Here is a 55960-nt window from a genome sequence, read left to right as displayed (position 1 = left end):
GGCGTGTCGCGCATCGCGCGCGGCATCTTCGATCCGCCCATCGAGTTCTACCGCCCGCTGCCGCCGCTGGCCTACCTGCCGCTGATCGTGATCTGGTTCGGCATCGACGAGACCTCGAAGGTGCTGCTGATCTTCCTGGCGTGCTTTGCACCGCTGGCGATGTCGGCGCAGGCGGGCGTGCGCTCGGTCACGATCGAGCAGATCAACGCGGCCTATTCGATGGGCGCCACGCCGTGGCAGGTGGTGCGGCACGTGGTGCTGCCCGCCGCGCTGCCCGACATCCTGACTGGCATGCGCATCGCCATCGGCTTTGGCTGGACCACGCTGGTCGCCGCGGAGATGGTGGCCGCGACCGCCGGGCTGGGGCAGATGGTGCTGAACGCTTCCAACTTCCTGCGTACCGACGTGGTGATCATGGGGATCGTGCTGATCGGGTTGATCGCGTATGTGTTTGATCTGCTGATGCGCAAGATGGCGAAGTGGCTGGTGCCCTGGAAGGGGAGGATGTAAGGTGTTTTCCCCCCGCTCTCCCGCAAGCGGGAGAGGGGAGAGAGCCTTTCACTGGCACTCCAGAATCACGTCGATCAAGCGCTTGCCAAAATGCAGCGCGCCCTGTTCCGCCGCGGCGCGCGTGAAATAGTCCTGCTCGTCGACGTCGAGGCCGTACTGCATGTCGGTCGTCGGCGTCTTCGAGCGCCCGACACCGAGCAGGTAGCCCCACTTCGGTCCGGGTGTGTCCCGGACGGTCGCAATATCCGCCACCTCGAAGGCCATCACGTGGGCATACATGCCGCGATAGCTTTCGGTGATCCATCTCAAGGGTTCTGCCATGGTCTCCTCGCCTGTCGCAGGTACTCCCTGGTAAGCCCCTAATGCTACGCAACGCAGACCGGTCCCGTCACTTGTACGAAATTCCCGCCTTTTCAAACCAGCGAGGCGGTTCGGCACTATCATCGGCACATTACCAACCGCCAGTTGCCAGTCATGGACAAGGCCCGCGTGCTGACCCTCTTCATCGGCGTGGTGCGCGCCGGCAGTTTCCAACGCGCCGCGGTGGAAGCCGGCGTGACCCCGCAAGCCGTCAGCAAGGCGGTGCGCACGCTGGAAGACGACCTCGGCGTACGCCTGCTGCACCGGACCACGCGCAAGCTCAGCCTCACCACCGAAGGCGCGCGCCTGTTTGAACTGGCCGCACCGGGCATGCGCCAGCTGGATGAGGCGCTGGACCAGGTGCGCAGCAGCAAGAGCGATGACGACGGCCTGATCCGCCTGACCGCGCCGCCGTCGATCGGCAGCCGTGTGCTGGTGCCCTTGGTGCGCGCCTTCCGCGAACTGCATCCGGGCATCACCTTCGATGTGGTGCTGAGCGACCTTTTCACCGACCTGGTCGAGTCCCGGATCGATATCGGCTTCCGCGCCGGCACCAGCCCAGGCCAGAACCTGGTGGCGCGCCGGCTGTGCGACCTGCCGCTGGTCATCTGCGCCGCGCCCGACTACCTGGCGCGGCACGGCGAGCCGGCCACGCTGGACGAACTGCTGCAGCACCAGTGCACCGGCTTCCGCCGCCCGGCGACCGGGCGCATGGTGCCGTGGGAGCTGCAGGTCGACGGCGCGCTGGTCTACCAGGAGGTGCCCGCCGTCGCCAGCTTCAACGACGTGGAGACCGAGGTGGAAGCGGTGCGCGCCGGCATGGGCATCGGCCAGCTCTCCGCCTACATGATCCACGCCGACCTCGTCAGCGGCCGGCTCAGGGCGATCCTGACCGGATTCAGCAGCAGCAACGTCGGCCTGTACATGTACTACCCGCACCGCAGCCAGATGCCGGTGCGGGTCCGGCGCTTTATCGACTTCGTGGTGGAAGCCGGGCGCGGCGCGGAACAGTCCCTGTCGCGGCTAGCAGGGCTCGTGCGCTGATCCTTCCGGCACAAGGCAGGCGACCCGACCCCACCCACACTTCCCGCCAGCACGCTTCTCCCGAGCCCTGCTCCGGCCCTTTCGTTTGATTTTTTCTCAAGCGAAGGCGCCGGAAATGTCGTTTGTCGCGCGCGCCGCCAGCGACAACCATTACGCCAAGGCCCACCAAACAGGAGACTGCCGTGTCAGACCAAGCCTATCCGCTCTGGAGTGCGGACCCCCTTCCCCACCTGATCGCCTCGCGCCACCGCGCCACCGGCGAATGGATCTTCCCGGCAGTGCCGGCCGGTTCGCCGCTCGCCGCCGAGCATGACCCCGTCGCCATCCGCGGCTCCGGCGTGGTCTACAGCTTCACCGTGATCCATCCCGCGCCCAAGAGCGGCCAGCCGCCGTACGCGCTCGGCTATGTCGACTTCGTCGGGCCGGTGCGCATCTTCGGGCGCCTGCAGGGCAAGGCGCGCCCGGTGATCGGCGACCGCTATGAAGCCCGCCCCGACGCCGAGTTCGGCTATGTCTTCGAGGCCGTCACGGCCTGATGGATCGAGAAAAGGAAAGGAAAAGCAACATGCAGGACATCTACATCCACGGCGGCGCGATGACGCCGTTCGGCCGCCACGCCGGCGTGCTGGCGCCCGAACTGGCGCAACAGGCCATCCTCAAGGCACTGGCCGACGCCGACGTGCCGGCCGGCCGCATCCAGGCGGTGTATTGCGCCAATGTGCTGGGCGGCATGATCCTGGGCCAGCTGATCGTGCGCGACCTGGGCCTGAAGGGCATTCCGGTCTACAACGTCGAGAACGCCTGCGCCAGCGGCGCCACCGGCGTGCACCTGGCGCGGCATGCGCTGCTGGCCGGGCAATACGACACGGTGCTGGTGTTCGGCATCGAGCAGCTCACCGCGCTCGGCGGCGGCACCATCCCGCTGCAGCGCAACGACCACAAGACGGAGCTATATGCCAAGGCCGGCATGGTGCTGCCCGCGGTCTATGCGATGCGCGGCACGCGCTTCCTGCACGAGCGCGACGCGTCGCCCGCCGACCTGGCGGAAGTGGCGGTCAAGAACCGCTACAACGGCTCGCTTAACCCATATGCGCAGCAGCGCAAGGCCACCACGGTGGAGGAAGTGCTCGGCTCGCGCATGATCGCCGACCCGCTGACGCTGCTGCAGTGCTGCCCGTCGCAGGTCGACGGCGCCGCCGCCGTGGTGCTGAGCACGCGCCGCCCGGCGCAGGCGCGCCCGGTCAAGGTGCTGTCCTCGGTGGTGGTGTCCGGCCTGCGCGAAGAGGCCGACGACGACATCCTCGATGCCGAGATCACCGCGCGTGCCGCACGCCAGGCGTATGAACAGGCCGGGCTGGGCCCGCAGGACGTCGATGTGGTCGAGCTGCATGACGCCTTCACCATCGCCGAACTGCTTTACTACGAAGCGCTGGGCCTGGCCGGGCCAGGCGAAGCGGTGTCGCTGCTGAAGTCCGGCGCAACCCGGCTGGGCGGCCGCGTGCCGGTCAACCCCAGCGGCGGCCTGCTGGCCAAGGGGCATCCGCTCGGCGCGACGGGCGTGGCGCAGATGGTCGAAATCCTGTGGCACCTGCAAGGGCGCGCCGGCGAGCGCCAGGTCGACAACGCCCGCGTCGGCCTGACGCAATGCACCGGCGGCGGCATTGCTGGTGTCGACCACGCCGCGTCTTCCGTCCACCTGCTGGGAGTCTGAGATGAGTACGCAACGATTCGATCCCACCCACGTGGCCGTGGTGACGGGCGCCGCGCGCGGCATCGGCCTGGGCATCGCCACGCAACTGGCGCGGCAAGGGCTGACCGTGGCGCTGCTCGACCGCGATGGCGGGGCGCTCGACGAGGCCGTCGGCACGCTGGCCGCCGAAGGGCTGAATGCCTTCGGCGCCACCGCCGACCTGACCGATTCCGCCGCGGTCAACGACGCCTTTGCGCAGGTGTCGGCACGTGCCGGCCGCGTGGATTACCTGATCAACAACGCGGGCGCCGTGCGCGACATGCGCTTCCTGAAGATGACCGACGACGACTGGGACCTGGTCATCGATACCAACCTGCGCTCGCAGTTCCTGTGCTGCCGCGCGGCGCTGCCCGGCATGGTCGAGCGCGGCCACGGGCGCGTGGTCAATATCTCGTCGCGAGCCTGGCTGGGAGGCTTCGGGCAGGCCAACTACTCCGCGGCCAAGGGTGGCGTAGTCAGCCTGACGCGCTCGCTGGCGATCGAGTTCGCGGGCAAGGGCATCACCGTCAACGCGGTCGCACCCGGCATCGTCGATACCCCGCTGTTCCGCGGCTTTGCGCCGGAGGTGCAGGCGCGGCTGCAGAAGTCGGTGCCGGTGCAGCGCATCGGCACGGCCGACGACATCGCCAATGCGGTCAGCTTCTTCCTCGATCCGCAGTCGTCGTACGTGACTGGCCAGACGCTGTATGTCTGCGGCGGGCGCAGCCTGTCGTCGCCCAGCGTGTAAGGAGGCCCCCATGACCATCCAACGCCACATCGAAGGCGCGGTCGCGGTGCTGACCATCGACCGGCCCGACGCGCTCAATGCGCTCGACGTGACCACGCTGCGCGAACTGCGCGCACACCTGGCCGAGGTGCGCGACCGCGACGACCTGCGCGTCGCGGTGCTGACCGGCGCCGGCACGCGCGCCTTCTGCGCCGGGGCGGATCTGAAAGGCACGCGCACTTCAGCCGCCACCTACCCCGAGGCGCTGTTCCGCGCGCCTGAGCAGGCCGCGGACCTCGGGCTCTATATCCGGCTGATGGACCTGACCGACCTCGGCCTCGGCAAGCCGCTGGTGGCGGCGGTCAACGGGCACTGCCTGGGCGCCGGGCTGGAGATCGCGCTGCAGTGCGACTTGCGGATTGCGTCGACGCAGGCCACCTTCGGCCTGCCCGAAGTGGCGGTCGGCTCGATCCCGGCGGTGTCCGGCCTGCACCGCCTGCTCAAGGCCGTGCCCGCGGCGCATGCGATGCAAATGGTGCTGACCGGCGAGCGGATCGACGCCGCGCACGCTGCGCGCATCGGCCTGGTCACCGAGACGATGGCGCCCGACGCCTTGCGCGACCGCGCGCTGGCGCTGGCCGCCCGCATCGCCGCCAATGCACCGCTGGCGGTGCAGGCGGTCAGGAAGCTGTCGCGCCAGACCAGCCACCTCAGCGAGGCCGACGCGCAGCAACTGACCGAACTCTACTGGGGCGTGCTGCGCGATACCGCAGACCGCATGGAAGGGCGACAGGCCTTCGCCGACAAGCGGCAGCCCCGCTATACGGGCCGTTGAGCGGCCAGACAAGAATCACGCAGGAGACAACCATGGCAGGTATTTCCCGAATCATGCGCGCGGCAATGGCCGGCGTGCTGGCAGCCACGGCACTAAGTGCGGCGGCGCAGGCGCCCTACCCCGCGCAGAAACCGATCACGCTGGTGGTGCCGTTCGCCCCCGGCGGCGGCAACGACATCCTCGCGCGCGCCATCGCGCCCAAGATGGGCCAGTTGCTGGGCCAGACCATCGTGATCGAGAACAAGCCCGGCGCCGGCGGCAACCTCGGCGCCGACTACGTCGCGCATGCCGCGCCGGACGGCTATACCCTGGTGATCGCGTCGAGCCAGATCACGATGAACCCGTTTCTCGGCATGAAGGTCCCGTTCCAGGTCGAGCGCGACTTCGAACCGGTCGGGCGCATCGCGTCGGTGCCGATCATGCTGGTCGCCAATCCCGAGCAGCCATTCCGCACGCTGCAGGAGTTCATCCAGTACACCCGCGCCAATCCGGGCAAGCTCAGCTACAGCAGCCCCGGGCCCGGCACGCCGCAGCACCTGGCGGGCGAGGTCTTCGCCAAGCTGAACAAGACCGAACTGCTGCACGTACCCTACCGCGGCACCGGCCCGTCGATCGCCGACCTGATGGGCGGCCAGGTGCAGATCTCGTTCGCCACCTTTGCCTCGTCGATCCAGTTCGTGCGCGCCGGCAAGCTGCGCGCGCTCGGCATCGCCGGCAAGAAACGCAGCGCGCTGATGCCTGACCTGCCGACCTTTGCCGAAGCCGGCATCGCCGGCTACGACGCGGAGCTCTGGTACAGCCTGCTGGCGCCGGCGCGCACGCCCAAGGCCGTGGTCGACAAGGTCAACGCCGCGCTGGTGGCGGCGCTGAAGTCGCCCGACGTTGCCGGGCAACTGGCAAAGCAGGGCTTCGAACCGCAAGCTTCCACGCCGGATGAACTGAAGGCGTACATCGGCAAGGAAATGTCGCGCTGGCAGCGCGTGATCCAGGACAACAACATCAAGGTGGCGCTGTGAACGCGCCGGCCGCTCTCTTCGATCCCGCCATGCTGCCGCCCACCGACAACCCGCTGCTGGACTACCTGGGCATCCGCCTGGCCAGCGTCGGCGACGGCCGCTGCACCTTCGAACTCGACATCGAGCCGCGCCACCTGAACCGGCAGGGCAGCGTGCAGGGCGGCGTGATCGCCACGCTGCTCGACGCCGCCTGCGGCTATGCCGGCCTGCCGACGGGCCCCGACGGCGCCCTCGGCCACGCGGTGACGGTGATGCTGGCCATCAGCTACCTCAGCAAGGCCAGCGCCGGGCGGCTGCGCGCCAACGCCACGGTGAGCCGTGCCGGCAGGAGCCTGTACTTTGCCTCGGCCGAACTGGCCACCGAAGCCGGCGTGCTGGTCGCCACCGCGCAAGGCACGTTCAAACGATCCCACGTATCTCCGGAGACCTGACATGCTGCGCGACGCACTGAACGGCCTGACCGTCATCGATTTCACCCAGATCGGCGCCGGGCCGACCTGCACCATGCTGCTGGCCGACATGGGCGCCAGGGTCATCAAGGTAGAGCCGCCCGGCGGCGAACTGGGCCGCGGGCTTGGGCCCGGCTGGCTGGGCGACGACAGCGCGCTGTTCCACGGTTTCAACCGCAACAAGCTGGGCGTGGCGCTGGACCTGAAATCCCCCGAGGGGCTCGCGGTGGCGCGCCGGATGGTGACGGAAGCCGACATCGTGGTGGAAAGCATGCGCCCGGGCGTGATGGAGCGCCTGGGGCTTGGCTATGCCGAACTGTCGGCGCTGAACCCATCGCTGGTCTACTGCTCGATCTCCGCTTATGGCCAGGACGGGCCCTATGCAGGCCGCGCCGGCGTCGACGGCATCATCCAGGCCGACGCCGGGTTGATGAGCCTGATCGGCCTGCCCGACGGCGAACCGTGCAAGGTGCAGGCGCCGGTGGTCGATGTAATGACCGGCTACGTGGCCTGCGTGGGCATTCTCGGCAAGCTGGCGCAACGTGCACGCGACGGCCAGGGCGGGCATCTCGACGTCAGCCTGCTCAACGCCGCGCTGGCGCTGCAGCAATCGTCGATCACCAGCTATTGCGCCGACGGGAAGCTGCCGGAACGCGCGGGTAGCGCCGCGCCGTACTCCGCCCCCAACCAGGCCTTCCGCACCGCTGACGGCTGGATCATGGTCGCCGCCTACATGCCCGAACGCTGGCGCCGGCTGTGCGACGTGCTGGGCCTGCCGGCGCTTGCCGACGATCCGCGCTTTGCCACTTCGCCGCTGCGCGTGGCCAACCGTGCGGCAATGGTGGAGACACTGACCAGCGTGTTCGTGACCCGTCCGACCGACGCGTGGCTGGCGCTGCTGCAGGACGCCGACATCCTGTGCGCACGCGTGGCCACGTATGAAGACCTGATGGCGCACCCGCAGGTAGCGGCCAACCGCATGATGCAGCGTATCCCGCACGAGACGCTGGGCGAGATCCGCACGCCCGGCTTCCCGATCAACAGTGCGCAGGAAAACGCGCTGCCGGTGCACCCGGCGCCGGCGTGCGGTCAGCACACGCAAGCGGTGCTCGCGGAACTTGGCTTCAGCGCGGCACAGGTCGCGGCCCTGCAGGCCCGGGGCGCGGTCCACTGTGCCGGTGGTGTCGAGGCGCCGCTCGCGGCAACGGCATCATGAACCGCGCCGACATCATCGCCGCGCTCTACCTGCATGCGGTGATGATGGCGGCGCTGGGACATGGCCTGGAAACCTGCGCGCAGCAGGCGTTCGCGCGCTACCACCAGGTCATCAGCGCGCAGCTTGCCATTCCCGACCGCTTCGCCGGCTGGTGACCGGCGCGCGCCGGGCTGAGTCCACTAACCCTGCGTCTCGCACTGCGCCAGCAGCCACTCGCGGAACACCGCCATGCTGGCGCTTTCCTTGCGGTCGGCGGGCGTCAGCAGGTAGTAGGTGAAATCGCCCATGTCGACCGTCTGGCGGAACGGCGCAACCAGCCGCCCGGCCTCCAGGTCGGCCGCGACCAGGAAGCGCTGGGCGATGGCAAAGCCCTGCCCTTCCACTGCCGCGGCATACGCCATGGCGGAACTCTGGAACGTCATGCCGCTGCGCGCATCCACCTGCGCGTCGGCGCGTGCCGCCTTCAGCCAATGCGCCCAGTCGTCCGGACGCGCAATCGAATGCAGCAGCGTCTGGTGCTGCAGGTCGGCAGCCTTCTTCACCTTCGGGCTGCCCGCCGCAACGCCGGGGCTGCAGACCGGCACCAGGATGTTGGACACCAGGCGGTAGGTATTCACGCCGCTCCACTTGCCGTCGCCGAGCCGGATCGCACCGTCGATGTCTTCCTTGCGGAAATCGACCGGGTCCAGCGACGCGGTCAGCAGCACCTCGATGCCGGGGTTGGCCGCGTGGAAGGTCGACAGCCGCGGGATCAGCCAGCGCATGGCGAAGGTGGTGTAGGCGCGCACCTTGAGTTGCTTGCGCCTGGCCCGCTTGCCGAGCCGCCGCGTGGCTTCGCGCAGGTCGTCCATCGCCCGGGTCACCGCGCGGTAATAGTCCTCGCCGGCGCGGGTCAGCGAGATCTGCCGGTGGCCGCGATGCAGCAGCTGCACGCCCAGGCCCTCTTCCAGCGCGCGGATCTGCCGGCTGACGGCGCCCGGCGTCACATGCAGCTCGTCGGCCGCGGTGGTGATGCTCAGGTGCCGCGCCGCCGCTTCAAAGGCGCGCAGGGCATTCAGGGGAGGCAGTTTGTCCATGCCGGCGAGTCTGCCATACGGTTGAGGATTGCTCAATCGAAGCCGGCCACGTTTATTGACAACTGCTGGTTGCCTTTGAAACACGATTGCACCGCCTAGTGTTGCGGACATTGCGCGCCTAAATTTGTCTCCGTGGCCCCCGCCATCAGACAACGCAGTCAAACCGAGCACCATCCCCAAGGAGATCCACATGTCCGCCAACACCACCAACACCACGAACACCGCCGCCAACGCCAACACCGCCGGCAAGGTCTGGTTCATCACCGGGGCCTCGCGCGGCTTCGGCATGGAGCTGACCCGCGCCGCGCTGGCCCGCGGCGACCGTGTCGTCGCCACCGCACGCCGCCCCGAAGCGATCACCGATGCCGTGGGCGCGCACGACAACCTGCTGCCGGTGGCCCTCGACGTCACCAGCGAAGCGCAGGCAATCGCTGCCGCCGAAGCTGCCGTGGCCCGCTTTGGCCGCATCGACGTGCTGGTCAACAACGCCGGCTACGGCCTGCTGGGCGCGGTGGAGGAAGCGTCGGCGCGCGAAGTTGAGCAGCAGTTCGCGACCAACGTCTTCGGCGTGCTGAACGTGAAGCGCGCGGTGCTGCCGCAGATGCGCCGCCAGCGCAGCGGGCACGTCGTCAATATCTCGTCGATCGGCGGCTATGCAGCCTATCCCGGCTGGGGCGTCTACGGCGCCACCAAGTTCGCGGTGGAAGGCCTGACCGAAGCGCTCGATGCAGAACTCTCGCCACTGGGCATCCGCGCCACCGTGGTCGAGCCGGGCTTCTTCCGCACCGACTTCCTCGACGCCAGCTCGCTGGTCCGCGTCGGCACCGAGATCGCCGAATACGCCGAGACCGTCGGCGCCATGCGCGGCCACATGGCATCTGCCAACCACCAGCAGCCTGGCGATCCCGCCAGGCTGGCCGTGGCACTGCTCGCCCTTGCCGACAGCGACAACCCGCCGGTTCGCCTGCCGCTCGGCTCGGATACGGTGGCTCGCATCGCGGAGAAGAACCGCAAGGTGGAAGGCGAACTGGCGGCGTGGCATGCGGTGGCCGTATCGACCGACCACGTGGACGCAAACGCCTGACCTGTTGCAGCGCAGCAGTACGCCTCTTGCTGCGCTGCAGCCAGGCGGGAAGTGAAGTTGTCGGCCGGCCAAGCGCCGGCCGCACCACTTTGCACCCTGCGCGCATCAGGCTTTGTCCCAATGCCGACACTGGCATATGTCGTTTCCGGCGAATTTCGCCAATAATGCCCTGACAGCCATTGCCGGACGAGAGAGCCACCATGCACGACAGTCCCGATGCCATCCGCACCGTTGCCCTGCTCGGGCATGCAGGTTGCGGCAAGACCTCGCTGGTCGAAGCGCTGCTGCACAAGGGGGGTGCGATCCACACCCCGGGCAGCGTGGAGCGCGGCTCCACGGTCAGCGACAACGATCCGCTGGAGCGCAAGTACAAGCGCTCGCTGAGTTCCGCCATCACCCACGTCGACTTCCGCGACACCCGTATCTACCTGCTGGACACACCGGGCTACCCTGATTTTTCCGGGCTTGCGATCAGCGCGCTGGCAGCGGTCGAGACCGCCGCCATCGTCATCAATGCGCAGAACGGCATAGAGATGACCACGCGCCGTGCCATGGCGTGGGCGCAGTCCCGGCAGCTATGCCGGATGATCATCATCAACGGCATCGACGGCGAGAAGGTCGACCTGCCGGCGCTGCTGGCCGATATCCAGGAGGCATTCGGCAAAGAGTGCTTGCCCATCAACCTGCCGGCGGGCAACGGCGGCAAGATAGTAGACTGCTTCTTCAATCCGGCCGGCGAGTCGGATTTTTTATCGGTGGCGTCGGCGCATGAAGCGTTGATCGATCAGGTCATAGAGATCGACCCGCAGTTGATGGAGCTGTACCTGGAGCAAGGCGAGGCCATCACGCCCGAGCAATTGCACGCGCCGTTCGAGCGCGCGCTGCGCGAGGGCCACCTGGTGCCGATCTGCTTTACCTCGGCCGCCACCGGCGCCGGCATCGAGGAACTGCTCGACGTGTTCGTGCGGCTGCTGCCCAATCCCACCGAAGGCAACCCGCCGCTGTTCTACCGCTCCACCGGCCAGGATGCCGAAGGCACCGAAAAGCGCAAGGCGGTGCGCGCCGAGCCGGTGCCGGATAAGCACGTGCTGGCGCATGTGTTCAAGGTGGTGATCGACCCCTATGTCGGCAAGCTGGCGGTGTTCCGCATCCACCAGGGCACGGTCACGCGCGACAGCCAGCTTTATATCGGCGAAGGCCGCCAGCCGTTCAAGGTGGCGCACCTGCTGTTGCTGCAGGGCAAGGAGACGCAGGAAGTCCAACGCGCCGGGCCCGGGAATATCTGCGCGGTGGCCAAGGTCGATGAACTTGGCTTCGACGCCGTGCTGCACGACGCTACCGAGGACGGCGACATCCACCTGACGCCGCTGGAATTCCCCACGCCGATCTATGGCCTGGCGATCGAGCCGGCGCGGCGCGGCAACGAGCAGCGGCTGGCCGAGGTGCTGCACAAGCTCAGCGCCGAAGACCCCTGCCTGCGCGTCGAGCATCCCGCCGGCACCAACGAGACCGTCGTTTTCGGCCTTGGCGAGTTCCACCTGCGCTGCGCGCTGGAGCGTCTGACCGAGCAGTACAAGCTGGAAGTCGCCACGCGGCCGCCGAAGATCGCGTATCGCGAGACCATCGCCGGCAAGGCCGATGGCCATCACCGCCACAAGAAGCAGACCGGCGGCGCCGGCCAGTTCGGTGAAGTGATGCTGCGCGTGGAACCGCTGCCGCGCGGCGAGGGCTTCGAGTTCATCGATGCGGTCAAGGGCGGTGCCATTCCCGGCCAGTTCATTCCCGCGGTGGAGAAAGGCATCCGCCAGGTGCTGGAAAGCGGGCCGCTGGCCGGCTTTGCGATGCAGGACGTGCGCGTGACCGTGTACGACGGCAAGAGCCATCCGGTCGATTCCAAGGAAGTCGCGTTCGCGGCCGCGGGGCGCAAGGCCTTTGTCGACGCGGTGATGAAGGCGCGCCCCAGCGTGCTGGAGCCGATCGTCGATATCGAGGTCACGGTGCCGGGCACGTCCATGGGCGACGTCATCGGCGATCTCTCGGCCAAGCGCGGACAGGTGCATGGCACCCGCACCGCGGCCGGCAACGCGGTGATCGTTGCCGGACAGGTACCGCTGTCGGAGCTGAACGACTACCAGTCACGGCTGAACAGCATGACCGGCGGACACGGCAGCTACACCATCCAGTTCAGCCACTACGACAACGTGCCGCCGGGGCAGCAAGAGAAGATGGCGTCCCGCCACAAGGCGCAGCAGGACACCGACTGAGCGCGCGGCTGGCTCAGTGTTGGCTAAATGCTGGCTCAGTGCTGGCTGGCGCCGGCCGCGCCGATGCCGGTCATGGCGCGCACGAACTGCGCGCCGTAGCGCTGGCGTTCGGCGCTTGCCTGCGCCGAGCGGTCCAGCACCGACACCAGCCAGGCGCTGGCGAAGGCCAGCGTCATCGAGAACAACGCCGGGTTGGCATACGGGAAGATCGCCTGCTGGTGCTTGAGGATTCCCACCCACACGGTCGGGCCCAGCACCAGCAGCACCACCGCCGACACCAGCCCCGCCAGGCTGCCCGCCACCGCACCGCGCGTGGTCAGCCCCTTCCAGAACATCGACAGGAACAGCACCGGGAAATTGACCGACGCGGCGATCGCCAGCACCAGCCCGGACAGGAACGCGATGTTCTGCTTCTCGAACATCACGCCCAGCACCATCGCCAGCAGGCCGATCACCAGCGTGGCGATCTTCGACACGCGGATCTCATCCTTCTCGCTGGCCTGTCCGCGGCGGAACACGTTGGCGTAGAGGTCATGCGACACCGCCGACGCGCCCGACAGCGCCAGCCCCGCCACTACCGCCAGGATGGTCGCGAACGCCACCGCCGAGATAAAGCCGAGGAACAGGTCGCCGCCGATCACGTGGGACAGGTGCACGGCCACCATGTTGCTGCCGCCGATCAGCTTGCCCGCCGCGTCGCGATAGGCCGGGTCCGCGCCCACCATCACGATCGCGCCGAAGCCCACCACCAGGATCAGCACGTAGAAGTAGCCGATAAAGCCGGTGGCGTAGAGCACGGACTTGCGCGCCTCCCTGGCATCCGCGACTGTGAAGAAGCGCATCAGGATGTGCGGCAGGCCAGCGGTGCCGAACATCATGCCGACGCCCAGCGAGATCGCATCGATCGGATTGGACACCAGCCCGCCCGGCGACAGGATCGCGGCGCCCTTGTCATGCACCTTGGCCGCGCTGGCGAACATGGCTTCCGGGCTGAAGCCGAAGTGGGCCAGCACCATCACTGCCATGAACGTCACGCCGCCGAGCAGCAGCAGCGCCTTGATGATCTGCACCCACGTCGTCGCCAGCATGCCGCCGAACATCACGTACAGCACCATCAGCGCGCCGACGATGACCACCGCCGATTCATAGCTGGTGCCGAACAACATTTCGATCAGCTTGCCCGCGCCGACCATCTGCGCGACCAGGTACATGATGACCACCGTCAGCGTGCCGCACGCGGCGGTGATGCGCACCGGCTTTTGCGCCAGCCGGTACGAGACCACGTCGGCAAAGGTGTAGCGGCCGAGGTTGCGCAGGCGTTCGGCCACGATGAACAGGATGATCGGCCATCCGGCCACCACGCCGAGCGCGTAGATCAGCCCGTCATAGCCCTTGTCGAACATCATGGCCGAGATGCCGAGGAACGACGCGGCCGACACCATGTCGCCGGCGATCGCCAGGCCGTTCTGGAAGCCGGTGAGACCGCCGCCGGCCGCATAGAAGTCCGAGGCCGAGCGCGTACGCCGCGCGGCCCAGCGGGTGATGCCGAGCGTGAACAGGACGAACAGCATGAACATCACGATGGCGCTCCAGTTCAGCGGCCGCTGCGCGGCTTCGCCCTGGATCGCGGGGGCCGCGGTGGCGGTGGTGGCGGCGATACTGGCGAGCCCGCACAGGGCCGCGCCGAGGAAACGGTGTACCGGCTTCATGCTTCGCACTCCTTGCGCACGCGTTCGTTGAGCGGGTCCAGGTCGCGGTTGGCGCGGTGGACGTAGATGGCGGTCAGCAGCACGGCGGCGAAGATCACCGCCACGCCGACAGGAATGCCGACGGTCATGACGCCTGCGCCGATCGGCGTACCAAGCGTGGCGGGCGAGAAGGCCAGCAACAGGATGAAGCCGAAGTAGATCGCCAGCATGAGCAGCGTCAGCGACCAGCCCAGGCGCGTGCGGCCGTGGATCAGGCGGATGAAGTCGGGGTGGTTCTGGATGGTTTCCAGTTGTCGCGCGTCCATGGTGTCTCCTTTGGCGCAGGGGGGCGTGGCGGCTCTGGGAGGCTGCCATCGGTCGGGTTCGTGGATGAGGTGTCGATATGCCGACGGTTTGCTCCCCTCTCCCGCGCGGGAGAGGGGAGCCTATGCTGAGGGTGGTGGTGGAAACTAGCGTTTCAGATCGCGCCGACCGGCTGTTCGTGCGTGACCTTGGGCCGCATATCCACCACGCGCCGTGCCTTGCCAACCGTGGTGCGCTCGATCCCGTCGGCCGCCACCACCTGCACGCGCGTGGTCACGCCGACATAGGTCTTGATCTGGTCTTTCAGGTCACGCTCCAGCGCCGCCCGGTCGTCCGCCGACAGCGACGCGGACCGCTCCGGCCGCGCCTCGACCCGCACCTCCAGCTTGTCCAGGTGCCCGTCGCGCGTCACCACCAGCTGGTACTGCGGCGCCAGCGCCGGCGCCTTCAGGATCAGTTCTTCGATCTGCGACGGGAACACGTTGACGCCTCGGATAATCAGCATGTCGTCCGAGCGCCCGGTGATCTTGCCGATCCGCCGCATCGACCGCGAAGTCGGCGGCAGCAGGCGTGTCAGGTCGCGCGTGCGGTAGCGGATCACCGGCAGCGCTTCCTTGGTCAGGGAGGTGAACACCAGCTCGCCCTCGGAGCCGTCCGGCAACACCTCGCCGGTCACCGGGTCGATGATCTCGGCGTAGAAATGGTCTTCCCAGATCACCGGGCCATCCTTGCTCTCGATGCATTCGCACGCCACGCCCGGCCCCATCACCTCGGACAGGCCGTAGATGTCCACCGCGTCGATGCCAGCACGCGCCTCGATCTCCGCGCGCATCGCGTCGGTCCACGGCTCCGCGCCGAAGATGCCGACCTTCAGCGAGCTTTCGGATGGGTCCATGCCCTGGCGCTCCATCTCCTCGATCAGGTTCAGCATGTACGACGGCGTCACCATGATGATGTTGGGCTGGAACTCGCGGATCAGCTGTACCTGTTTCTCGGTCTGTCCGCCCGACATGGGGATCACCGTGCAGCCCGCCTTCTCGGCGCCGTAGTGCGCGCCCAGCCCGCCGGTGAACAGGCCATAGCCATAGCTGACATGGACCAGGTCCCCGGCGCGGCCCCCGGCGGCGCGGATCGACCGCGCCACCACGCTCGCCCAGGTATCGATATCCTTCGCGGTATAGCCGACCACGGTCGGCTTGCCGGTGGTGCCGCTCGACGCATGCACGCGGGCCACCTGCTCGCGTGGCACCGCGAACATGCCGAAGGGGTAGTTGTCGCGCAGGTCCTGCTTGGTCAGGAACGGGAATTTCGACAGGTCCGACAGCGACTTCAGGTCGTCCGGATGCACCCCCGCTGCCTGGAACGCCTCGCGGTAATGCGGCACGTTGTCATAGGCATGGCGCACGCTCCATTTGAGCCGTTGCAGCTGCAGCGCCTGCAGTTCGTCGCGGCTGGCGCGCTCGATCGGCTCCAGCTCATTGGGGTTAGGGATGCGTTGCACCATTGTCTACTCCATCTCGTTATGATGGCGCCGCGTGCGAGGGGGCCGGCGCCGGGGTACTGCAAGCCTTGTGATCAGATCAGATATGCGAGCGGCTCTGGACCACGCGGAAGCGGTTGGCGACGAAGGCGGCGTCCGACAGCGAAGCGTTCGCGGCGGGGTTGGCACCCGTGGCGTGGAAATCGCTGAACGCGGCCGACTGGTTGACGAACACGCCGCCGGTCAGGTTGAGCGACAGCGCCACGCCGGCGTCTTCCGCGGCATCGCGGATGCTTTCAGTCACGCCAGCATCGGTGGTGTAGGCCGATAGCGTCAGCGCGCCGTGCTCCTTCGCGCCGCGGTGCGCCAGTTCAATGCTGTGCGCGGTGCTGTCGGTCGCCACGACAAAGGAGATCGGGCCGAACAGTTCCTGCATGATCTTCGCTTCGTCCTTGGCATCGACCTTCAGCACCAGCGGCGTGCGGATGCGCGCGCCCGGAAACTCCGGATGCTCCAGCACGCGGCTGTCGGCAACGATTTCGCCCAGCGCGCGCGACGCTTCGATCCGTTCCACCACACCCTCGTTCTGGATCGCGCCGATCAGTTCCACCGCCTTGGCCGGATCCGCGGTCAGCTTGCCGACCGCCTCGCCGATCGCCGCGGCAACCTGGTCGAAGCCGACGCGCCCTTCCGGCGTATCGATGCCGTCCTTCGGCACGTAGATGTTCTGCGGCGCCGTGCACATCTGGCCCGAGTACAGCGACAGCGAGAAGGCGATATTGCGCACCATGCCCTTGAAGTCGGCGGTCGAGTCAATGACGATCTGGTTGACGCCAGCCTTCTCGGTGTACACCTGCGCCTGGTGCGCGTTGCGCTCCAGCCAGTCGCCGTTGGCGGTGCTGCCGGTGAAGTCGATCAGGCGCACTTCCGGGCGCAGCGCCAGCTTCGACGCCATGCGTTCGCTCGGGTCGTTGGCCACCAGCGTGACGATATTCGGGTCGAAGCCGGCTTCTTCCAGCACTTCGCGTGCCACCTCGACGGTGATCGCCAGCGGCAGGATCGCGCCCGGGTGCGGCTTGACCACCACCGCATTGCCGGTCGCCAGGCTGGCGAACAGGCCGGGATAGCCGTTCCAGGTCGGGAAGGTGCAGCAGCCGATCACCAGGCCCACGCCGCGCGGCACCACGCTGTAGCGCTTTTCCATGCGCAGCGGTTCGTTCTTGCCTTGCGGCTTTTCCCACGTGGCTTGCTTCGGGATGCGGCGCAGTTCGTCCCAGGCATAGGCCACGGCTTCCAGGCCACGGTCCTGTGCGTGCGGGCCGCCCGCCTGGAAGGCCATCATGAAGGCCTGGCCGGTGGTGTGCATGACGGCGTAGGCGATCTCGAAGCTGCGGCGGTTCAGGCGCTGCAGGATCTCCAGCGATACACCGACCCACGCTTCCGGGCCTGCCTTGCGCCAGGCAGGCATGCCCCTGGCAACGCCGGCAAAGAGCTGGTCAAGGTCGGGCCTGGGGTAGGTGACGCCCAGCTCCGGGCCGTAAGGCGAGACTTCCTTGCCGGCCTGGCCGACGGTGCCCGGCTGCGACAGCGCGAAGGGCTGGTTCAGGCGGGCTTCGAAGGCGGCCTTGCCGTCGGTGTTGGCGGTTTCGCCATAGACCCTGGGGCTCGGCATTTCAGTGAACGGGCTCCAGTAGCCGCGCGTGGCGATGGCTTGGGTGGCTTGTTCCAGCAGCGCCTGGTGGCGTTCGAAAAACGGATGGGACACGGCTTGCTCCGGGGGCGAAATTGAATCTGGGTATTGGGGATGGCAGGAAACGATGGCAGGAAACGATGGCAGAAAGCGCTTCAGGTGCTTCAGGTTTCCTGGTCGAAGTCGATCACCAGCTTGTCGCTGACGGCGTAGCTCTGGCAGCTGAGGATGAAGCCGCGCGCGACTTCGTAGTCTTCCAGCGCGAAATTGACGTCCATGTCGACCTCGCCTTCGATTCGCTTGCAGCGGCAGGTCGAGCAGACCCCGCCCTTGCACGAGTACGGCAGCTCGATGCCCTGCGCCAGCGCGGCGTCGAGCACGGTTTCCTTGTTCTTTTCCAGCGTGAAGGAACGGGTGCGGCCGTCCTGGATCACGGTCACTTCGCACTGCTGCTGGCCGACCTGCTTGTGCGCATGCGCGGCGGGCCGCGCCGACGGGATGCTGGTGGCAAACAGCTCGCGCTTGATGCGGGTCTTGTCGACGCCGTTGTCGAGCAGCGCCTGCGAGACTTCTTCCATCATCGAGTGCGGGCCGCAGATAAAGGCAACGTCGATATCCTGCGGCTTGACCCAGTGCTTGAGCAGCGCGTTGACCTTGTCGCCGTCGATGCGGCCGTTGAACAGGTCGATGTCGAGCTGCTCGCGGCTAAGCACGAACACCAGGTTGAAGCGCTGCAGGTAGGTGTCCTTCAGGTCTTCCAGCTCTTCCTTGAACAGCACCGACGACGACGCGCGGTTGCCGTAGAACAGCGTGAAGCGGCTGTCCGGCTCCGCCTGCAACGTGGTCTTGATGATCGACAGCATCGGCGTGATGCCGCTGCCGGCGGCGAACGCGACGTAGTGCTTCGCATGCGTGGCGGACAGCGGCACGTGGAAATGGCCCGACGGCGCCATCACTTCCAGTTTCATGCCGGGCTGCAGCTGCTCGTTGGCCCAGTTGGAGAACAGCCCGCCGTCGACGCGCTTGATCGCCACGCGCAGCTGTTCGTCCTGCACCGCCGAGCAGATCGAATACGAGCGGCGCACGTCCTCGCCATCGATGCCGGTGCGCAGCGTCAGGTGCTGGCCCTGCACGTAGCGGTAGGTGTCGGACAGTTCGTCCGGGACGGTGAAGGTCACGGCCACCGCGTCGCGGGTTTCGCGCGTGACCGAGGCCACCGTCAGTTCATGGAATTTGCTCATCTCCCCACCTTTCCTTCTCAGTGAGCCTTGAAGTAGTCGAACGGCTCTTTGCAGTCGCCGCAGCGGTACAGCGCCTTGCACGCGGTCGACCCGAACTGGCTGACCAGCCGCGTATGGCGCGAGCCGCAGTGCGGGCAGGCCACCACCAGAGCAGGCGATGCCTTCCGGCTGATGCCGCTGATGTCGATCACCTGCTGCGCCGGAGGCGCAATGCCGTAGCCGCTCAGGCTGGCCTTGCCGCGCGGCGTCATCCAGTCGGTCGTCCAGGCTGGCGCCAGACGGGTCTGCACGCGCACGTTGTTCACGCCGCGTGCGGCCAGCGCATTTTCGATGCCGGTACGGATCATCGTCATGGCCGGGCAGCCGGAATAGGTCGGCGTGATGGTGACGACACAGGTGCCATCCAGCCAGGCCACGTCGCGCACGATGCCGAGATCGACCACGGAAATCACCGGAATTTCAGGATCGGGAACGGTATCGAGCCACGACCAGACCTGTTCGAGTGCGGGGCGTGACAGCGCTTGCGCGGTCATGATGCTCACCACTGCGCGCCGGGATAGGCGCGCTGCAGGAACTGCATTTCGGCCAGGAGGTAGCCGAGGTGTTCGGTATGACGGCCGTGGCGGCCGCCGCTCTGCGCCCACTGGCCGGCGGGCATGCGCAGCCTGGCTTCTTCCAGGACCTCGCCGACATGGCGCTGCCATGGCTCAGCCAGCTTCGCAGGATCGGGGATCACGCCTTCGCGCACCAGTGCGGCCTCGGCCGCATCGGCCTCGAACAATTCGCCGGTGAACATCCACAGGTCGTCGAAGGCATCCTGCATGCGGCGATGGCTTTCCTCGGTGCCATCGCCCAGGCGCACCACCAGGTCGGCGCTGCGGCGCACGTGGTAGGTGACTTCCTTGAGCGACTTGGCGGCGATCTCTGCGATGCGCGCATCGGTCGAACGCTGCAGCGCTTCGAGCTGGAAGTAGTGCCACGTATCGAACAGGAACTGGCGCGCCAGCGTATCGGCATAGCTGCCGTTGGGCTGCTCCACCAGCAGCAGGTTGCGGAACTGGTGCGCGTCGCGCAGGTAGGCGAGCTGGTCGGCGGTGCGGCCGGCGCCCTCCACTTCGGCGGCATAGCCCAGCCACAGGCGGGTCTGGCCGACCAGGTCGAGCGCGACGTTGGTCAGCGCGATGTCCTCTTCCAGCGCGGGGCCATGGCCGCACCATTCCGACAGGCGCTGGCCAAGCACCAGCGTGGAATCGCCAAGGCGCAGCAAAAATTCGAGCTTGTTGTCCATGGTCCGGGCCGTATCAGATGTGCTTGACCGCTTCCGGCATCGGGAAGAACGTCGGGTGGCGGTAGACCTTGCTGTTGGCGGGTTCGAACAGCGGGCCCTTGTCGCCGGGGCTGCTGGCCATCACGTCGCCGGCCTTCACCACCCAGACGCTGACGCCTTCATTGCGGCGCGTGTAGACGTCGCGGGCGTTGTTGATCGCCATTTCGCCGTCCGGCGCGTGCAGGCTGCCCACGTGCTTGTGGGCCAGGCCGTGCTGGCTGCGGATAAAGATCTCCCAAAGCGGCCACTCTTTCATGGCAACCTCCTGTGTAAAGCGAATCGATGTAGGGGCGGCGCGCTGCGCCGCGGGGATCAGGCTGCGGCTTGCTGCGCCTGCGGGGCCTGCTTTTGGGCGTGGGCCACCAGCGCGTCGCGGAACCATGCGCCGTCGTCCCAGGCCTTGACGCGGGTGCGCAGGCGGTCGCGGTTGCACGGGCCGTTGCCCTGGATCACGTTGTAGAACTCGGACCAGTCGATCTCGCCGAAGTCATGGTGGCCGCGTTCCGCGTTCCACTTCAATTCGGGATCGGGAATGGTCAGGCCGAGGTATTCGGCCTGCGGCACGGTCTGGTCGACCATCTTCTGGCGCAGCTCGTCGTTGGAGAACAGCTTGATGCGCCATTGCATCGATTGCGCGCTGTTGGGCGAATCGCCGTCGGACGGGCCGAACATCATCAGCGCGGGCCACCACCAGCGATTGAGCGCGTCCTGCGCCATCTGCTTCTGCTCGGGCGTGCCGTTGCACAGCTTCAGCAGGATGTCGTAGCCCTGGCGCTGGTGGAACGACTCTTCCTTGCACACGCGCACCATGGCGCGCGCATACGGGCCGTACGAGCAGCGACACAGCGGCACCTGGTTGATGATGGCCGAGCCATCGACCAGCCAGCCGATCATGCCGATATCGGCCCAGGACAGCGTGGGGTAATTGAAGATGCTGGAATACTTGGCCTTGCCCGAATGCAGATCGCCCAGCATCTGGTCGCGCGACACGCCCAGCGTTTCCGCCGCGCTGTACAGATAGAGGCCGTGGCCGGCTTCGTCCTGGATCTTGGCCAGCAGCACGGCCTTGCGCTCCAGCGTGGGCGCACGGGTAACCCAGTTTCCTTCCGGCAGCTGGCCGACGATTTCAGAATGCGCGTGCTGCGAGATCTGGCGGACCAGGGTCTTGCGGTAAGCCTCGGGCATCCAGTCCTTGGCCTCGATCTTGATCCCTTCGTCCACACGTGCCTGGAACGCGCGTTCCTGCGGGTCCATCTCTTCCATCGCGCGGAGCCTTGTTGCTCCCGTCTCCACCAGCTGTGCGTACATGCCTGCTCCGCTTTTGTAGGGGTCCCGCTCGGGGTCTTGATTTGCGTCAATTGCGTCAGTTGCAATGCATGGTAGTGATACAATTTGATTCAAGCAATCGACGAATGTGTATCACTTTCAGGACCCGCGATGGCGACCTCCCCTGACGCAGAACAGCCCTCCCCGCGCATCGCCCGGCTGGCGCGCGGCCTCAAGCTGGGCGCCAACTCCCTGCTGGTGACGCTGTACGGCGACCTGGTGGCGCCGCGGCCGCAGGCGGTGTGGCTGGGGAGCCTGATCCGCCTCGCGGCGCCATTCGGCATCAATGACCGGCTGGTGCGCACGGCCACTTTCCGCCTGACTGCAGACGACTGGCTGGCCGCCACCAGGATCGGGCGGCGCAGCTACTACGGACTGTCGGAAGCCGGCCTGCAACGCGTGTTGCACGCCGGCAAGCGCATCTATGCGGGCGAAGCGCAGGAGTGGGATGGCCGCTGGACGCTGGTGATGGTGCGCGGTGACGTTCGCGCCACTGTGCGGCAGAAGCTGAAGCGGGAATTGCTGTGGGAGGGCTTTGGCGCGATCGCGCCGGGGGTGATGGCGCATCCCAATGCGGACCTTGGGTCGCTGCGCGAGATCATCCAGTCAGCGCGTGCGCAGGACTATGTGGCGGTGATGGAGGCGAGCAGCCTGGAGGCGTTCTCGCTGCGGCCGCTGCAGGCGCTGATGCACCAGACGTTCAAGCTGGGCGACGTGGCCGACGCGTGGCAGGCCTTGTTGAGACGCTTTTCACCGCTGGCCGATGAAGCGGCGGAGTTGGCGCCAGTGGATGCCTTCTTCGTGCGGACGCTGCTGGTGCATGAATACCGGCGCGTGCTGCTGCGCGATCCCAACCTGCCGGAGGCGCTGCTGCCGCAGGACTGGCCGGGGCGGACGGCGCGGGGAATGTGCAGCGGGATATATGGGGCGTTATTAGAGGCGAGCGAGAAGTACCTGCATGGGGTGGTGGAGGTGGCGGATGGAGGGCTGGCCGATGCGTCGAATAAATTGCGCAGGCGGTTCAAGCACGCCTGACACCCCCACGCAGCCCCGCGGTTTGCTCCCCTCTCCCGCGCGCGGGAGAGGGGCGCGTTTGCGAGGGGTGGTGGTACTAGCGCAGGCCTCCGCTTCAGTACGTCTCCAGATGCAGCCGCCCGTCCCGCCTCAGCCCTTCAGCGAGCGATTCCCAATGCAATCCCGCCTGCTGCGCCACGTCCCGCAGCGCCAGCACCACGCCCTCCTCCATGCTCTTCAGCCCGCAGACATAGAAGTACGTATCCGGTGAAGCCAGCAGCGCCGCGAGATCCGCCGCGCGCTCGCGCATCAGGTCCTGCACATAGCGCTTGGGGCTCCCCGGCGTGCGCGAGAACGCCAGGTTGATGTCGATGAAATCCTTGGGCAAGTTCTGCAGCGGCCCGAAGTACGGCAACTCTTCCTTGCTGCGCGCGCCAAAGAACAGCATCAGCTTGCCGCCATCGAACCTGCCGGCCTTGCGCAAGCGGCGACGCCATTCCGTCATCGCCCGCATCGGCGCGCTGCCGGTGCCCGTGCAGATCATCACGATATTCGAGCGCGGGTGGTTGGGCATCAGGAAGCTGGCGCCGAACGGTCCGATCACTTCCACCTTTTCGCCCACCTTCAGGTCGCACATGTAGTTCGATCCGACGCCGCGCACGGGATTGCCGTGGTGGTCCTGCAGCACGCGCTTGATGGTCAGCGACAGGTTGTTGTAGCCCGGCCGCTCGCCGTTGCGCGCGCTGGCGATGGAGTACTGGCGCGCGTGGTGCGGCCGGCCGCTGGCGTCGGTGCCCGGCGGCACGATGCCAATCGACTGGCCCTCAAGCACCGGGAACGGCGTCGCGCCGAAGTCCAGCACGATGTGGTGCGTGTCGTATTCACGGCCGACATCGGTCACGCGCACATTGCCGGTCACCGTGGCGGTAATGGTCTTGTGCGCGGACTTGGCGCCATAGACATTGGTGTAGGCATGGGCGGCGGACCACGGCGGTACGGTGGCGCCGTAGCGCGCGCTGTTAAAGGCATCTTCGCCGGTGCCGGCAAGCGGCGACGTGGCGGGAATCTCCGGCGCCGCGGCCTGCGTCCCGGCGCCGGGTGCCAGGTCGGCCAGCTGCTCGGGCGAGAGCTCTGCGGGCAGCGTGTCCCAGGTCAGCTGCTCTTCGATGCTGTAGACGCGCAGCTTCGGCATGTCGCGCCAGTTGTCGATCGAGCCGGTCGGACACGGGGAAATGCAGGCCATGCACAGGTTGCACTTGTCGGCATCGACCACGTAGTTGCGCGAATCGTGCGTGATCGCGCCCACCGGGCAGGTGGCTTCGCAGGTGTTGCAGCGGATGCAGATCTCGGGATCGATCAGGTGCTGCTTGATGACTTGAATTTCTGCCATGTCCATGGCGGTCTCCGCAGGATGAGTGGCGCTCGGGGTAAGGGTCGTTGATGCGGCCGCACTCGATCGAGGCGCCTGCCCTCTCCCCGGCCCCTCTCCCGCAAGCGGGAGAGGGGAGCAAACAGGGAGCGATTGTCAGACCGTGGCTCAGTTAAAGCGCACGTACTCGAAATCCACCGGCTGGCGGTTGATGCCCATGACCGGCGGCGCGATCCAGTTGGCGAACTTGCCCGGCTCGACCACGCGGCCCATCAGGCTGGCGACAAAGGCGCGGTCGCCTTCGGTGGGCAGCCACTGGTCGCGGAAGTCGCGCCATTCGGCGTCGGAGACCACGCGGCCATCCGGCGACACTTTCACGCCTGCGAGCGCGCCGATATTGCGGTGGAAGGCCTTGTGCGGCACCTTCAGGCGGAACGGGATGCCGGCCTTCTCGATGACCTTGTTCCAGCGCTCGACGCCGCCCATGCTGTCCTTGATGTAGTCGTCGCGCAGCACTTCGTTGAGCGCGTTGAGCATCGGCACTTCCTTCTCCGTCAGCTGGCCGTTCTGCGCCTGCAGGATGCGGTAGGTCTGGCCCTTGAGCACGTGGTCGTCCATGCGCTTGCCTTCTTCGTAGCGGCCCTTGAGGCCGGTGCTGTAGAAGGTAGCGGCGTTGCTCGACTCATCGGCGCCGAACAGGTCGATGGTGACGCTGTAGTGGAAGTTCAGGTAGCGCTGCAGGGTCGGCAGGTCGATCACGCCGGCCGCGCGCAGCCTGGCGGGATCGTCGGTCTTCAGTTCGTTCATCACCTGGCAGGTGCGCTGGATCACGCGCGACACGCCGGACTCGCCCACGAACATATGGTGCGCCTCCTCGGTCAGCATGAACCGGGTGGTGCGTGCCAGCGGGTCGAAGGCGCTTTCCGCGAGCGCGCACAGCTGGAACTTGCCGTCGCGGTCGGTGAAGTAGGTGAACATGAAGAACGACAGCCAGTCAGGCGTCTGCTCGTTGAACGCCTGCAGGATGCGCGGGTTGTCCTCCTGGCCGCTGCGGCGCTCCAGCAGCGCTTCGCCCTCTTCACGGCCATCGCGGCCGAAGTACTTGTGCAGCAGGTAGACCATCGCCCACAGGTGGCGGCCCTCTTCCACGTTGACCTGGAACAGGTTGCGCAGGTCGTACATGCTGGGCGCGGTCAGGCCCAGGTGGCGCTGCTGCTCGACCGATGCCGGCTCGGTATCGCCCTGCGTGACGATGATGCGGCGCAGGTTGGCGCGGTACTCGCCCGGCACGTCCTGCCACGCGTCCTCGCCCTTGTGGTCGCCGAAATGGATCTTGCGGTTGGCCTCGGCCGGGTTCAGGAAAATGCCCCAGCGGTAGTCCGGCATCTTGACGTGGCCGAAGTGGGCCCAGCCCTGCGGATCGACGCTGATCGCGGTGCGCAGGTAGATGTCATGGCTGTGCGAACCTTCCGGGCCCATGTCGTTCCACCAGCTCAGGTAGTTGGGCTGCCACTGCTCGAGCGCGCGCTGCAGGGTGCGGTCTTCGCTCAGGTTGACGTTGTTGGGGATCTTGTCGCTGTAGTTGATGCCGGACATGCTGGTCTCCGTTCTGCGGGCGATTTGGGACGGTTCGGTTGTCGTTCGTACGAGGTGAGTGCGGGATCAGACGCGGTTCCAGTCGAAGGCGGCCTTGTCGCCCTTGCCATAGACCTTGAGCGCACCCTTGTCCCCGACGGCGTTGGGGCGCTGGAAGATCCAGTTCTGCCACGCGGTCAGGCGGCCGAAGATGCGGGTGAACATGTTCTCCTGGCCGTTGAAGCGCAGGTTGGCTTCCATGCCGGTGAGCGCGTCGGGCGACATCGCCACGCGTTCTTCCAGCGCGATGCGCACTTCGTCGGTCCAGTCGATATCGTCGGGGTTGGCGGTGACCAGGCCCAGCGCCCAGGCGGCATCGGCATCGAGCGGCTGGCCGGCCCTGGCGCGCACGGCATCCAGTGCGGGCTGCTCGTCGTAGAAGCGCCGTCCCAGCCGGCTCTGGCCGGTGGCCATCGGGTACAGGCCGAAGTTGACTTCCGCGACAGTGATCTTCGGCGCGCGCGCCTCGTCGTCGGGCAGCGCCAGGTGGTAGCTGCGGTCGCAGGCCAGCGCCAGTTCCAGGAAGGTGCCGGCAAAGCAGGAATCCGGCTCGATCAGCGCGAACAGGCTGCGCGACGACACATCCAGGCGGCTCAGCGTGCGGCGCAGCAGGCCGATGGTCTCGCGCACCAGCCAATGGTCCTTGTGCGCCAGCAGCGTGGCGTCGGTGGCCAGCACCGCGGCGGCGTTGCCGGCAGTCTTGATCAGCCAGGTGCCGATATCCAGCTCGTTGGTGCGCATCGACAGGATTGCGTCTTCCAGTTCGCGCGCCAGTTGCAGCGGGTACCAGTTGGCGCCGGCTTGCACGATGTCATCGATGTGCCGCGGCTGCGTGCCCGTCGGCGCCTTCACCGTGAAGGTAGCGGTGCGGCCGGCGCGGTCAATTTCCACGGTCACATGCGTATAGCGCAGCGCATCGGCGTCGGTGGCGCGCTCGATCGGCGCGAGCGCCACGCCCTGCGCATCGGCCGGACGGTCGCTCTGCGCGGCCAGCGCCAGCGCGCGCTCCTGCACCTTCTGCGCGAACACGGCCGGCTTGGCGATATCGTCGACCAGGCGCCAGTCCTTGGCGCGCTGGCCGCGCACGCCCTCGGTGGTGGTGCAGAAGATATCGGCCAGGTCATGGCGCACGTGGCGCTTGTCGGTCACGCGGGTCAGGCCGCCAGTGCCCGGCAGCACGCCCAGCAGCGGCACTTCGGGCAGGCTGACGGCCGACGAGCGGTCATCCACCAGCAGGATTTCGTCGCAGGCCAGCGCCAGTTCATAGCCGCCGCCGGCGCAGGCACCGTTGACCGCGGCCAGGAACTTCAGGCCGCTGTGCTGCGACGAGTCCTCGATGCCGTTGCGGGTCTCGTTGGTGAACTTGCAGAAGTTGACCTTCCACGCGTGGCTGCTGACGCCAAGCATGAAGATGTTGGCGCCCGAACAGAAGACCTTGTCCTTGCCGCTGGTGACGACCACGGTACGCACTTCCGGGTGCTCGAAGCGGATGCGGTTGAGCGCATCGTTCAGCTCGATATCGACGCCGAGGTCGTAGCTGTTCAGCTTGAGCTTGTAGCCCGGGCGCAGGCCCGCGTTCTCATCGATATCTACCGCCAGCGTGGCGACAGGGCCTTCGAACTTCAGCTTCAGGTGCTTGTACTGGGCGGGGGTGGTCTGGTATTCGACGCGGGGGGCGGTGGTCACGGCGGTGTCTCCTCGGTGGAACTGCACCATAGTGCATGAGCAGGAATCTGTTGAGAAGAAATATAATTCATCAACCGGATTTCTTGCAAGAACTATTGTGCAGATTTTTGCGAGTATGACGGTCGCGCCACCTACCCGCCCTGGCGGTGTCGCTGGCGCCATCCCGCAAACAAGAACGGCGGCACCGAAGTGTCGCCGCCAGCGGAATCCCACCATCCAATGCGAAGTCAGCCCGGCATTTCCAGCGCCGTGCGCACCAGCTCGCGCAACGCCGCGAAAGTTGGCTCCAGCGGTTGCGCGCTGGTATCCAGCGAGAACTCCGCCTTCGAATAGAACGCCGCGCGGCCGGCCAGGATATGGCGCAGGTCTTCCATCGCTTCCTTGCTGGCCGCCATCGGACGGAAGTCGCCCTGCGCGCGGACCCGCTCCATATGGTCTTCAGCGTCGGCCTGCAGCCAGACCGTGGTGCAGTGGGCCAGCAGCAAGTTGAAGGTGGCAGGGTCTGACACCAGGCCGCCAGGCGTGGCGATGACGGCTTCTGGATAGATCTGGATGGCCTCTTCCACCGCCCGGCGCTCGTAGCGGCGGTAGGCGTTCATGCCGTACAGCCCCTGGATCTCGGCAATGCTGCAGCCGGCGAACTTCTCGATCTCACGGCTTAGTTCGACGAACGGGAAATCCAGGTCCTCCGCCAGCATGCCGCCCAGCGTGGTCTTGCCGGCGCCGCGCAGGCCGATCAGCGCCACGCGCGGGCTGCGCGCCGCCTGCACGGCATTCTCGCCGCCGGTACCGAGCATCTCGCCCACGGCGATGCGTACGCGCCGCAGCGTGGCCTCGTCGCGGTGCTCCAGCAATTCGCGCAGCAGGATCCACTCTGGCGAGGACGTGGTCACGTCGCCCAGCAGCCCGGCCAGCGAACACTGCAGCGCATCGGCAATGTGCTGCAGCACCAGGATCGACGCGTTGCCGCTGCCGTATTCCAGATTGGCAAGGTGCCGCTCCGACACCCCGGCGGCCTGCGCCGCGGCCTTGCGGGTCAGGCCACGGCGCGCGCGCAGGTCGCGCACGCGCTCGCCCAGCGCCACCAGGAAGGGGTTCTTTTCCGCGCCGCTGGCAGCGGCTACGCCTGAATCATTTTGCAGGCGGCCATCCCGGGTTAACCCAGATTCATGCAATATAGTGCTTGACATGATTTCTCGGTGGTCCTATTTTTCATACATGCACAATAATGCATGACGCCTTCGATAGCAATGGCTGAATCAGACGGAGCCCCCTGGATGTCCCTCAACCTCTCCTCAACGCTGTCCCCAACGCAATTCCGCGAGCAGATTGCGCAACTTACCGCGCAACTTGCCGGCCGGCCGCTCGATGCCGGACTGGACGCCTGGCTCAATGCGGAGCATGGCGCCGGTAGCGCCACCTACCAACAGCTGAAGGCAAGCTGCCAGGCCGGCATGGCCGAAGGCTGGCTGTGCGACCGCGAAGGCGGCGGCATCCGCTATGGCCGCATCTTCAAACCCGCCGACGACCTGAACGGCTTTTCGGTCGACGTGGTGGACATGCAGGACATTGCCGGTCCGCACCATACGCATCCCAACGGCGAGATCGACCTGATCATGCCCCTCGACGGCGACGCGCAGTTTGATGGCCGGCCGGCTGGGTGGCTGGTGTGTCCGCCGGGCAGCGCGCACCGCCCCACTGTCAGCAACGGCCGCGCGCTGGTGCTCTACCTGCTGCCGGAAGGCCGCATCGACTTCACCCGCTGAGGACTGCCATGACCGAACTGCTTTCCAACTGCCTTGGCGGCAAATGGCAGGCCGGCACCGGCGCGGGCACGCCGCTGATTGATCCCGTGCTGGGCGACGAGCTGGTGCGGGTGGATGCCACCGGCCTGGACCTTGCCGCCGGCTTTGCCTTCGCGCGCGAACTGGGCGGCGCCGCGCTGCGCGCGCTGACCTACCGCCAGCGTGCCGCGCTGCTGGCTGACATCGTCAAGGTGCTGCAGGCCAACCGCGATTCCTATTACGAGATTGCCACCGCGAACAGCGGCACCGTGAAGAACGATTCCGCCGTCGACATCGATGGCGGAATCTTCACGCTGGGCACATATGCGAAGCTGGGCGATACGCTTGGCGATCGCCAATACCTGCTCGACGGCGAGGCCGCGCGGCTGGGCAAGGATCCGCTGTTCCAGTCGCAGCACGTGCTGGTGCCAACGCGCGGTGTCGCGCTGTTTATCAATGCCTTCAACTTCCCGAGCTGGGGCCTGTGGGAGAAGGCCGCCCCGGCGCTGCTGGCCGGTGTGCCCGTGATCGTCAAACCCGCTACCGCCACTGCCTGGCTGACGCAGCGCATGGTGCGCGACGTGGTTGAGGCCGGTGTGCTGCCGGCGGGCGCGCTGTCGGTGATCTGCGGCAGCTCGGCAGGTTTGCTCGACCAGTTGCAGCCCTTCGACGTGGTGTCGTTCACCGGCTCGGCCGATACCGCTGCGGTGATCCGTTCGCATCCGGCGATTTCGCAACGCTCGGTGCGCGTGAATATCGAGGCGGACAGCATCAACAGCGCGGTGCTGTTGCCGCAGGCGGGGCCGGACACCGCCGCGTTCGACCTGCTGGTGAAGGAAGTGGTGCGCGAGATGACGGTCAAGTCCGGGCAGAAATGCACCGCGATCCGTCGCGTGTTCGTGCCCGAGGCGCTCTACGGGCAAGCCGCCGAAGCCATTGGCGCGCGGCTGGCAAAGGTCGTCGTCGGTAATCCGCGCAACGACTCGGTGCGCATGGGCGCGCTGGTCAGCCGCGCGCAGTTCGATGCACTGACCGAAGGGCTGGCGGCGCTGCGCCAGCACGCGCAGGTGCTGCATGACGGCACGCGGCAGCCGCTGGTCGATGCCGATCCGGCCGTGGCCTGCTGCGTCGGGCCGACGCTGCTCGGCGTCACCGATGCCGATGCGGCGGCGGCAGTGCATGACACCGAAGTTTTTGGCCCGGTCGCCACGCTGCTGCCCTATCGCGATACCCCGCATGCGCTCGCGCTGGTACGCCGTGGCCAGGGTTCGCTGGTGGCTTCGCTCTACGCCAGCGATGCCGCCGCGCTCGGCGCCGCCGCGGTTGAACTGGCCGACAGCCACGGCCGCGTGCATGTGATCTCTCCCGATGTCGCGCAGCTGCACACCGGCCACGGCAACGTGATGCCGCAATCGCTGCATGGCGGCCCGGGCCGTGCCGGCGGCGGCGAGGAGCTGGGCGGCCTGCGCGCGCTGCATTTCTACCATCGGCGCAGCGCGATCCAGGCCAGCACCGAGGTACTCGGCACGCTGGCCTGAGGGCCGGTCCACACGCCTTCACAGCGCCTTCACCGCTCCTTCACCGCTCCTTCACCGCGCCGCCCTCGCATGGCGGCGCGCAGCACACCGTACACCAGTAACGGGGAGACAAGCATGACCGCCACCACCGCAGACGTCCCGGTGCAACCGCCGGGCGCGTCCTTCAACTTTGCCGCGTACCTGCTGGCGTGCAATGACGGGCGCCCGGACAAGACCGCATATATCGATGACGATGGCCGGCTGACCTACGGCGAGCTGGCACTGCAGGCGCGGCGCGTGGCCGCCGCGCTGCTCAGCGCCGGCGTGCGCCGCGAGGAACGCGTGCTGCTGCTGATGCACGACTGCACCGACTGGCCGGTCAGCTTCCTCGGCGCGATGTACGCCGGCATCGTGCCGGTGGCGGTCAATACGCTGCTGACCGCCGACGACTACGTCTATATGCTGCAGCACAGCCGCGCGCAGGCGGTGCTGGTGTCGGCGGCGCTGCTGCCGGTGCTGCAGGAAGCGCTGGCGCAGCCCGGGCATGAAGTCGGCAAGGTGTTCGTATCGCGCGCGCAAGCCAGCCTGCCTGAAGGCATGGTGTCCCTCGACACGGTGCTCGCTGCGCAAACGCCGCTGCCGGCACCCGCCGCCACCCGTTGCGACGATCCCGGCTTCTGGCTCTACTCGTCCGGATCGACCGGACAGCCCAAGGGCGTGGTGCACAGCCACCGCAACCCATACTGGACCGCCGAACTGTACGCGGGCCCGGTGCTGGGCCTGCGCGAGGACGACATCTGCTTCTCCGCGGCCAAGCTGTATTTCGCCTACGGTCTCGGCAATGGCCTGAGCTTCCCGCTGAGCGTTGGCGCGACGGTGGTGCTGATGGCAGAGCGGCCCACGCCCGAGGCCACGTTCTGCCGCTGGCTGGAGCACAAACCCACGGTATTCTTCGGCGCGCCCACGGGGTACGCCGGCATGCTCGCCAGTCCTTCACTGCCGGGGCGTGCCGACGTGGCATTGCGGCTGTGCTCGTCGGCCGGCGAAGCATTGCCCGCCGAGATCGGCCATCGCTTCACCGCGCATTTCGGCTGCGAGATCATCGACGGCATCGGCTCCACCGAGATGCTGCATATCTTCCTGTCCAACCGCCCCGGCCAGGTGCGCTACGGCACCACCGGCTGGCCGGTGCCGGGCTACACCATCGAGCTGCGCGACGAGTCCGGTCAGCCCGTGCCCGACGGCGAGATCGGCGACCTGTATATCCAGGGCCCCAGCGCCGCGATGTTGTACTGGGCCAACCTCGAGAAATCGCGCGAGACCTTCCGCGGCGGCTGGACCAAGAGCGGCGACAAGTATGTGCGCAACCCGGACGGCACCTACAGCTACGCCGGGCGCAGCGATGACATGCTCAAGGTCAGCGGCATCTACGTCTCGCCATTCGAGGTCGAGGCCACGCTGGTGCAGCACCCCGCGGTGCTGGAGGCCGCGGTGGTCGGCGTGCCCGACCACGAAGGCCTGGTCAAGACCAAGGCCTTCGTGGTGCTGAAGGCGGGTGCGCAACTGGGCGACGCCGAGCTGAAGGCCTTCGTCAAGGAGCGGCTGGCCGCCTACAAGTACCCGCGTGCGATCGAGTTCGTCGACACGCTGCCCAAGACCGCCACGGGCAAGATCCAGCGCTTCGTGCTGCGCGAGCGCGAGCTGAAGGCCGCCGCAGAGCGCGCCATTGCAGTGGCGTAAGCACGCGCCATCCCACCATACCGGAGACAACCATGCGTCAGATCGATGTCCACCAGCTGGCCGACGAGGCCCGCTTCAACCGCTTCCATGCGCAGATCCTGTTCTGGTGCGCGCTGATCATCATCTTCGACGGCTATGACCTGGCCGTCGCGGGCATCGCCCTGCCGTCGATCATGAAGGAGATGGGCGTCACCGCCACCAGTGCCGGCTTCATGGTCAGCTCGGCGCTGTTCGGCATGATGTTCGGTGCGATCTTCCTCGGCACCATCGCCGACCGTATCGGCCGCCGGCGCGCCATCGCCATCTGCATCGGCCTGTTCAGCGTGTTCACGGCTGCTGCCGGCTTTGCCAGCGATCCGGTCACGTTCAGCATCACGCGCTTCCTGGCGGGGCTGGGGATTGGTGGCGTCATGCCAAACGTGGTGGCGCAGATGACCGAGTACTCGCCGCGCAAGCTGCGCGGCACGCTGGTGACGCTGATGTTCAGCGGCTATTCGGTCGGTGGCATGCTCGCCGCGCTGCTGGGCAAGGGCCTGATCGAGAGCTATGGCTGGCAGTCGGTGTTCCTGGCCGCCGGGCTGCCGGTGCTGCTGATCCCGCTGGTGCTGCGCTCGCTGCCGGAATCGATGCCATACCTGATCCGCACCAGGCAGACCGCCATGCTGCAGGCCGTGGTATCGCGGCTGGTGCCGTCGCACCGCCCGCAGGCCGGCGACGTCTTCACCCTGCCCGCCGACGAGCGGGCCGACCAGGCGGCCGGCAGCGCACCGATCCGCCGCCTGTTCCAGGATGGCCGCGGCTTCAGCACGGCAATGTTCTGGGTAGCGTTCTTCATGTGCCTGTTCATGGTGTACGCGCTCAGCTCGTGGCTGACCAAGCTGATGGCCGGTGCCGGCTACAGCCTCGGCTCGGCGCTGACCTTCGTGCTGGTGCTGAACTTCGGCGCGATGATCGGCGCCGTCGGCGGTGGCTGGCTGGCCGACCGGCTGCCGATCAAGCATGTGCTGATCGGCATGTACACGCTGGCCGCGATCTCGATCACGCTGCTGGGCTACCCGATGCCGACCGCCGCGCTGTTCGTGGTAGTGGGCCTGGCCGGTGCCTCGACCATCGGCACGCAAATCGTCACCTATGCCTATGCCGGCCAGTTCTACCCGATGGCGGTGCGCGGCACCGGCATCGGCTGGGCCTCGGGCGTGGGGCGCAGCGGCGCGATCCTGGCGCCAATCGTGATCGGCGTGCTGGTGGGGATGTCGCTGCCGCTGCAGCAGAACTTCATGGCGATAGCGATTCCGGCGGTGATCGCGGTGCTGGCGGTGTCGCTGATCAACCACCGCCGGTCGGCCTCGGCACAGGCGGAGACCCCGGCCGAGGTGAAGGTGGCAACACCGGCCCCCGCCGCGAGCAAGGCCTGAGCGGCGCGCGCGCCGCACCTTTGGGTTCCCTGCCACCGGGAAAGCCGGGATATTTCCGGCCCCCGTTGGCTGCTATCATCGCCGCCGCGCACGGCAGCGTGCCGCCCCACATGAGGCGAACACGAGAGGCGAACATGGAACTCAGACAGCTCAAGTACTTTGTCGGCATCGTCGATGCCGGCAGCGTGTCGCGCGCGGCGCAAAGCCTGTTCGTCGCCCAGTCGGCGCTGAGCAAGCAGATCAGCGACCTGGAGCAGGAACTGGGCGTGCAGTTGCTGGTGCGCGGGCGCGGCGGCGTGCAAGTGACCGAATCGGGCAAGGTCTTCTACGAATATGCCCAAGGCATTCTCAAGCAGCTGGAAGACGCGCGCACCGCAGTGCGCGCGCCGGAATCGATCGTCGGCTCGGTGATCCTGGGCGTGCCGCAGAGCGCCTCGGCCGCGCTGGCGCTGCCGCTGCTGCAGGCCGCGCGCGCGCAGCTGCCGCAGGTGTCGCTGCACCTGAACGAGGAGCTGACCGGAAACCTGCTGGACCAGCTCAGGCAGGGCCGCATCGACCTGACCGTGTTCACCTCCAATGTCCCGCTGGCCGATTTCGATTTCGAGCCCATGGCCGACGAGGACTTCTACTGGATCCGCGGCGCGGCCTACCCGGGTCCGGCGCCGGAGGCCGGCATCACGCTGCAGGCGATCGCCGCGCAGCCGCTGATCCTGTCGGCGTCGCAGCATAACCACTGCCTGCGCGCCATCATCGAACAGGTCTTCAGCGAGCAAGGCGTCGCCATGCCGTCGCTGGCCGCCGAAATCAACTCGGTCCATACCCTGAAGCGCGCGGTGCAGGCTGGCATCGCCCCGACCATCCTGCCGCTGGCGCTGGTGGCGCAGGAGGTCGACGCCGGCGACCTGGTCGCGCATCCGATCGTGTGCAACGGCATGCGGCGCACGCTGGGCACCTGCCTGTCGCGCGACCTGCCGCAGACCCATGCCAAGCGCGCGGTGCGCACGCTGGTCGGCAATGTGGTGCGGCAGTTGTGCGACCAGGGCGGCTGGCGTGGCGCGCGGGCCGTGCGCGCCGACGGCACGCGGGACTGATCCGCCGCTTACCAGTCTTCCAGGTCCCCTTGTGGCGCCCTGCCGCGCCGCTGCTGCCATCTCGCTAGCAGATGGCCAGTTCTCCAATCCATATTTTTCTTTTGGTCCGATCGAGGCGACGATAGCCCCGCGCCATCGAGACGGCGCGCGATCAGCACCCGCCATAAGAACAGATACGGAGACCTGCATGACCATCCCCACCACCGCGCCCGCCGTGGCCGGCCCCCTGGAAGCCGCCGGCGATTCCGTCTACCGGAAAGTCGCCTGGCGCCTAGTCCCACTGCTGTTCCTTTGCTATATCGTCGCCTACCTGGACCGCGTCAATGTCGGCTTCGCCAAGCTGCAGATGCAGGCCGACCTGCAACTGACCGAAACCGTGTACGGATTGGGCGCCGGCATCTTCTTTGTCGGCTACTTCCTGTTCGAGGTCCCGAGCAACCTGGTGCTGCATCGCTACGGCGCGCGCCGCTGGATCGCGCGCATCATGATCACGTGGGGCCTGCTGTCGGCGGCGATGATGCTGGTGAAGTCGCCCGTTTCCTTCTACGTGCTGCGCTTCCTGCTGGGCGCGGCCGAGGCTGGCTTCTTTCCCGGCATCATCCTGTACCTGACCTACTGGTTCCCGGCGCAGCGGCGCAGCCGCGTGACGTCGATGTTTATCGCGGCGATCCCGGTGTCGGGCATCCTCGGCGGCCCGCTGTCGGGCTGGATCCTCAAGTACATGGGCGGCATCGCCGGCATGGTGGGGTGGCAGTGGATGTTCCTGCTGCAAGGGCTGCCTACCGTGCTGGTCGGCCTGCTGGTGCTGAAGTACCTGGACGACCGCCCCGCCGCGGCGCGCTGGCTGGCGCCGCACGAGCGCGACGTGATCGCACGCGACATGGCGGCGGAACAGTCGCACAAGGCCGACAGCGGCATCCGCTCCGTGCTGGCCAGCCCGCGGGTGTGGGCGCTGGCACTGGTGTACTTCGCTTTTGTCTCCGGCCTGTATGGCGTGAGCTTCTGGCTTCCCAGCATCATCCGCGGCATGGGCGTGGCCGACCCGCTGCAGATCGGCCTGCTCAGCGCGGTGCCGTGGGCGTTCGGCGTGGTGGCGATGTATTGGGTTGCAGCCAGCGCCGACCGCCACCTGGAGCAGCGCTGGCACGCGGCGCTGGCCGCGCTGACCGGCGCCGCGGGCCTGGTGCTGAGCGTGGCGATGCACGGCAACCAATGGCTGGCGATGGCGGGCCTGACGCTGGCGACCATGGGCATCATGGCTACGCTGCCGGTGTTCTGGGCCCTGCCCACCATGCTGCTGGGAGGTGCCAGCGCCGCGGCCGGCATCGCGCTGATCAATTCGTTCGGCAACCTGTCCGGCTTCAGTGCGCCTTTCCTCGTCGGCCTGATCCATGACGCCACCCACAGCACCGATGCCGGCCTCTACATGCTGGCCGGCTGGCTGGTCGCTGGCGCCGCGCTGGTGCTGCTGGTGCGCCCCGTGCGCGCGCCGCGTCAATGAACCCTCTCCTTCACGCTAGACATCATGGCCTCCCTGCTTGAAACTTCCCCCGACGCCGCGACTGACGTCACCGCTGAAGTCCCCGCCGCGGCGCCACGCCGGTCTCCGTCGCCCGCGCTGCTCGCCCTGCTCGAACAGAAATTCGGCGAGCGCTTCTCGCGCAGCGCCGCGGTGCTGCTGCAGCACGGCACCGATGAATCCGCCTATCCGCCGGCGCCGCCCGATGCGGTGGTCTTCGTCACCGGCACCGACGAAGTCGCGTTCGTGGTGCAGGCCTGCGCGCGCGAACGCGTACCGGTGATCGCCTTCGGCGCGGGCTCGTCGGTCGAGGGCCACCTGCTGGCGGTGCAGGGCGGCGTCTGCATCGACTTCACGCAGATGAACGCGGTGCTGGCGATCCGGCCGGAAGACATGACCGCGACCGTGCAGGCCGGCGTCACGCGCAGCCAGCTCAATGCCGCGCTGGCCGACAGCGGCTTCTTCTTCTCGGTCGATCCGGGCGCGGATGCCACCATCGGCGGCATGGCCGCGACCGCGGCCTCGGGCACCAACACGGTCCGCTACGGCACCATGCGCGACAACGTGCGCAGCCTGACCGTGGTCTCTGCCGGCGGCGAGGTGCTGCGCACGGCGTCGGACGCGCGCAAGTCATCGGCGGGCTACAACCTGACGCAGCTCTACTGCGGCTCCGAAGGTACGCTGGGCCTGATCACCGAGGCCACGGTGCGGCTGCATCCGCGCACCGAGGTCACCGCCGCGGCGGTCGTGCATTTCCCCACCGTGCGCGCCGCGGTCGACTGCGTGATCCAGTCTGTGCAGGCCGGCGTGTCGCTGGCGCGAGCGGAAATGCTCGATGCGCTGACGATCCGCGCCATCAATGCGCACAGCCAGCTGTCGATGGCCGAGCAGCCGACGCTGTGCCTGGAGTTCGGCGGAGGCCAGGCGCAGGTCGACGAGCAGGCCGAATGGGTGCGGGAAATCGCGGCAGAATGCGGCGGCGGCGAATTCCAGTGGGCCACGAAGCAAGAAGACCGTTCGCGCCTGTGGACGCCACGCCATCATGCCTACTTTGCCGTGCTGCAGTTGCGCGCGGGCAGCCGTTGCCTTACCACCGATGCCTGCGTACCGATCTCGGCGCTGGCGGAATGCATCGGGGAAACCGAGGCCGACATCGCCGCGCATGGCCTGCTGGCGCCGGTGTTCGGCCATGTGGGCGACGGCAATTTCCATTGCCTGGTACTGGTAAATCCGGACGATCGCGCCGAAGTGGATGCGGCCGAGGCTTTCAGCCAGCGGCTGGTGCGGCGCGCGCTGCGCCATGGCGGCACCTCCACCGGCGAGCACGGCGTGGGGCTGCACAAGATCGGCTACCTGGTGGAGGAGCACGGCGAGGCCGCCGTCGCCGTGATGCGCTCGATCAAGCGCGCGCTCGACCCGCTCGACATCCTCAATCCGGGCAAGGTGGTCGCGGCCCGCGCCTGAAGGCTGCGCCGGCGCGCCGCCCCGACGCGAGACAGGGCGGCGCGGCGGGCTTACTTGCCGCCCTTCACCGTGGTGTAGGCGGTGATCAGGTTGCGGTAGTCCGGGATATGGTTCGAGAACAGCGTGCCCAGCCCTTCGATATCGTTGCGCCAGTCGCGGTGCAGTTCGCACGCGACGCCAAACCAGGTCATCAGCTGCGCGCCCGCATCCGACATGCGGCGCCACGCGGAATCGCGCGTGATCTCGTTGAAGGTGCCAGAGGCATCGGTCACGACAAAGACCTCGAAGCCTTCCTCGATCGCCGCCAGCGCCGGGAATGCGACGCAGACTTCGGTGACCACGCCGGCGATCAGCAACTGCTTCTTGCCGGTGGCGCGCACCGCGGCGACAAAGTCTTCGTTGTCCCACGCATTGATCTGGCCAGGCCGCGGGATGAACGGCGCGTCAGGGAACATCTGCTTCAGCTCGGGCACCAGCGGACCGTTGGGGCCGTCTTCGAAGCTGGTGGTCAGGATGGTCGGCAGCTTGAAGTACCTGGCGAGGTCGGCCAGTGCCAGCACGTTGTTCTTGAACTTGTCGGGCTCGATATCCCGGACCAGCGACAGCAGGCCAGCCTGGTGATCGACCATCAGGACGGCTGCCTGTGTCTTGTCCAGGCGCTTGTAGGGCTTGCTCATGGCGTGCTCCTTTGAAAGCGGGCACAGCCGGGGAAGGTTCTGCCGGCCGCGCCCTGGGGTGAAGTGTTTCGTCTGTCGGAAAATGTCAGCGCTGCGAGTCCAGCACCTCGTGCTTCTTCTCGACTTCCTGCGCCTTCATGTAGCTCTCGATCAGCAGCTGGTAGGCGGGGAAGATCCGGGTGTAGACCTCGGCCCATTTCTGCGCGTCGGGGCGGTTCCAGGTCTGCTGCAGCTCGGAGGCGACCGCGGCGGTGTCCATCGGCACCACGCCGGCCTGGACGATGCGCGCCAGCGTGATTTCCTGCGCCATCTTCGAGTAGGTGCCGGAGGCATCGACCACCGCGAATACCTTGTAGCCGTCGGCGACCGCGCTGATCGACGGGAAGGCCATGCACACGCTGGTAATGGTGCCGGCAATGATCAGTGTCTTCTTGCCGGTCTCACGGACCGCGGCGACAAAGTCCGGGTTGTCCCACGCGTTGATCTCGCCCTTGCGCGCGACATATCTGGCATGCGGGGCGTTCTCGTGGATCTCGGGAATCAGCGGGCCGTTGGGGCCTTGCGGCACCGAGGCCGTGGTGATGACGGGCAGCTTGCACAGCGTTGCCATCTTGGCCAGTGCGGCGGCGCGCAGGCGCAGCTCAGGCATCGGCATGTCGCCCACGGTCTGGAACAGGCCGCTCTGGTGGTCGATCAGCAGCATGGCCGTATCGGCGGGATCGATTGCGGGGCGCTTGCCATTGAAATTGGCGGGAATGGTCATCTCGCGTTCTCCTTGCACAGTGGACGGAATGGGGTGGCCGTGGCATCTGCGCCGCGGAACCGACCGTGTGGCAAAAGCATAGGTCTTGGCAGATGGCCCCGGTAGGCTCGAAAATCTGTCCTCAGCGTCCTACTGGCAGGACGACAGGAGCCGCCGTTGCACCCCGATCTCAACGACCTGTACTACTTCGCGCAGGTGGTCGACCACCAGGGCTTCGCGCCGGCCGGGCGCGTGCTCGGCGTTCCCAAGTCCAAGCTGAGCCGGCGCGTGGCCATGCTGGAGGAGCGGCTGGGCGTGCGCCTGATCCAGCGCTCGACGCGCCGCTTTTCCGTAACCGAACTTGGCCAGACCTACTACGCGCATTGCAAGGCGATGCTGGTCGAGGCCGAGGCCGCCGAGAGCGTGATCGAGCGCACCCGCGCAGAACCCAGCGGCCTGGTGCGCATGACTTGCCCGGTGGCGCTGCTGCATACGCGCGTGGGCGAAATGATCGCGGACTTCATGGCCGCGAACCCCAAGGTCTCGGTGCACCTGGAGGCCACCAACCGCCGTGTCGACGTGGTTGCCGAAGGGGTCGACCTGGCGATCCGCGTGCGGGTGCCGCCGCTGGAAGACAGCGACCTGGTGATGCGCGTGCTGTCCGAGCGCGCGTGGTGCATCGTGGCCAGCCCCAGGCTGGTGGAAGGCCGGGGCCCGCTGCTGATGCCCGCCGACCTGGACCCGCTGCCGACGCTGGACCTGGGCCCGCCGCGCCCCACGCATGTGTGGGTGCTGCACGGCCCGGAAGGCGCCAGCGCCGAACTGCACCACAGGCCCCGGCTGGTCACCGACGACATGATCATGCTGCGCGCCGCCGCGATGGCCGGCGCCGGGCTGGTGCAACTGCCGCTGATGTTGGTCTGCGACGAACTGCGCGACGGCCGCCTGGTCAGGGTACTGCCCGGCTGGTCGATCAAGGGCGGCGTGATTCACGCGGTGTTTCCGTCGCGGCGGGGACTGCTGCCGTCCGTGCGGGAGCTGATCGATTTCCTGTCGCAGCGCTTCGCGCAGATCCGCGAAACCTGAGCGACTGATGCGGCCGCCACGGGGTGCAGTGTCCGCCATGCGGGCAGGACCGGCGCAGAAGTGGTATCATCCGGGTTCTTACACATGGATCGGGCCACGCCCGACGCCAGTGCGCCCGCCGCAAGACAATCCCACAAGAAGCATATCGGCGGCGGTCCGGGCTTGATCCCGGAGTTCCCTGGGCGGCATCGCCCATCACCCTATCCGACCGGCGGCTCGTCCGCTCCGCAACCACTGCGCCCCTTGTAGCGCGCCGGCTTGCGCAGGCATGGTCCACTTCCCGCCAGATTCCCCGCTTGCGCCGAACGCGAGCCCCGACGCTGGCCTACAGCAACGGCGAACGGTCGCCACCCCGCGCCGCCTGCATCGCACCGATGCACCGCGCCGCCCGCGGCCGCGCCTCATGAACAGGCACACATTGAAGCAAAGCAACCACAACCATCATCAACGCCAGGACAACAGCCGCATCCACAACCCGTACACCGTTTCGGTCTACCCGATCCAGCAGGAACCCGGGCTCTGGTTCGCGACCTACATGATCGCCGAATACCGCAACGGTGCCGAGCGCATCGTCGCCAACGTGGCCATGCGGCACGACACGCACCGCTCGGAAGCCCACGCGCGCCAGTCAGCCCGCCGTGCCGGCGAGCGCGCCGCGGCGCGGCTGCGCCTGCAGTAACGCCTCTCCCTCGGCCGCACGGCCGTCACAACAGCGTGCGCCGTACCGGCGCCGCTCACGCAAGGAGCCTCCTTGGCTAAAGAAGAACTGGTGGAATTTGGCGGCAAGGTATCGGAAGTCCTGCCGGACAACCGTTTCCGCGTGATCCTGGAAAACGGGTTCGAAGTCTGGGCCTATTCGTCCGGCCGCCTGAAGAAAAACCGCATTCGCGTGCTGGCGGGCGACCGCGTCACGCTGGAAATGTCGCCGTACGACCTGACCAAGGGACGTATCAACTATCGACACAAGTCGTAGTCGGCATGCTTCGCCACGGCATGCGCCGCAGCGGCGCGTGCCGTCCCGCAACGATCCATCTCACCGCAAAGGAGAACCGACCATGTCAGTCATCGAAGAATGGGAATTGCTGCACCTGACGCCGGACGGCTGGCAGGCTGGCACCTACCGGCATACCCCGTGGCAGGAGGTACAGATCGAGCCGCCGGCGGCCGGCGTACTGACCGTCAGGCGCCACGTCACGGCCACCTATTGCGGCCCGTCGCGCGCGGTTGAAGACCGCACCCCGGAAATCACCGACATGGCGCTGATCGAAGCACTGCTGGAGCGCCACGGCGCCCCGGTGTTCAAGATCTGATACCGAAGTCCTGCCGCGTGCCGGCACGAACGGCGTGAGCGCCCCTGAGCGCCGCCTCAGCCCACCACGCGCACATGCGGCCGTCCGGTCCGGACGCCGCTGCCGACCGGCCTCAGTTCGCCGTCCCATGGCACGGCGCCGAGGTCCAGCACATAGTCGCCCTCGCGCGTCTTGTCATGCAGGTGGTCGCGCACCACCTGGCCGATGGCCAGCCGGCACAGCGCTTCGCCGCTGGCGGCAAGCGGGCCCTGCAATGCATCTGGTTCGGCCAGCACGCCGAATGCACGCCGTCCGTCCCCGACAAAGCTGGTGAAGAGCACGCCGGTGGGCCGCTCCGCATCGATAAAGCAGACCGCGACGTGGTAGGTGATGCCCTTGCCCTCGCCGGGCAACGTGCAAAGAAAACCGGATGATCCCGAACGCATGTCCATGAACGAATTCCCTGCTGGCTGACGGATGCTGACGGATGCTGTCGCGCACGGCGACGCCAGGCGGCTTCGTGCCGCGTTGATGGGGAGGAATACTCCTATTGCGCCGTGACCATCGATACTCCCGGCACGGTGCCGTTGATGATCTCTTCCGCAAAGCGCAGTGCGCCGCGGCGCGCGCCGCCCACGTTGTCCCAGGGCGCGGCATCCAGGCGGAACGTGCGTGCCTGCGCGCTTTCGGGCGATTCGCCGGCCAGGCAGATCACCACGGCCGCATCGAACGAGCGGTCGGGCCTGGGCTCTGGCCACACCCGCGCAACAGCATGCTTGTACACCAGGGGATAGACGTCATATCCCTTATAAGTTGCAGCTGGATAAACATCCATAACAGCCTCCGCCAGTTGGTGGTGTTCCCCTCACTCTACGCCTGTTGCAGCGTCAGCAGTGGCTTTATTTCATACCGGTAAACGATGCCCCCGCAGAAAACAAAAAAGCTCCGCGCTGGCGGAGCTTTTTGACTGAACTGGCGCCGAGGCGCGCAGTGCAATGCTGGTCGGCTAGACTCAGATCGGCTCGATCTTGGTCGCGGCCGGGCCCTTCTGGCCAACGCCGGCGACGTAGCGAACCTTCTGGCCTTCTTGCAGCGACTTGAAACCGCTGCCTTGAATTTCGGAGAAGTGCGCGAACAGGTCGTTGCCGCCTGCATCAGGGGTAATGAAGCCAAAACCCTTCGAATCGTTGAACCACTTGACGGTACCGGTTTCCATGTTGGATTCCTCAATAAGTAATTCTTGCCTGGCAAAAGCGCCGGCAAGGCATGACGATCAAGGAAGTAACTTGGAGAAAAAGTGGCGCCGTGTGGGCAAGCACCTGGACTTCGAGATTGCTGCTTGATTGATCCTGCATCCACCCTTATACAGGTCCCCCCAGCCCGAGTCAACGAACTTCGGCGGTCCGGCGGAAATTGCGGCAATAAGCGGCGCATGCGCTTGTTGCGGGCCGCGCTGCCCGTGCATGCTACAGTGCCGCATCGAACGGACAAGACCGGATGACACTCTGCACAGCCTGCCAGGCCATCGAACGCCACCAACGCGGCGCCCCCGGGCACGCCGCGCTGCGCATTACCGATACCCAACGCATCAAGCCGCCCGGGTCAGCCGCGGTGACCATCAGCACCTTTGTGTGCCAGGACTGCGGCGCGCTATGGACCTACCGGGACCAGAAAAGCGGCACGGAACAAGGTTGGGAAGTGCAGAAGGACTCTTAGCCCGGCCCGGAAAAGAAAAAACCCCGGGGGCCTTGCCCCCGGGGTTGCGATCTTGCCGGCCCGCCAGGCGGGCCAGCGCCGATCAGGCTGCGACGGATGCCAGCGCGGCGTTCAGCGTCTGGCTCGGGCGCATCGCGGCGCTGAGCTTGGCTGCGTCCGGCTGGTAGTAGCCACCGATGTCGACCGGCTTGCCTTGCACCGCAGCCAGCTCGGCCACGATGTTCTGCTCGTTGTCGGTCAGCGTCTTGGCCAGCGGCGCAAACTTGGCCGCCAGTTCCGCGTCGTCCGACTGGGCGGCGAGTTCCTGCGCCCAGTACATCGCCAGGTAGAACTGGCTGCCGCGGTTGTCGAGCTGGCCGGTCTTGGGCGACGGGCTCTTGTTGTTGTCCAGCAGCTTGCCGGTCGCGCCGTCGAGCGTCTTGGCCAGGATCTTGGCGCGGGCGTTGCCGGTCTTGATGCCGACATCTTCCAGCGACACGGCCAGGGCCAGGAACTCGCCCAGCGAATCCCAGCGCAGGTGGTTCTCTTCCACCAGCTGCTTGACGTGCTTCGGAGCCGAACCGCCGGCGCCGGTTTCATACATGCCGCCGCCGGCCATCAGCGGAACGATCGACAGCATCTTGGCGCTGGTGCCCAGTTCCATGATCGGGAACAGGTCGGTCAGGTAGTCGCGCAGGATGTTGCCGGTCACCGAGATGGTGTCCAGGCCGCGGATCACGCGTTCGAGCGTGTAGCGCATGGCGCGCACCTGCGACATGATCTGGATGTCCAAACCGTTGGTGTCGTAGTCCTTCAGGTAGGCCTCGACCTTCTTGATCAGCTCGGCCTCGTGCGGACGGTACGGGTCCAGCCAGAACACGGCCGGCATGCCCGAGTTGCGCGCGCGCGTGACGGCCAGCTTGACCCAGTCGCGGATCGGCGCGTCCTTGACCTGGCACATGCGCCAGATGTCGCCCTGTTCGACGTTCTGCGTCAGCAGCACTTCACCGGTGGCCAGGTCGACGATGTTGGCGACGCCGTCTTCGGCGATTTCGAAGGTCTTGTCGTGCGAGCCGTACTCTTCAGCCTTCTGCGCCATCAGGCCGACGTTGGGCACCGTGCCCATGGTGGTCGGGTCGAAGTTGCCGTTGGTCTTGCAGAAGTTGATGATCTCTTGATAGATCCGGGCGAAGGTGCTTTCCGGAATCACGGCCTTGGTGTCCTTCGGACGGCCGTCGGCGCCCCACATCTTGCCGCCGATGCGGATCATGGCCGGCATCGAGGCATCGACGATCACGTCGTTCGGCGCGTGCAGGTTGGAAATGCCCTTGGCCGAATCCACCATCGCCAGTTCCGGACGATGCTCATGGCAGGCGTGCAGGTCGCGGATGATTTCTTCGCGCTTGGAGCTGGGCAGCGTTTCCAGCTTCTCATACAGGTTGACCAGGCCGTTGTTGACGTTCACGCCCAGTTCGTCGAACAGCGCGCCGTGCTTGGCGAAGGCTTCCTTGTAGAAGATCTTCACGGCGTGGCCGAACACGATCGGGTGCGAGACCTTCATCATGGTCGCCTTGACGTGCAGCGACAGCATCACGCCGGTCGCGCGGGCGTCTTCGAACTGCTCTTCATAGAAGGCGCACAGGGCCTTCTTGCTCATGAACATGCTGTCGATGATCTCGCCGTCCTGCAGGGCGACCTTGGGCTTCAGGACGATGGTCTTGCCGCTCTTGGTGACCAGCTCCATCTTCACGTCGCGCGCCTTGTCCAGCGTCAGCGACTTTTCGCCGTGGTAGAAGTCGCCATGCTTCATGTGCGCCACGTGCGTGCGCGAGGCCATGCTCCACTCGCCCATGCTGTGCGGGTGCTTGCGCGCGAAGCTCTTGACCGCGGCCGGGGCGCGGCGGTCGGAGTTGCCCTCGCGCAGGACCGGGTTCACGGCCGAGCCCAGGCACTTGGAATAGCGCTTCTGGATCGCCTTTTCTTCGTCGGTCTTCGGGTCTTCCGGATAGTCCGGCACCTTGTAGCCCTTGCCCTGCAGTTCGCGGATGGCGCTGACCAGCTGGTGCACCGAAGCGCTGATGTTCGGCAGCTTGATGATGTTGGTTTCCGGCAGCTGCGTCAGCTTGCCCAGCTCGGCCAGGTTGTCCGGCACGCGCTGTTCTTCGGTCAGGAATTCGGGGAACTCGCCCAGGATACGGCCGGCCACGGAGATGTCGCTAGTGGTGACGTTGATGCCGGCCGGCTTGGTGAAAGCCTGGATGATCGGGAGGAACGCACTGGTCGCCAGCAGCGGAGCTTCGTCGGTCAGCGTGTAGATGATGGTAGGTTGCTGGGTACTCATTGCTTCTCTCAGATCCTCGAACGGTGGGTGGGATATCTGCCTGCCGGGCGATGAGAGCCCCTGGCAGGGCAACAAACTAGGCGAAAGATAGAATTTTGCCTCAGTTTCCTGTCAGGAGTCTGAAAACCACCGCAATTTGCGCGGCAATCGGGCAGAAATTTGGGCCGGCGTTCGGCCGGCGGCGCTCGGTTCCTTCCATTGCACCCGAACGGTGCCGCTCTGGCAACCGATTTGACATTTCGGGGGCGCCGGCAGACCTGCTGTGCGGGGTGCGCCCGACGGATCACAGCGTTGTCAAACTTGGCGCCGACAATGTCGGCTTTTGTCCTCTCGACGCCAAGGAACCGATATGTCCCGACCTTTGCCTGCCCTGCCGCTGGCCCGGCTCGCCGTGGCCGCCGCCCTGCTGGGCGCCCTGCCGGCGTGGGCCGATGCGCCTGAAGCCTTCCCGGCCACGCTCGCCGGCCACGCCGTGCTGCCCGCGCAAACGCTGCTGGCCGTGCCCAAGGACGCTCCGGCCGACCTGCGGCTCAGCGGCAAGTTCACCACCGCGCAGCGTACCGAGGCGCCCGGCACGGTCGAAGGCAAGTCCAATGGCCGGCCGACCGGCATCTCGCTGCCGTTCCGCGGCCAGCCCGCACAGGGCCACTCCGGCATCAAGCGCATGGCCGACGGCAGCTTCTGGCTGCTGACCGACAACGGCGCGGGCGCCAAGGCCAACTCGCCCGACTTCATGCTGTACCTGAACCAGTACACGGTGGATTTCGGCACCGGCCAGTTCCGGCGCCTGAAGACGATCTTCCTGCACGATCCGGACAAGAAAGTGCCGTTCCGCATCGTCCATGAGGGCACGAAGCAGCGCTACCTGACCGGCTCGGACTTCGATACCGAGAGCTTCCAGTTCGCGGGCGGCGCCATCTGGATCGGCGACGAGTTCGGCCCGTTCCTGATCAAGGCCGACATGAACGGCAAGGTGCTGGCGGTGTTCGAAACCATGGTCGACGGCAACGTGGTGCGCTCGCCCGACCATCCGGCGGTCACCACGCCAGCCGCGCCCGACGCTGGCATCAGGTTCCAGGTAAAGCGCTCGAAGGGCTTCGAGGGCATGGCGGCATCGCCCGACGGCGGCAAGCTGTATGCGCTGCTGGAAGGCGCGCTGTGGAACGAAGCGGCCAAGGGTTACGAGAGCGAAGGCGGCAAGCCCTACCTGCGCGTGCTGGAATTCGACGTGAAGCGGCAGGCCTGGACCGGCCGCCACTGGAAGTATGTACTGGAAGGCGCGAGCCATGCCATCGGCGATTTCAACATGATCGACGCCAATACCGGCCTGATCATCGAGCGCGACAATGGCGAAGGCACGCCCGACAAGGCCTGCCCGGCCGGGCAGAAGCGACCGGACTGCTTCGATGATGTGGCGAAGTTCAAGCGGGTCTACAAGGTCGAGCTGACCGATGCCAACGCCGGCGGGCCGCTGCGCAAGATCGGTTATGTCGACCTGCTGCGCATTGCCGATCCGGGCAAGCTGGCGCGCAAGCCGCTGACCGATGGGGTGCTGGCCTTCCCGTTCTTCACCATCGAGAACGTCGACGTGGTCGACGCCACGCATATCGTGGTCGGCAATGACAACAACCTGCCATTCAGCACCAGCCGCGAACCGAATCGCGCGGATGACAATGAGCTGGTGTTGCTGGAGGTGGGAGAGTTTCTGAAGGCGCGGTGAGGCGGTGCTCCCCTCTCCCGCTTGCGGGAGAGGGGAGAAAACTGGCGGCAAACGATCAGGCCGCGAGCCTGAACGTCGACACCGCTTCCCTCAACCGCTGCGCCTGCTCTTCCAGCGAACCCGCAGCCGCGGCCGCCTCTTCCACCAGCGCCGCGTTCTGCTGCGTGACGGTATCCATCTGCGTCACAGCCTGGTTCACCTGTTCGATCCCCGAGCTCTGCTCGGCCGAAGCCGCGCTGATCTCGCCCATGATGTCGGTCACGCGCTTGACCGCCGCGACGATCTCTTCCATGGTCTGGCCCGACTGCGTCACCAGCATGGAGCCCTTCTCGACGCGATCGACCGAATCCCCGATCAGCGCCTTGATCTCCTTGGCCGCCGTTGCACTGCGCTGCGCCAGGCTGCGCACTTCGCCCGCCACCACGGCAAAGCCACGGCCCTGCTCGCCGGCGCGCGCCGCTTCCACCGCCGCGTTCAGTGCCAGGATATTGGTCTGGAAGGCGATGCCTTCGATCACGGCAATGATGTCGACCACCTTCTTCGACGCGCCGTTGATCTCTTCCATGGTCTCGGCCACCTTGCCCGCGACTTCGCCGCCCTTCTCCGCGATATCCGACGCATTGACCGCCAGCGCGCTGGCCTGGCGCGCGTTGTCCGCGTTCTGGCGCACGATGCTGGTCAGTTCTTCCATGCTGGCCGCGGTCTGCTGCAGCGACGAGGCCTGTTCCTCGGTACGCTGCGACAGGTCGGTATTGCCCGCCGCGATCTGGCTGGTGCCGGACACGATCGACTCGGTCCCCGCGCGCACCTGGCGCACGATGCGCAGGATATTGGCGTTCATGTCAGCCAGCGCCTGCAGCAGCTGACCGGTCTCGTCGCGGCTGTCGACGTCGATGCGGCTGGTCAGGTCGCCCGAGGCCACGGTGCGGGCCACCGCCACGGCGCGGTGCAACGGGCGCGTGATGCCGCTGGTCAGCCAGACCGAAAAGGCAATACCGATCGCCAGCACCACCACACCGAGCCCGATCAGGCTGTTGCGGGCGTTGACGTAGATCTCGTTGATCTCGCGCGCGGTGGCGTCGATGCTGGCGCGCTGGATGTCGAGCAGTTTCTGGATCTCGGCGAGGTAGGCGTCGCCGGCGGGGACGAACTCTTTTTCCAGCACCTGGTTGGCCTCTTCGGTCAGGCCTTCCAGCTTGAGCTTGGTGATCTTGTCGCGGCCGTTGTTGTACGGGTCGCGTACGCCCAGGATCTTCTGGAACGCGGCCTTTTCCGCTTCAGAACTGAGCATCGGCTGCAGCTTGTCGCGCAGCTGCGCGATGCCTTCGATCGACGCCTTGGTCTCGGCGGCAAAGAACTGGCCCAGCGACGGGTCGGCGCTGCGCGCCACCGCGGTGGTGCGGCGCACGCTGGTGTGCATGAGCCGGTACCAGTCGCTGACCAGCCGCTCCTTGGTCAGCGGCTGCTGCATCATCGCATGCGTGCGCTCTGCCACCTGCTGCAGGCGCATCATGCCGAATACCGTCATGAGCGCGGATAGCAGCAATACCACCCCAAAACCAATGCCGAGGCGCACCCCGATACCTAGATTCTTCATTTCTTCTACCTGATTAGGACTGGTTATGGCGAAGTGCCGACGCTCGGTGGGCGCGGCGTTCTCCGCTCTCGTCGTCCGCGGGCAGGCCCGATGGGCCGGCGCAGGTGCGGGCTATGGATGGCAACGGCATGGGGGGCCGAAACTTTAGGGTCTTCCTCGATTGACGGCTAGAAGTGTGCGGAGACCGGCTATAGTGGAGAGATATCCGGCGCAGGGCCGTCCCGCCGGCCCGCGCCACCCTGCTCACGCTTCCCCCAACCAGGAGATCCAGCATGGCCACGCCTCCCAATCCTTTCGCCGATTTCACCAAGCTGATGGAGCAGTTCCGCGTGCCGGGCCTAGACATGACCGCCGTGATCGAGGCGCGCCGCAAGGACATCGAAGCCCTGACCGAGGCCAACAAGCTGGCCTACGAGGGCATGCAGGCCGTGATGATGAAGCAGCAGGAAATCTTCACGCAGACCATGCAGCAACTGCAGGCCGCCGCGCAGCAGTACGCCACCGGGGGCAATCCGGCCGAGGCGATGGCCAAGCATGGCGAACTGGTGCAGCGTGCACTGCACCAGGCGTTCGAGAACATGCGCGAGCTGGCCGAGACCGCGCAGAAGGCGCAGACCGAGGCGCTGACCGTGATCGGCAAGCGCGCCGAGCAGAACGTCAAGGAGGCTGGCCAACTGTTCCAGCAGGCTGGGAAGAAAAGCTAGCGACCGGCCGTGGCATCGGAGGGCTTGCCCGCACGTTCCCGAAACCTGCTGCGCGCCACGCTGGCGCGCCTGATGCCCGGCGCCACCGAGCTGCTGCACTACCGCCGCGCCGATTTCGGCGTGGACCTGCAGGCCGGTGTCTCGGTGGCCGCGGTCAGCCTGCCGATCAGCGTGGCGTACGCCCAGCTTGCCGGCTTCAGCCCGGTGGTGGGCCTGTACAGCGTGGTGCTGCCGATGCTGGCCTATGCGCTGTTCGGCTCGTCGCGCCAGATGATCGTCGGGCCCGACGCCGCCACCTGCGCCATGATCGCCGCGACGCTGTCGCCGCTGGCACTGCCCGACAGCGAAGCCTATCGGGCGCTGTCGGTATCGCTGACTTTGCTCACCGGCGTGTTCTGCGTGCTCGCCGGCAAGTTCCGGCTCGGCTTCCTGGCTGACTTCCTCTCGGTGCCGATCCTGGCCGGCCTGCTCAACGGCGTGGCCATCAATATCGCCTTCAGCCAGCTCGGCAAGGTCACCGGGCTGACGCTGGCCGGCCGCGACGTGATCGGCCAGGCGGAGTCGCTGCTGCGGCACCTCGGCAGCATCCATTGGCCCACCGCAGCGCTGGCCGCGCTGACGCTGGCGGTGTACTTCGGCGCCCGGGCCTGGCAGCCGCGCGCGCCAGGAGCGTTGTTCGCGCTCGCGGTAGCGACCTTTGTCACATGGATGCTGGGGCTGCAGGGGCTTGGGGTCCAGGTGGTCGGCCCGGTGCCGGCTGGCCTGCCGCCTCTGATCGCACCGTCGATGCCGCACGAGCTGTTCGGCACGCTGGTCCCGGCCGCAGCCGCGCTGGCGCTGGTGTCGCTCAGCAGCGGCCTGCTGACCAGCCGCAGCTTCGCCGCGCGCAACGGCTACAGCGTCGACGCCAGCCAGGAATTCATCGGCATCGGCGCCGCCAGCATCGCCAGCGCGTTCAGCCAGGGCTTCGCGGTCAGCGGGTCGAGCTCGCGCACCGCCATCAACGAGGCCGCCGGCGGGCGCACGCGCATGGTGTCGGTGATCGGCGCACTGACCGTGCTGCTGGTGTTGCTCTTTCTCACTGACCTGCTGGCCGCACTGCCCGCAGCGGCGCTAGGCGCCATCCTGATTGCGTCGGCCTTCAGCCTGTTTGACTTCGGCGGCCTGATGGCCCTGCGCCGCTACAGCCGCAGCGAGCACGGCATCGCGCTGGTCACGGTGGCGGGCGTGGTGCTGCTGGGTGTGATGTCGGGCATCCTGCTGGCGGTCGCCATTGCCCTGCTGCGCTTCTTGGCGCAGATGGCGCGCCCCGGCGAACAGCAGCTTGGCCGCTGGAATGGACACGATGGCTTCTACGAACTGGCCCACTACCCCGAGGCCAGGGCGGTGCCGGGGCTGCTGATCTATCGCTTCGAATCGCCGCTGACGTTCTTCAACGCGGATTTCGTACGCCAGCGCGTAGTCGCGCTGGCGACCCTGCACGACGCGCGCTGGGCGGTGATCGATGCCATATCGATCGCACACGTGGACCTGACCGGCGCCACCATGATGCGCGATTTGCAGGCCCAGCTAGCGGCCAGAGGGTCGCAGCTGGTGATAGCGGGTCGTACGGCGCAGTTGACCGCATGGCTGAACCAGCGCGGCATTGCGCCGGACAGCACCGGGATCCTGTTTTATCCGTCCAAGCAGGCTGCGCTGGATGCGTACCACGTCTGCGAAGCTAAGCATGGCAACGCGGATGGCGCGGCGGCAACGGGCACGGAGACAACGGCGCCAGGGCCGGTAGCCTGAGGGCCGCATCGGCGTGCCTTCACCGGGTTCCCCTGCCTGCCGGGGCAGCTCGGTCTGGTACGGTGGCCGGCTTTGCACCGGCCGTCCGCTCAGATCGTCAGATCACCCCTTGCGCCAACATGGCATCCGCCACCTTGACGAAGCCGGCGATATTCGCGCCCTCGACATAGTTGATATACCCGCCCGCCTTCTGCCCGTGGTGGATGCAGTTCTGGTGGATGTCCTTCATGATCGCGTGCAGCTTCTCGTCGACCTCGGCGTGGTGCCACGACAGGCGCATCGCGTTCTGCGACATCTCCAGGCCGGAAGTCGCCACGCCGCCGGCGTTGCTGGCCTTGCCCGGTGCGTAGAGGATCTTTGCGTCGACAAAGCGGTCCACCGCTTCCAGCGTCGACGGCATGTTGGCACCTTCAGCCACGCAGATCACGCCGTTGCCGAGCAGGGTTTCAGCATCGTTGCCATCGAGTTCGTTCTGCGTTGCGCACGGCAGCGCCACGTCGGCGGGCACGTGCCACGGGGTGCGGCCGGCTTCGAAGTTCATGTCGTGGCGCGCGGCAAAGTCCACCAGGCGGCCGCGCTCTTCGTTCTTGAAGGCCATGACTTCAGCCAGCTGCTCGGTGGTCATGCCTTGCGGGTAGTGCAGCACGCCGCCGGAGTCCGACAGGGTCAGCACCTTGGCACCGAGTTCGATCGCCTTCTCGGCAGCGTATTGCGCCACGTTGCCCGAGCCGGAGATCAGCACGCGCAGGCCGTCGAAGGCGCGGCCGCGTCGGTGCAGCATTTCCTGGGCAAAGTAGACGGTGCCGTAGCCGGTGGCTTCCGGGCGCATCAGGCTGCCGCCATAAGCCAGGCCCTTGCCGGTGAACACGCAGGCGGACTGGTTCGACAGCTTCTTCATCATGCCCGCCATGAAGCCAACTTCACGCGCGCCCACGCCGATGTCGCCGGCCGGGATATCGGTGTCCGGGCCCAGGTGACGGTACAGCTCGGTCACCAGCGCCTGGCAGAAGCGCATCACTTCACCATCGGACTTGCCCTTGGGATCGAAGTCCGAGCCGCCCTTGCCGCCGCCCATGGGCAGCGTGGTCAGCGCGTTCTTGAAGGTCTGCTCGAAGCCCAGGAACTTCAGCACCGACAGGTTCACGGTCGGGTGGAAGCGCATGCCGCCCTTGTACGGGCCGATCGCCGAGCTGTGCTGGACGCGGAAGGCGCGGTTGACCTGCACCTGGTTGCGGTCATCGGTCCAGGCCACGCGGAACTGGATCACGCGCTCGGGTTCGACCAGCCGCTCGAGCAGCGCCTGGTCTGCGTAGCGCGGATTGCGCTCGACGAACGGCCAGAGCGTCATCATCACTTCCTTCACTGCCTGGAGGAATTCAGGTTGATTGGGGTCGCGGCGGGCGACCCCCGCCAGGAATGCGTCGAGGGAAGGAGCGTTCACGATGTCTCTGCTGTGCTGGATGCTGTAACTGGATCTGACGGCCCTGCCGGGTGGTGCCGGTCTCTGAAGCCGCGTGGCGTTGCGCCGAGGGGAAGGTGGGTGGCCTCCGGTTGTCCAGACATTTACGGCATGCCGCGCCTGTCTGGCAACCCGAAACTGTAGCACCGGCATGGGGCATGTGGCAGTCAAAACACCTGTGACTGCAATGGCGAGGCTACATTTTGGTGCGAACAGCGGGGCTTTCCGTGCGATCAGCGCACAAATGCGATCGAAAAACGACTTGCCACGCGTCTAGGCAATCAGCAGCTTGGCGCCGCGCTCTTTCAGCGCCGCCCCGATTTCCGGCTCGGGCGCCATGTCAGTGATCAGCCAGGCGGCCAGGTCGAAATGCTTGATCGTCACACCGGTGTTGCGGCCGAACTTGGTGTAGTCGGCTACCACGCACGGGGTGTCGGCGGCCATCAGCATGCGGCTGCGCAACTCGGCCGCGGCGCGCGAGAAGTCGCAGATCTCGCCGCGGGGCGTGACGCCACCGATGCCGATAAAGGCAAAGTCGGTGTGATAGCGCGACAGCTGCTCGATGGTGTCCCAGCCGTGGGTCGCGTCCTCGTTGTCCTGCAGTTCGCCCCCGAGCACGATGACGCGGTTGCCGTTGCGTCGCCCCAGCAGCTGCGCGATGGCAAGGTCGTTGGTGTAGACCAGCAGGTTGTGGTGTCCGTGCAGTGCCTGCGCCACCGCGTGGGTGGTAGTGCCGTAATCCAGGATCACCGATGCGCCGTCGCGCACCAGCTCCGCGGCGCGCACGCCGATGGCGCGCTTGCCTTCGGCATTGACCAGGGCACGGGTCTGGGTATCGGGCTCGGTACGATCAGAAGCCAGCGCGCCGCCGTGGGTCAGCACCAGCAGGCCGCGGCCGGCGAGCGTGTTGAGGTCGCGCCGGATGGTCTCGCGCGAGACGTCGAGTTCGGTCACCAGTTCGCTGATGGCCAGCGCGCCGGTGGCGGAGAGCTGGTCGAGGATGTATTTCTGCCGTTGTTCGGCGAGCACGGGGACTCCGGGAGCGTTTGGGCTGAGCGGTGATTCTAGCGCGGGTGTGACTGGCATGGTGGCCGTCAACCAGCGCAGACCTGCTCCCTCTCCCGCTTGCGGGAGAGGGGAGCAAACCGGGGAGCAAACCGGCGGTCGAATCAGCTCGCCTGGTATCTCACGCCCAGGGCAGCGTCACCGTCTTCAAATTTGTAAAGCTCTTGGCCGCCTCCTGCACGCCCTCCTTGTACCCCAGCCCCGAATCCTTGATGCCGCCGAACGGCGTCAGCTCGATGCGGTAGCCCGGCACTTCCCACAAGTTCACCGTGCCGACGTGCAGCGAATTGGCGATCTTCGTGAACGCCTCGATATCGTTGGTGCAGACCCCCGAAGACAAGCCAAACGCCGTGCCGTTGGAAATCCGGATCGCATCATCGACATCGCGGAACGCGATGATCGGCGATACCGGCCCGAAGGTCTCCTCGCGCACCACCGTCATCGCCGGGTCGACGTGGTCGATCACAGTGGGCGCGTAGCTGGCGCCGTTGCGCTGGTTGCCGACCAGCAGCCGCGCGCCCTGCGCCACCGCCTCGTTGACGCGCGCCTCGAACAGCATGGCCGCCTCTTCGTCGATCACCGTGCCCATGTCGACGCCGCGGTCCATCGGGTCGCCGTATTTCCACGCGCGGGTTTTCTCGACCACCAGTTCAGTGAAGCGCGCCGCGACCGCCTCGTGCACCAGCATGCGCTTGACCGCGGTGCAGCGCTGGCCCGAGTTCTTGTACGAACCCTGCACCGCGAGGTCGGAGGCACGATCGAGGTCGGCATCGGCCAGCACGATCAGCGGGTCATTGCCGCCCAGCTCCAGCACCACGCGCTTGTAGCCGGCCTTGCTGGCGATGTACTTGCCGATCGCCACACCGCCGGTGAAGGTGACGAGGTCAACGGCAGGATGGGTGATCAGCTCGTCGGCGATCTCGCGCGGGTCGCCGGTGACGACCTGCAGCATCTGCGGCGGCAGCCCGGCCTCGTACAGCAGGTCGGCCAGGTAGTACGCGGACAGCGGCACCTTCTCCGACGGCTTGAGCACCATGCGGTTGTTGGTCGCGATCGACGGCGCCACCTTGTGCGCCACCTGGTTCATCGGGTGGTTAAACGGCGTGATGGCGCAGATCACGCCCAGCAGCGGCTCGCGCTGCGTCATCACGCGGCGCTTCTTGCCGTGTGGGGTCAGGTCGCACGAGAACAGCTGGCCGTCGTCGCGCAGCGCCTCGGTGGCGGCAAAGCCGAGCACATCGGCCACGCGGCCGATCTCGTACAGCGAATCCTTCTTGGACAGGCCGGACTCCAGCGTGATCAGGTCCGACGCTTCTTCGGTGCGCTTGCGCAGCAGGGCCGCGGCGCGGTTCAGGATGGCGGCGCGCTCGTAGCGCGTCAGTGTGGAGCGGTACGCCTGCGCCACGTCGAAGGCGCGGCGCACGTCGTCGAGCGTGGCCTTGGGCACGGTGCCCACCAGCGTGCCGTCATACGGGTTGCGCACCTCGATCACGCGCTCGCGCACGATCTTCTGGCCATCGATGCGCAGCGCCTCGGCGCGGAAGTGCGGGCTGATTGTGCCAGCAGGGAATTGGGGAGCGTTCATGGATTCCTCCGGTCAGTACGGATGCAGCGGCTGGTAGCGTGGCTCAGTGCAGGTCTCAGTGCAGGTCTCAGTGCAGATGGTTGAGCGCCACGTCGAAGATGTCGAAATTGCGCATCACGGGCTTGCCCGGGATGCCGTCGGTCGGGCGGTTGAACACCAGCGGCACGGTCTGCTCCGAGACGCCGCCGTGCGAGCGCAGCGGCGCATCGAGCCCGGACAGGTCATGGCGGCTGCGGCTGGTGCCCAGCACCACGTGCTTGTCGCCGGTCACCACCAGGTCGCCCACGCGGTCGGACGGCAGCTCGAAGCCCGCGCAGGCCTCGGCGTTGTCGAGCACGCTTTCCACGCCCGGCAGGCCGGACAGCCTGGACTTGAGCGCGTCGCGGTCGGCGCCTTTCGGCAGGTAGACGGTGGCGTACGAGCCGAGCGCGCCATGGTGGACCACGTATGGATCGGTAATCGGCAGGATCACGCGCGCGCCGCCCTCTTCCACGCCGCGGCCGAGCCACGCATCCAGATGGTCCTGCAGGTAGATCACGTTGGGCGCCTTGGTGGCATCGTCGTGCTTGGCGTTCATGCCATGGTCGGC

At 66.8% G+C, this 55960-nt stretch carries 54 protein-coding genes (2 of these 54 only partly in view); 28 read left to right on the top strand and 26 right to left on the bottom strand.

Annotation, left to right across the window (positions count from 1 at the left end; translation table 11 throughout):
• Window positions 1-510: the 3' portion of an ABC transporter permease subunit gene (locus tag LPA45_RS29335; protein ID WP_116319554.1), read on the top strand. Its footprint begins 375 nt before the window's first position; the window shows 510 of its 885 coding nt (coding positions 376-885); the start codon falls outside the window, past its left edge; it ends in the stop codon at window positions 508-510.
• Window positions 511-558: 48 nt separating this feature from the next.
• On the opposite strand, the gene LPA45_RS29330 is transcribed toward LPA45_RS29335, so the two are convergent.
• Window positions 559-831 carry a hypothetical protein gene (locus tag LPA45_RS29330; RefSeq protein ID WP_147316209.1) on the bottom strand — a complete coding sequence of 91 codons (273 nt, stop codon included), beginning with the start codon at window positions 829-831 and terminating at the stop codon, window positions 559-561.
• A 153-nt stretch (window positions 832-984) separates the two neighbouring features.
• On the opposite strand from LPA45_RS29330, the gene LPA45_RS29325 reads away from it, so the two are divergent.
• The 9 genes from LPA45_RS29325 (at window position 985) to LPA45_RS29285 (ending at window position 8041) form a co-directional block, all read left to right on the top strand.
• Window positions 985-1914 (top strand): LysR family transcriptional regulator, encoded by a 930-nt coding sequence (locus LPA45_RS29325; protein WP_116319552.1) that lies wholly within the window; start codon window positions 985-987, stop codon window positions 1912-1914.
• A 182-nt stretch (window positions 1915-2096) separates the two neighbouring features.
• Window positions 2097-2450, top strand: a complete 354-nt coding sequence (locus LPA45_RS29320; RefSeq protein ID WP_317920658.1) for a Zn-ribbon domain-containing OB-fold protein — start codon at window positions 2097-2099, stop codon at window positions 2448-2450.
• A gap of 29 nt (window positions 2451-2479) precedes the next feature.
• Window positions 2480-3625, top strand: coding sequence for a thiolase family protein (locus tag LPA45_RS29315; protein WP_317920657.1), 1146 nt, complete (start codon window positions 2480-2482; stop codon window positions 3623-3625).
• Window position 3626: 1 nt separating this feature from the next.
• Complete coding sequence (locus LPA45_RS29310) at window positions 3627-4391, top strand: SDR family NAD(P)-dependent oxidoreductase (protein WP_317920656.1); 765 nt, start codon at window positions 3627-3629, stop codon at window positions 4389-4391.
• A 10-nt stretch (window positions 4392-4401) separates the two neighbouring features.
• Window positions 4402-5205: an enoyl-CoA hydratase/isomerase family protein gene (locus tag LPA45_RS29305; protein ID WP_317920654.1), complete on the top strand. Its 804-nt coding sequence runs from the start codon at window positions 4402-4404 to the stop codon at window positions 5203-5205.
• Between the two features lie 32 nt (window positions 5206-5237).
• The gene (locus tag LPA45_RS29300) at window positions 5238-6221 is read left to right on the top strand and encodes a tripartite tricarboxylate transporter substrate binding protein (RefSeq protein WP_116319547.1); all 984 of its coding nucleotides are present in this window, start codon (window positions 5238-5240) and stop codon (window positions 6219-6221) included.
• Window positions 6222-6250: 29 nt separating this feature from the next.
• The gene (locus LPA45_RS29295; protein WP_116319622.1) at window positions 6251-6652 is read left to right on the top strand and encodes a PaaI family thioesterase; all 402 of its coding nucleotides are present in this window, start codon (window positions 6251-6253) and stop codon (window positions 6650-6652) included.
• Window position 6653: 1 nt separating this feature from the next.
• Window positions 6654-7886 (top strand): CaiB/BaiF CoA-transferase family protein, encoded by a 1233-nt coding sequence (locus tag LPA45_RS29290; RefSeq protein WP_317920651.1) that lies wholly within the window; start codon window positions 6654-6656, stop codon window positions 7884-7886.
• Window positions 7883-8041 carry a hypothetical protein gene (locus tag LPA45_RS29285; protein WP_199414579.1) on the top strand — a complete coding sequence of 53 codons (159 nt, stop codon included), beginning with the start codon at window positions 7883-7885 and terminating at the stop codon, window positions 8039-8041. Before LPA45_RS29290 ends, LPA45_RS29285 begins: the two co-directional genes overlap by 4 nt.
• 24 nt (window positions 8042-8065) lie before the next feature.
• On the opposite strand, the gene gcvA is transcribed toward LPA45_RS29285, so the two are convergent.
• Window positions 8066-8962, bottom strand: coding sequence for a transcriptional regulator GcvA (gene gcvA, locus LPA45_RS29280; protein WP_317920647.1), 897 nt, complete (start codon window positions 8960-8962; stop codon window positions 8066-8068).
• Window positions 8963-9152: 190 nt separating this feature from the next.
• On the opposite strand from gcvA, the gene LPA45_RS29275 reads away from it, so the two are divergent.
• Both LPA45_RS29275 and fusA read left to right on the top strand, forming a co-directional pair.
• The gene (locus tag LPA45_RS29275; RefSeq protein ID WP_317920645.1) at window positions 9153-10046 is read left to right on the top strand and encodes an oxidoreductase; all 894 of its coding nucleotides are present in this window, start codon (window positions 9153-9155) and stop codon (window positions 10044-10046) included.
• A 200-nt stretch (window positions 10047-10246) separates the two neighbouring features.
• On the top strand, window positions 10247-12310 hold the full coding sequence (fusA, locus tag LPA45_RS29270) for an elongation factor G (protein WP_317920643.1): 2064 nt from the start codon (window positions 10247-10249) through the stop codon (window positions 12308-12310).
• Between the two features lie 35 nt (window positions 12311-12345).
• Here the strand turns inward: fusA and LPA45_RS29265 are convergent, their stop codons facing one another.
• The 9 genes from LPA45_RS29265 to paaA all read right to left on the bottom strand — a co-directional run bounded on the left by LPA45_RS29265 (window position 12346) and on the right by paaA (window position 21368).
• Entirely contained in the window at window positions 12346-14019 is a 1674-nt protein-coding gene (locus LPA45_RS29265; RefSeq protein ID WP_317920641.1) for a cation acetate symporter, read from the bottom strand.
• Window positions 14016-14324, bottom strand: coding sequence for a DUF485 domain-containing protein (locus LPA45_RS29260; protein ID WP_116319541.1), 309 nt, complete (start codon window positions 14322-14324; stop codon window positions 14016-14018). The genes LPA45_RS29265 and LPA45_RS29260 overlap by 4 nt, the downstream gene beginning before the upstream one ends.
• A gap of 152 nt (window positions 14325-14476) precedes the next feature.
• Entirely contained in the window at window positions 14477-15826 is a 1350-nt protein-coding gene (paaK, locus tag LPA45_RS29255) for a phenylacetate--CoA ligase PaaK (RefSeq protein ID WP_317923360.1), read from the bottom strand.
• 76 nt (window positions 15827-15902) lie between these two features.
• Window positions 15903-17567 (bottom strand): phenylacetic acid degradation protein PaaN, encoded by a 1665-nt coding sequence (gene paaN, locus LPA45_RS29250; RefSeq protein WP_317923361.1) that lies wholly within the window; start codon window positions 17565-17567, stop codon window positions 15903-15905.
• A gap of 89 nt (window positions 17568-17656) precedes the next feature.
• Window positions 17657-18733 (bottom strand): 1,2-phenylacetyl-CoA epoxidase subunit PaaE, encoded by a 1077-nt coding sequence (paaE, locus tag LPA45_RS29245; RefSeq protein ID WP_116319538.1) that lies wholly within the window; start codon window positions 18731-18733, stop codon window positions 17657-17659.
• Between the two features lie 17 nt (window positions 18734-18750).
• Window positions 18751-19266, bottom strand: a complete 516-nt coding sequence (paaD, locus tag LPA45_RS29240; RefSeq protein WP_116319621.1) for a 1,2-phenylacetyl-CoA epoxidase subunit PaaD — start codon at window positions 19264-19266, stop codon at window positions 18751-18753.
• 5 nt (window positions 19267-19271) lie between these two features.
• A complete protein-coding gene (paaC, locus tag LPA45_RS29235) occupies window positions 19272-20021 on the bottom strand; it encodes a 1,2-phenylacetyl-CoA epoxidase subunit PaaC (RefSeq protein WP_116319537.1) in 750 nt (249 codons plus the stop codon).
• Between the two features lie 13 nt (window positions 20022-20034).
• Window positions 20035-20316, bottom strand: a complete 282-nt coding sequence (paaB, locus tag LPA45_RS29230; protein ID WP_116319536.1) for a 1,2-phenylacetyl-CoA epoxidase subunit PaaB — start codon at window positions 20314-20316, stop codon at window positions 20035-20037.
• Window positions 20317-20372: 56 nt separating this feature from the next.
• Window positions 20373-21368 (bottom strand): 1,2-phenylacetyl-CoA epoxidase subunit PaaA, encoded by a 996-nt coding sequence (gene paaA, locus LPA45_RS29225; RefSeq protein ID WP_116319535.1) that lies wholly within the window; start codon window positions 21366-21368, stop codon window positions 20373-20375.
• 129 nt (window positions 21369-21497) lie between these two features.
• Between paaA and paaX the strand changes: the two genes are divergently transcribed.
• Window positions 21498-22421: a phenylacetic acid degradation operon negative regulatory protein PaaX gene (gene paaX / locus LPA45_RS29220; RefSeq protein ID WP_317923365.1), complete on the top strand. Its 924-nt coding sequence runs from the start codon at window positions 21498-21500 to the stop codon at window positions 22419-22421.
• Between the two features lie 94 nt (window positions 22422-22515).
• Here paaX and boxA read toward each other — a convergent pair whose 3' ends face one another.
• The 4 genes from boxA to LPA45_RS29200 all read right to left on the bottom strand — a co-directional run bounded on the left by boxA (window position 22516) and on the right by LPA45_RS29200 (window position 28280).
• The gene (gene boxA / locus LPA45_RS29215; protein ID WP_317923367.1) at window positions 22516-23796 is read right to left on the bottom strand and encodes a benzoyl-CoA 2,3-epoxidase subunit BoxA; all 1281 of its coding nucleotides are present in this window, start codon (window positions 23794-23796) and stop codon (window positions 22516-22518) included.
• 141 nt (window positions 23797-23937) lie between these two features.
• The gene (boxB, locus tag LPA45_RS29210) at window positions 23938-25365 is read right to left on the bottom strand and encodes a benzoyl-CoA 2,3-epoxidase subunit BoxB (RefSeq protein ID WP_116319532.1); all 1428 of its coding nucleotides are present in this window, start codon (window positions 25363-25365) and stop codon (window positions 23938-23940) included.
• A 66-nt stretch (window positions 25366-25431) separates the two neighbouring features.
• The gene (boxC, locus tag LPA45_RS29205; RefSeq protein WP_317923369.1) at window positions 25432-27090 is read right to left on the bottom strand and encodes a 2,3-epoxybenzoyl-CoA dihydrolase; all 1659 of its coding nucleotides are present in this window, start codon (window positions 27088-27090) and stop codon (window positions 25432-25434) included.
• 227 nt (window positions 27091-27317) lie between these two features.
• Window positions 27318-28280, bottom strand: a complete 963-nt coding sequence (locus tag LPA45_RS29200) for a helix-turn-helix transcriptional regulator (RefSeq protein ID WP_317923371.1) — start codon at window positions 28278-28280, stop codon at window positions 27318-27320.
• Between the two features lie 111 nt (window positions 28281-28391).
• Between LPA45_RS29200 and LPA45_RS29195 the strand changes: the two genes are divergently transcribed.
• The 7 genes from LPA45_RS29195 (at window position 28392) to LPA45_RS29165 (ending at window position 37620) form a co-directional block, all read left to right on the top strand.
• The gene (locus LPA45_RS29195; protein WP_317923381.1) at window positions 28392-28856 is read left to right on the top strand and encodes a DUF4863 family protein; all 465 of its coding nucleotides are present in this window, start codon (window positions 28392-28394) and stop codon (window positions 28854-28856) included.
• An 8-nt stretch (window positions 28857-28864) separates the two neighbouring features.
• Window positions 28865-30412, top strand: coding sequence for a 3,4-dehydroadipyl-CoA semialdehyde dehydrogenase (locus tag LPA45_RS29190; RefSeq protein ID WP_317923373.1), 1548 nt, complete (start codon window positions 28865-28867; stop codon window positions 30410-30412).
• A gap of 114 nt (window positions 30413-30526) precedes the next feature.
• The gene (locus tag LPA45_RS29185; protein ID WP_116319528.1) at window positions 30527-32131 is read left to right on the top strand and encodes a benzoate-CoA ligase family protein; all 1605 of its coding nucleotides are present in this window, start codon (window positions 30527-30529) and stop codon (window positions 32129-32131) included.
• A 32-nt stretch (window positions 32132-32163) separates the two neighbouring features.
• Window positions 32164-33546 (top strand): MFS transporter, encoded by a 1383-nt coding sequence (locus tag LPA45_RS29180; protein ID WP_116319527.1) that lies wholly within the window; start codon window positions 32164-32166, stop codon window positions 33544-33546.
• Between the two features lie 134 nt (window positions 33547-33680).
• The gene (locus LPA45_RS29175) at window positions 33681-34637 is read left to right on the top strand and encodes a LysR family transcriptional regulator (RefSeq protein ID WP_317923375.1); all 957 of its coding nucleotides are present in this window, start codon (window positions 33681-33683) and stop codon (window positions 34635-34637) included.
• Window positions 34638-34824: 187 nt separating this feature from the next.
• Entirely contained in the window at window positions 34825-36138 is a 1314-nt protein-coding gene (locus tag LPA45_RS29170) for an MFS transporter (RefSeq protein ID WP_317923377.1), read from the top strand.
• Window positions 36139-36162: 24 nt separating this feature from the next.
• Window positions 36163-37620 (top strand): FAD-binding oxidoreductase, encoded by a 1458-nt coding sequence (locus tag LPA45_RS29165; protein WP_116319524.1) that lies wholly within the window; start codon window positions 36163-36165, stop codon window positions 37618-37620.
• Window positions 37621-37670: 50 nt separating this feature from the next.
• Here LPA45_RS29165 and ycaC read toward each other — a convergent pair whose 3' ends face one another.
• Window positions 37671-38297, bottom strand: coding sequence for an isochorismate family cysteine hydrolase YcaC (gene ycaC, locus LPA45_RS29160; protein WP_116319523.1), 627 nt, complete (start codon window positions 38295-38297; stop codon window positions 37671-37673).
• Between the two features lie 85 nt (window positions 38298-38382).
• On the bottom strand, window positions 38383-39060 hold the full coding sequence (locus tag LPA45_RS29155) for a hydrolase (RefSeq protein WP_317923379.1): 678 nt from the start codon (window positions 39058-39060) through the stop codon (window positions 38383-38385).
• Between the two features lie 156 nt (window positions 39061-39216).
• Here LPA45_RS29155 and LPA45_RS29150 point away from each other — a divergent pair, with 156 nt between their 5' ends.
• The 4 genes from LPA45_RS29150 to LPA45_RS29135 all read left to right on the top strand — a co-directional run bounded on the left by LPA45_RS29150 (window position 39217) and on the right by LPA45_RS29135 (window position 41435).
• Window positions 39217-40125, top strand: coding sequence for a LysR family transcriptional regulator (locus LPA45_RS29150; RefSeq protein WP_116319521.1), 909 nt, complete (start codon window positions 39217-39219; stop codon window positions 40123-40125).
• Between the two features lie 418 nt (window positions 40126-40543).
• A complete protein-coding gene (locus LPA45_RS29145) occupies window positions 40544-40804 on the top strand; it encodes an isochorismatase (protein ID WP_233528122.1) in 261 nt (86 codons plus the stop codon).
• Window positions 40805-40876: 72 nt separating this feature from the next.
• The gene (gene infA / locus LPA45_RS29140; RefSeq protein WP_008646230.1) at window positions 40877-41098 is read left to right on the top strand and encodes a translation initiation factor IF-1; all 222 of its coding nucleotides are present in this window, start codon (window positions 40877-40879) and stop codon (window positions 41096-41098) included.
• A gap of 82 nt (window positions 41099-41180) precedes the next feature.
• The gene (locus LPA45_RS29135; protein WP_116319520.1) at window positions 41181-41435 is read left to right on the top strand and encodes a translation initiation factor 1; all 255 of its coding nucleotides are present in this window, start codon (window positions 41181-41183) and stop codon (window positions 41433-41435) included.
• 56 nt (window positions 41436-41491) lie between these two features.
• Here LPA45_RS29135 and LPA45_RS29130 read toward each other — a convergent pair whose 3' ends face one another.
• From LPA45_RS29130 to LPA45_RS29120, 3 genes are all read right to left on the bottom strand, one after another.
• Window positions 41492-41866: a hypothetical protein gene (locus LPA45_RS29130; protein ID WP_116319519.1), complete on the bottom strand. Its 375-nt coding sequence runs from the start codon at window positions 41864-41866 to the stop codon at window positions 41492-41494.
• Window positions 41867-41961: 95 nt separating this feature from the next.
• Window positions 41962-42249 (bottom strand): hypothetical protein, encoded by a 288-nt coding sequence (locus tag LPA45_RS29125; RefSeq protein WP_116319518.1) that lies wholly within the window; start codon window positions 42247-42249, stop codon window positions 41962-41964.
• 177 nt (window positions 42250-42426) lie between these two features.
• Window positions 42427-42630: a cold-shock protein gene (locus tag LPA45_RS29120; RefSeq protein WP_020202065.1), complete on the bottom strand. Its 204-nt coding sequence runs from the start codon at window positions 42628-42630 to the stop codon at window positions 42427-42429.
• 281 nt (window positions 42631-42911) lie between these two features.
• Here LPA45_RS29120 and LPA45_RS29115 point away from each other — a divergent pair, with 281 nt between their 5' ends.
• Window positions 42912-43130 carry a hypothetical protein gene (locus LPA45_RS29115; RefSeq protein ID WP_116319517.1) on the top strand — a complete coding sequence of 73 codons (219 nt, stop codon included), beginning with the start codon at window positions 42912-42914 and terminating at the stop codon, window positions 43128-43130.
• A gap of 82 nt (window positions 43131-43212) precedes the next feature.
• Here LPA45_RS29115 and LPA45_RS29110 read toward each other — a convergent pair whose 3' ends face one another.
• Window positions 43213-45450 carry an NADP-dependent isocitrate dehydrogenase gene (locus LPA45_RS29110; protein WP_317920780.1) on the bottom strand — a complete coding sequence of 746 codons (2238 nt, stop codon included), beginning with the start codon at window positions 45448-45450 and terminating at the stop codon, window positions 43213-43215.
• Window positions 45451-45799: 349 nt separating this feature from the next.
• Here LPA45_RS29110 and LPA45_RS29105 point away from each other — a divergent pair, with 349 nt between their 5' ends.
• The gene (locus LPA45_RS29105) at window positions 45800-47170 is read left to right on the top strand and encodes an esterase-like activity of phytase family protein (RefSeq protein WP_317920779.1); all 1371 of its coding nucleotides are present in this window, start codon (window positions 45800-45802) and stop codon (window positions 47168-47170) included.
• A gap of 55 nt (window positions 47171-47225) precedes the next feature.
• On the opposite strand, the gene LPA45_RS29100 is transcribed toward LPA45_RS29105, so the two are convergent.
• Window positions 47226-48767 carry a methyl-accepting chemotaxis protein gene (locus LPA45_RS29100; RefSeq protein WP_317920778.1) on the bottom strand — a complete coding sequence of 514 codons (1542 nt, stop codon included), beginning with the start codon at window positions 48765-48767 and terminating at the stop codon, window positions 47226-47228.
• Between the two features lie 272 nt (window positions 48768-49039).
• Here LPA45_RS29100 and LPA45_RS29095 point away from each other — a divergent pair, with 272 nt between their 5' ends.
• Together LPA45_RS29095 and LPA45_RS29090 are read left to right on the top strand one after the other, a co-directional pair.
• Complete coding sequence (locus tag LPA45_RS29095; RefSeq protein WP_116319513.1) at window positions 49040-49471, top strand: phasin family protein; 432 nt, start codon at window positions 49040-49042, stop codon at window positions 49469-49471.
• A gap of 24 nt (window positions 49472-49495) precedes the next feature.
• A complete protein-coding gene (locus tag LPA45_RS29090) occupies window positions 49496-51262 on the top strand; it encodes a SulP family inorganic anion transporter (RefSeq protein ID WP_317920776.1) in 1767 nt (588 codons plus the stop codon).
• A 97-nt stretch (window positions 51263-51359) separates the two neighbouring features.
• On the opposite strand, the gene gdhA is transcribed toward LPA45_RS29090, so the two are convergent.
• The 4 genes from gdhA to phnA form a co-directional block, all read right to left on the bottom strand.
• Window positions 51360-52703, bottom strand: a complete 1344-nt coding sequence (gene gdhA / locus LPA45_RS29085) for an NADP-specific glutamate dehydrogenase (RefSeq protein WP_116319511.1) — start codon at window positions 52701-52703, stop codon at window positions 51360-51362.
• Window positions 52704-52994: 291 nt separating this feature from the next.
• Window positions 52995-53750, bottom strand: coding sequence for a DeoR/GlpR family DNA-binding transcription regulator (locus LPA45_RS29080; RefSeq protein WP_116319510.1), 756 nt, complete (start codon window positions 53748-53750; stop codon window positions 52995-52997).
• Between the two features lie 157 nt (window positions 53751-53907).
• Entirely contained in the window at window positions 53908-55371 is a 1464-nt protein-coding gene (gene phnY / locus LPA45_RS29075; RefSeq protein WP_317920775.1) for a phosphonoacetaldehyde dehydrogenase, read from the bottom strand.
• A 67-nt stretch (window positions 55372-55438) separates the two neighbouring features.
• A protein-coding gene (gene phnA, locus LPA45_RS29070; RefSeq protein ID WP_317920786.1) for a phosphonoacetate hydrolase crosses the window boundary here: on the bottom strand, window positions 55439-55960 show its final stretch. The gene runs 747 nt beyond the window's last position; only the last 522 of its 1269 coding nucleotides appear in the window; its start codon lies beyond the right edge, outside the window — the gene reads right to left on this strand; the stop codon is at window positions 55439-55441.

The sequence above is a fragment of the Cupriavidus sp. Agwp_2 genome (assembly GCF_040784895.1).
In the GTDB taxonomy this organism is placed as follows: domain Bacteria; phylum Pseudomonadota; class Gammaproteobacteria; order Burkholderiales; family Burkholderiaceae; genus Cupriavidus.
The sequence above is the reverse complement of the archived record's forward strand: the minus strand, read 5'-3'. Positions and strand labels throughout refer to the sequence as shown.

Excerpts from the sequence above, each read along its gene's own strand:
- LPA45_RS29330 (WP_147316209.1), bottom strand. The coding sequence starts at position 831 with ATGGCAGAACCCTTGAGATGGATCACCGAAAGCTATCGCGGCATGTAT.
- LPA45_RS29325 (WP_116319552.1), top strand. The coding sequence starts at position 985 with ATGGACAAGGCCCGCGTGCTGACCCTCTTCATCGGCGTGGTGCGCGCC.
- LPA45_RS29315 (WP_317920657.1), top strand. The coding sequence starts at position 2,480 with ATGCAGGACATCTACATCCACGGCGGCGCGATGACGCCGTTCGGCCGC.
- LPA45_RS29310 (WP_317920656.1), top strand. The coding sequence starts at position 3,627 with ATGAGTACGCAACGATTCGATCCCACCCACGTGGCCGTGGTGACGGGC.
- LPA45_RS29305 (WP_317920654.1), top strand. The coding sequence starts at position 4,402 with ATGACCATCCAACGCCACATCGAAGGCGCGGTCGCGGTGCTGACCATC.
- LPA45_RS29300 (WP_116319547.1), top strand. The coding sequence starts at position 5,238 with ATGGCAGGTATTTCCCGAATCATGCGCGCGGCAATGGCCGGCGTGCTG.
- LPA45_RS29295 (WP_116319622.1), top strand. The coding sequence starts at position 6,251 with ATGCTGCCGCCCACCGACAACCCGCTGCTGGACTACCTGGGCATCCGC.
- LPA45_RS29290 (WP_317920651.1), top strand. The coding sequence starts at position 6,654 with ATGCTGCGCGACGCACTGAACGGCCTGACCGTCATCGATTTCACCCAG.
- LPA45_RS29285 (WP_199414579.1), top strand. The coding sequence starts at position 7,883 with ATGAACCGCGCCGACATCATCGCCGCGCTCTACCTGCATGCGGTGATG.
- gcvA (WP_317920647.1), bottom strand. The coding sequence starts at position 8,962 with ATGGACAAACTGCCTCCCCTGAATGCCCTGCGCGCCTTTGAAGCGGCG.
- LPA45_RS29275 (WP_317920645.1), top strand. The coding sequence starts at position 9,153 with ATGTCCGCCAACACCACCAACACCACGAACACCGCCGCCAACGCCAAC.
- fusA (WP_317920643.1), top strand. The coding sequence starts at position 10,247 with ATGCACGACAGTCCCGATGCCATCCGCACCGTTGCCCTGCTCGGGCAT.
- LPA45_RS29265 (WP_317920641.1), bottom strand. The coding sequence starts at position 14,019 with ATGAAGCCGGTACACCGTTTCCTCGGCGCGGCCCTGTGCGGGCTCGCC.
- LPA45_RS29260 (WP_116319541.1), bottom strand. The coding sequence starts at position 14,324 with ATGGACGCGCGACAACTGGAAACCATCCAGAACCACCCCGACTTCATC.
- paaK (WP_317923360.1), bottom strand. The coding sequence starts at position 15,826 with ATGGTGCAACGCATCCCTAACCCCAATGAGCTGGAGCCGATCGAGCGC.
- paaE (WP_116319538.1), bottom strand. The coding sequence starts at position 18,733 with ATGAGCAAATTCCATGAACTGACGGTGGCCTCGGTCACGCGCGAAACC.
- paaD (WP_116319621.1), bottom strand. The coding sequence starts at position 19,266 with ATGACCGCGCAAGCGCTGTCACGCCCCGCACTCGAACAGGTCTGGTCG.
- paaC (WP_116319537.1), bottom strand. The coding sequence starts at position 20,021 with ATGGACAACAAGCTCGAATTTTTGCTGCGCCTTGGCGATTCCACGCTG.
- paaB (WP_116319536.1), bottom strand. The coding sequence starts at position 20,316 with ATGAAAGAGTGGCCGCTTTGGGAGATCTTTATCCGCAGCCAGCACGGC.
- paaA (WP_116319535.1), bottom strand. The coding sequence starts at position 21,368 with ATGTACGCACAGCTGGTGGAGACGGGAGCAACAAGGCTCCGCGCGATG.
- paaX (WP_317923365.1), top strand. The coding sequence starts at position 21,498 with ATGGCGACCTCCCCTGACGCAGAACAGCCCTCCCCGCGCATCGCCCGG.
- boxA (WP_317923367.1), bottom strand. The coding sequence starts at position 23,796 with ATGGACATGGCAGAAATTCAAGTCATCAAGCAGCACCTGATCGATCCC.
- boxB (WP_116319532.1), bottom strand. The coding sequence starts at position 25,365 with ATGTCCGGCATCAACTACAGCGACAAGATCCCCAACAACGTCAACCTG.
- LPA45_RS29200 (WP_317923371.1), bottom strand. The coding sequence starts at position 28,280 with ATGTCAAGCACTATATTGCATGAATCTGGGTTAACCCGGGATGGCCGC.
- LPA45_RS29190 (WP_317923373.1), top strand. The coding sequence starts at position 28,865 with ATGACCGAACTGCTTTCCAACTGCCTTGGCGGCAAATGGCAGGCCGGC.
- LPA45_RS29185 (WP_116319528.1), top strand. The coding sequence starts at position 30,527 with ATGACCGCCACCACCGCAGACGTCCCGGTGCAACCGCCGGGCGCGTCC.
- LPA45_RS29180 (WP_116319527.1), top strand. The coding sequence starts at position 32,164 with ATGCGTCAGATCGATGTCCACCAGCTGGCCGACGAGGCCCGCTTCAAC.
- LPA45_RS29175 (WP_317923375.1), top strand. The coding sequence starts at position 33,681 with ATGGAACTCAGACAGCTCAAGTACTTTGTCGGCATCGTCGATGCCGGC.
- LPA45_RS29170 (WP_317923377.1), top strand. The coding sequence starts at position 34,825 with ATGACCATCCCCACCACCGCGCCCGCCGTGGCCGGCCCCCTGGAAGCC.
- LPA45_RS29165 (WP_116319524.1), top strand. The coding sequence starts at position 36,163 with ATGGCCTCCCTGCTTGAAACTTCCCCCGACGCCGCGACTGACGTCACC.
- ycaC (WP_116319523.1), bottom strand. The coding sequence starts at position 38,297 with ATGAGCAAGCCCTACAAGCGCCTGGACAAGACACAGGCAGCCGTCCTG.
- LPA45_RS29155 (WP_317923379.1), bottom strand. The coding sequence starts at position 39,060 with ATGACCATTCCCGCCAATTTCAATGGCAAGCGCCCCGCAATCGATCCC.
- LPA45_RS29135 (WP_116319520.1), top strand. The coding sequence starts at position 41,181 with ATGTCAGTCATCGAAGAATGGGAATTGCTGCACCTGACGCCGGACGGC.
- LPA45_RS29130 (WP_116319519.1), bottom strand. The coding sequence starts at position 41,866 with ATGGACATGCGTTCGGGATCATCCGGTTTTCTTTGCACGTTGCCCGGC.
- LPA45_RS29125 (WP_116319518.1), bottom strand. The coding sequence starts at position 42,249 with ATGGATGTTTATCCAGCTGCAACTTATAAGGGATATGACGTCTATCCC.
- LPA45_RS29120 (WP_020202065.1), bottom strand. The coding sequence starts at position 42,630 with ATGGAAACCGGTACCGTCAAGTGGTTCAACGATTCGAAGGGTTTTGGC.
- LPA45_RS29115 (WP_116319517.1), top strand. The coding sequence starts at position 42,912 with ATGACACTCTGCACAGCCTGCCAGGCCATCGAACGCCACCAACGCGGC.
- LPA45_RS29110 (WP_317920780.1), bottom strand. The coding sequence starts at position 45,450 with ATGAGTACCCAGCAACCTACCATCATCTACACGCTGACCGACGAAGCT.
- LPA45_RS29105 (WP_317920779.1), top strand. The coding sequence starts at position 45,800 with ATGTCCCGACCTTTGCCTGCCCTGCCGCTGGCCCGGCTCGCCGTGGCC.
- LPA45_RS29100 (WP_317920778.1), bottom strand. The coding sequence starts at position 48,767 with ATGAAGAATCTAGGTATCGGGGTGCGCCTCGGCATTGGTTTTGGGGTG.
- LPA45_RS29095 (WP_116319513.1), top strand. The coding sequence starts at position 49,040 with ATGGCCACGCCTCCCAATCCTTTCGCCGATTTCACCAAGCTGATGGAG.
- phnY (WP_317920775.1), bottom strand. The coding sequence starts at position 55,371 with ATGAACGCTCCCCAATTCCCTGCTGGCACAATCAGCCCGCACTTCCGC.